This is a genomic window from Nonomuraea sp. NPDC049725 (genome assembly GCF_040674795.1).
Taxonomy (GTDB): Bacteria; Actinomycetota; Actinomycetes; order Streptosporangiales; family Streptosporangiaceae; genus Nonomuraea; species Nonomuraea ceibae.
In genome coordinates, this window is record NZ_JBFANJ010000010.1 from 56,175 (window position 1) to 111,664 (window position 55,490).

At 72.0% G+C, this 55,490-nt stretch carries 58 protein-coding genes (2 of these 58 cut by a window edge); 30 read left to right on the forward strand and 28 right to left on the reverse strand.

Annotated features, from left to right (window positions below):
* Positions 1-204, reverse strand: partial view of an alpha/beta fold hydrolase gene (locus tag AB0J53_RS25625; RefSeq protein ID WP_364176579.1) — the 5' portion only. It extends 693 nt beyond the left edge of the window; only the first 204 of its 897 coding nucleotides appear in the window; its start codon is at positions 202-204; the stop codon falls past the left edge of the window.
* A gap of 229 nt (positions 205-433) precedes the next feature.
* Between AB0J53_RS25625 and AB0J53_RS25630 the strand changes: the two genes are divergently transcribed.
* Both AB0J53_RS25630 and AB0J53_RS25635 read left to right on the forward strand, forming a co-directional pair.
* Complete coding sequence (locus AB0J53_RS25630; RefSeq protein ID WP_219504816.1) at positions 434-814, forward strand: hypothetical protein; 381 nt, start codon at positions 434-436, stop codon at positions 812-814.
* A gap of 190 nt (positions 815-1,004) precedes the next feature.
* On the forward strand, positions 1,005-1,751 hold the full coding sequence (locus tag AB0J53_RS25635; protein WP_364176582.1) for a hypothetical protein: 747 nt from the start codon (positions 1,005-1,007) through the stop codon (positions 1,749-1,751).
* A gap of 1 nt (position 1,752) precedes the next feature.
* Here the strand turns inward: AB0J53_RS25635 and AB0J53_RS25640 are convergent, their stop codons facing one another.
* Positions 1,753-2,655 (reverse strand): Ku protein, encoded by a 903-nt coding sequence (locus tag AB0J53_RS25640; RefSeq protein WP_364176585.1) that lies wholly within the window; start codon positions 2,653-2,655, stop codon positions 1,753-1,755.
* An 83-nt stretch (positions 2,656-2,738) separates the two neighbouring features.
* Here AB0J53_RS25640 and ligD (AB0J53_RS25645) point away from each other — a divergent pair, with 83 nt between their 5' ends.
* The 5 genes from ligD (AB0J53_RS25645) (at position 2,739) to AB0J53_RS25665 (ending at position 5,750) form a co-directional block, all read left to right on the forward strand.
* Positions 2,739-3,620 carry a non-homologous end-joining DNA ligase gene (gene ligD / locus AB0J53_RS25645; protein WP_364176588.1) on the forward strand — a complete coding sequence of 294 codons (882 nt, stop codon included), beginning with the start codon at positions 2,739-2,741 and terminating at the stop codon, positions 3,618-3,620.
* The gene (gene ligD / locus AB0J53_RS25650; RefSeq protein ID WP_364176591.1) at positions 3,617-4,489 is read left to right on the forward strand and encodes a non-homologous end-joining DNA ligase; all 873 of its coding nucleotides are present in this window, start codon (positions 3,617-3,619) and stop codon (positions 4,487-4,489) included. Before ligD (AB0J53_RS25645) ends, ligD (AB0J53_RS25650) begins: the two co-directional genes overlap by 4 nt.
* A 48-nt stretch (positions 4,490-4,537) precedes the next feature.
* Complete coding sequence (locus AB0J53_RS25655; protein ID WP_246644781.1) at positions 4,538-4,750, forward strand: hypothetical protein; 213 nt, start codon at positions 4,538-4,540, stop codon at positions 4,748-4,750.
* Between the two features lie 61 nt (positions 4,751-4,811).
* Positions 4,812-5,432, forward strand: coding sequence for a TetR/AcrR family transcriptional regulator (locus tag AB0J53_RS25660; RefSeq protein ID WP_364176594.1), 621 nt, complete (start codon positions 4,812-4,814; stop codon positions 5,430-5,432).
* Positions 5,433-5,519: 87 nt separating this feature from the next.
* Positions 5,520-5,750, forward strand: a complete 231-nt coding sequence (locus AB0J53_RS25665; RefSeq protein WP_049574576.1) for a DUF3107 domain-containing protein — start codon at positions 5,520-5,522, stop codon at positions 5,748-5,750.
* A 348-nt stretch (positions 5,751-6,098) separates the two neighbouring features.
* Here the strand turns inward: AB0J53_RS25665 and AB0J53_RS25670 are convergent, their stop codons facing one another.
* Positions 6,099-6,743, reverse strand: a complete 645-nt coding sequence (locus AB0J53_RS25670) for a ferritin-like fold-containing protein (RefSeq protein WP_219504803.1) — start codon at positions 6,741-6,743, stop codon at positions 6,099-6,101.
* A gap of 352 nt (positions 6,744-7,095) precedes the next feature.
* Here AB0J53_RS25670 and AB0J53_RS25675 point away from each other — a divergent pair, with 352 nt between their 5' ends.
* The 3 genes from AB0J53_RS25675 (at position 7,096) to AB0J53_RS25685 (ending at position 11,063) form a co-directional block, all read left to right on the forward strand.
* Complete coding sequence (locus AB0J53_RS25675; protein ID WP_364176598.1) at positions 7,096-8,991, forward strand: DEAD/DEAH box helicase; 1,896 nt, start codon at positions 7,096-7,098, stop codon at positions 8,989-8,991.
* 256 nt (positions 8,992-9,247) lie between these two features.
* Positions 9,248-10,138, forward strand: coding sequence for an alpha/beta hydrolase (locus tag AB0J53_RS25680; RefSeq protein WP_219504799.1), 891 nt, complete (start codon positions 9,248-9,250; stop codon positions 10,136-10,138).
* A gap of 13 nt (positions 10,139-10,151) precedes the next feature.
* Positions 10,152-11,063, forward strand: a complete 912-nt coding sequence (locus tag AB0J53_RS25685; protein ID WP_364176602.1) for an oxygenase MpaB family protein — start codon at positions 10,152-10,154, stop codon at positions 11,061-11,063.
* 58 nt (positions 11,064-11,121) lie between these two features.
* Here the strand turns inward: AB0J53_RS25685 and AB0J53_RS25690 are convergent, their stop codons facing one another.
* Genes AB0J53_RS25690 through AB0J53_RS25705 form a run of 4 tightly spaced genes read right to left on the reverse strand, consistent with a single transcriptional unit; the run spans position 11,122 to position 14,213 of the window.
* Positions 11,122-12,147, reverse strand: a complete 1,026-nt coding sequence (locus AB0J53_RS25690; RefSeq protein ID WP_364176605.1) for a PD-(D/E)XK nuclease family protein — start codon at positions 12,145-12,147, stop codon at positions 11,122-11,124.
* 28 nt (positions 12,148-12,175) lie between these two features.
* The gene (locus AB0J53_RS25695) at positions 12,176-12,883 is read right to left on the reverse strand and encodes an MBL fold metallo-hydrolase (RefSeq protein WP_219504796.1); all 708 of its coding nucleotides are present in this window, start codon (positions 12,881-12,883) and stop codon (positions 12,176-12,178) included.
* Positions 12,884-12,894: 11 nt separating this feature from the next.
* Positions 12,895-13,503: a MarC family protein gene (locus tag AB0J53_RS25700; RefSeq protein WP_308125735.1), complete on the reverse strand. Its 609-nt coding sequence runs from the start codon at positions 13,501-13,503 to the stop codon at positions 12,895-12,897.
* A 35-nt stretch (positions 13,504-13,538) separates the two neighbouring features.
* Positions 13,539-14,213 carry a DUF6758 family protein gene (locus AB0J53_RS25705; RefSeq protein ID WP_364176609.1) on the reverse strand — a complete coding sequence of 225 codons (675 nt, stop codon included), beginning with the start codon at positions 14,211-14,213 and terminating at the stop codon, positions 13,539-13,541.
* Positions 14,214-14,254: 41 nt separating this feature from the next.
* On the opposite strand from AB0J53_RS25705, the gene AB0J53_RS25710 reads away from it, so the two are divergent.
* A complete protein-coding gene (locus AB0J53_RS25710) occupies positions 14,255-14,632 on the forward strand; it encodes an NUDIX domain-containing protein (RefSeq protein WP_364176612.1) in 378 nt (125 codons plus the stop codon).
* Here AB0J53_RS25710 and AB0J53_RS25715 read toward each other — a convergent pair whose 3' ends face one another.
* Positions 14,633-17,494 (reverse strand): hypothetical protein, encoded by a 2,862-nt coding sequence (locus tag AB0J53_RS25715; RefSeq protein ID WP_364176615.1) that lies wholly within the window; start codon positions 17,492-17,494, stop codon positions 14,633-14,635. It lies immediately after the preceding gene.
* 341 nt (positions 17,495-17,835) lie between these two features.
* Complete coding sequence (locus AB0J53_RS25720) at positions 17,836-18,804, reverse strand: CPBP family intramembrane glutamic endopeptidase (RefSeq protein WP_364176618.1); 969 nt, start codon at positions 18,802-18,804, stop codon at positions 17,836-17,838.
* A gap of 101 nt (positions 18,805-18,905) precedes the next feature.
* Here AB0J53_RS25720 and AB0J53_RS25725 point away from each other — a divergent pair, with 101 nt between their 5' ends.
* Together AB0J53_RS25725 and AB0J53_RS25730 are read left to right on the forward strand one after the other, a co-directional pair.
* The gene (locus tag AB0J53_RS25725; protein ID WP_364176621.1) at positions 18,906-19,637 is read left to right on the forward strand and encodes a hypothetical protein; all 732 of its coding nucleotides are present in this window, start codon (positions 18,906-18,908) and stop codon (positions 19,635-19,637) included.
* A complete protein-coding gene (locus AB0J53_RS25730) occupies positions 19,634-20,176 on the forward strand; it encodes a DUF6529 family protein (protein ID WP_364176624.1) in 543 nt (180 codons plus the stop codon). Before AB0J53_RS25725 ends, AB0J53_RS25730 begins: the two co-directional genes overlap by 4 nt.
* Here AB0J53_RS25730 and AB0J53_RS25735 read toward each other — a convergent pair.
* The gene (locus tag AB0J53_RS25735; RefSeq protein WP_219504789.1) at positions 20,173-21,105 is read right to left on the reverse strand and encodes a CoA ester lyase; all 933 of its coding nucleotides are present in this window, start codon (positions 21,103-21,105) and stop codon (positions 20,173-20,175) included. The two genes, AB0J53_RS25730 and AB0J53_RS25735, sit on opposite strands and share 4 nt — an antisense overlap.
* Before the next feature lie 61 nt (positions 21,106-21,166).
* On the opposite strand from AB0J53_RS25735, the gene AB0J53_RS25740 reads away from it, so the two are divergent.
* Positions 21,167-21,547, forward strand: coding sequence for a hypothetical protein (locus tag AB0J53_RS25740; protein WP_246644768.1), 381 nt, complete (start codon positions 21,167-21,169; stop codon positions 21,545-21,547).
* Between the two features lie 4 nt (positions 21,548-21,551).
* Here AB0J53_RS25740 and AB0J53_RS25745 read toward each other — a convergent pair whose 3' ends face one another.
* Complete coding sequence (locus AB0J53_RS25745; protein WP_364176628.1) at positions 21,552-22,499, reverse strand: EamA family transporter; 948 nt, start codon at positions 22,497-22,499, stop codon at positions 21,552-21,554.
* Between the two features lie 106 nt (positions 22,500-22,605).
* Here AB0J53_RS25745 and AB0J53_RS25750 point away from each other — a divergent pair, with 106 nt between their 5' ends.
* Both AB0J53_RS25750 and AB0J53_RS25755 read left to right on the forward strand, forming a co-directional pair.
* Entirely contained in the window at positions 22,606-23,805 is a 1,200-nt protein-coding gene (locus tag AB0J53_RS25750; protein ID WP_364177282.1) for a CBS domain-containing protein, read from the forward strand.
* Positions 23,802-24,269 carry a DUF1003 domain-containing protein gene (locus AB0J53_RS25755; protein WP_364176631.1) on the forward strand — a complete coding sequence of 156 codons (468 nt, stop codon included), beginning with the start codon at positions 23,802-23,804 and terminating at the stop codon, positions 24,267-24,269. The genes AB0J53_RS25750 and AB0J53_RS25755 overlap by 4 nt, the downstream gene beginning before the upstream one ends.
* Here AB0J53_RS25755 and AB0J53_RS25760 read toward each other — a convergent pair.
* Positions 24,253-24,708: a MarR family transcriptional regulator gene (locus AB0J53_RS25760; RefSeq protein WP_364176634.1), complete on the reverse strand. Its 456-nt coding sequence runs from the start codon at positions 24,706-24,708 to the stop codon at positions 24,253-24,255. The genes AB0J53_RS25755 and AB0J53_RS25760 overlap by 17 nt on opposite strands.
* Before the next feature lie 169 nt (positions 24,709-24,877).
* Here AB0J53_RS25760 and AB0J53_RS25765 point away from each other — a divergent pair, with 169 nt between their 5' ends.
* Entirely contained in the window at positions 24,878-26,017 is a 1,140-nt protein-coding gene (locus AB0J53_RS25765) for an Mrp/NBP35 family ATP-binding protein (protein WP_219504784.1), read from the forward strand.
* 42 nt (positions 26,018-26,059) lie between these two features.
* Here AB0J53_RS25765 and AB0J53_RS25770 read toward each other — a convergent pair whose 3' ends face one another.
* From AB0J53_RS25770 to sigE, 4 genes are all read right to left on the reverse strand, one after another.
* Complete coding sequence (locus AB0J53_RS25770) at positions 26,060-26,413, reverse strand: sec-independent translocase (protein WP_219504782.1); 354 nt, start codon at positions 26,411-26,413, stop codon at positions 26,060-26,062.
* A gap of 89 nt (positions 26,414-26,502) precedes the next feature.
* A complete protein-coding gene (locus AB0J53_RS25775) occupies positions 26,503-28,191 on the reverse strand; it encodes a trypsin-like peptidase domain-containing protein (RefSeq protein WP_364176638.1) in 1,689 nt (562 codons plus the stop codon).
* A 164-nt stretch (positions 28,192-28,355) separates the two neighbouring features.
* Positions 28,356-28,883 carry an anti-sigma factor gene (locus AB0J53_RS25780; RefSeq protein ID WP_357589952.1) on the reverse strand — a complete coding sequence of 176 codons (528 nt, stop codon included), beginning with the start codon at positions 28,881-28,883 and terminating at the stop codon, positions 28,356-28,358.
* Between the two features lies 1 nt (position 28,884).
* Entirely contained in the window at positions 28,885-29,526 is a 642-nt protein-coding gene (sigE, locus tag AB0J53_RS25785; protein WP_219504778.1) for an RNA polymerase sigma factor SigE, read from the reverse strand.
* A 161-nt stretch (positions 29,527-29,687) separates the two neighbouring features.
* Here sigE and AB0J53_RS25790 point away from each other — a divergent pair, with 161 nt between their 5' ends.
* Entirely contained in the window at positions 29,688-30,326 is a 639-nt protein-coding gene (locus tag AB0J53_RS25790; protein ID WP_364176643.1) for an O-methyltransferase, read from the forward strand.
* Between the two features lie 24 nt (positions 30,327-30,350).
* Here AB0J53_RS25790 and AB0J53_RS25795 read toward each other — a convergent pair whose 3' ends face one another.
* The gene (locus AB0J53_RS25795; protein WP_364176646.1) at positions 30,351-31,760 is read right to left on the reverse strand and encodes a leucyl aminopeptidase; all 1,410 of its coding nucleotides are present in this window, start codon (positions 31,758-31,760) and stop codon (positions 30,351-30,353) included.
* 78 nt (positions 31,761-31,838) lie between these two features.
* Positions 31,839-32,006 (reverse strand): DUF3117 domain-containing protein, encoded by a 168-nt coding sequence (locus tag AB0J53_RS25800; RefSeq protein WP_020545024.1) that lies wholly within the window; start codon positions 32,004-32,006, stop codon positions 31,839-31,841.
* Positions 32,007-32,187: 181 nt separating this feature from the next.
* Between AB0J53_RS25800 and AB0J53_RS25805 the strand changes: the two genes are divergently transcribed.
* On the forward strand, positions 32,188-32,964 hold the full coding sequence (locus AB0J53_RS25805) for a PaaX family transcriptional regulator C-terminal domain-containing protein (protein ID WP_364176649.1): 777 nt from the start codon (positions 32,188-32,190) through the stop codon (positions 32,962-32,964).
* A 20-nt stretch (positions 32,965-32,984) separates the two neighbouring features.
* Positions 32,985-33,764, forward strand: a complete 780-nt coding sequence (locus AB0J53_RS25810; RefSeq protein WP_364176652.1) for an enoyl-CoA hydratase-related protein — start codon at positions 32,985-32,987, stop codon at positions 33,762-33,764.
* On the opposite strand, the gene AB0J53_RS25815 is transcribed toward AB0J53_RS25810, so the two are convergent.
* From AB0J53_RS25815 to AB0J53_RS25840, 6 genes are all read right to left on the reverse strand, one after another.
* Complete coding sequence (locus AB0J53_RS25815; RefSeq protein ID WP_364176654.1) at positions 33,749-34,309, reverse strand: DNA-3-methyladenine glycosylase I; 561 nt, start codon at positions 34,307-34,309, stop codon at positions 33,749-33,751. The two genes, AB0J53_RS25810 and AB0J53_RS25815, sit on opposite strands and share 16 nt — an antisense overlap.
* The gene (locus AB0J53_RS25820) at positions 34,306-35,118 is read right to left on the reverse strand and encodes a hypothetical protein (RefSeq protein ID WP_364176657.1); all 813 of its coding nucleotides are present in this window, start codon (positions 35,116-35,118) and stop codon (positions 34,306-34,308) included. The genes AB0J53_RS25815 and AB0J53_RS25820 overlap by 4 nt, the downstream gene beginning before the upstream one ends.
* A gap of 55 nt (positions 35,119-35,173) precedes the next feature.
* On the reverse strand, positions 35,174-35,758 hold the full coding sequence (locus AB0J53_RS25825) for a TIGR00730 family Rossman fold protein (RefSeq protein WP_364176660.1): 585 nt from the start codon (positions 35,756-35,758) through the stop codon (positions 35,174-35,176).
* A gap of 11 nt (positions 35,759-35,769) precedes the next feature.
* Complete coding sequence (locus AB0J53_RS25830; RefSeq protein ID WP_364177284.1) at positions 35,770-36,513, reverse strand: TIGR00730 family Rossman fold protein; 744 nt, start codon at positions 36,511-36,513, stop codon at positions 35,770-35,772.
* Between the two features lie 264 nt (positions 36,514-36,777).
* Positions 36,778-37,833: a succinyl-diaminopimelate desuccinylase gene (gene dapE / locus AB0J53_RS25835; protein ID WP_219504759.1), complete on the reverse strand. Its 1,056-nt coding sequence runs from the start codon at positions 37,831-37,833 to the stop codon at positions 36,778-36,780.
* Complete coding sequence (locus AB0J53_RS25840; RefSeq protein WP_219504757.1) at positions 37,833-38,669, reverse strand: 2,3,4,5-tetrahydropyridine-2,6-dicarboxylate N-succinyltransferase; 837 nt, start codon at positions 38,667-38,669, stop codon at positions 37,833-37,835. The genes dapE and AB0J53_RS25840 overlap by 1 nt, the downstream gene beginning before the upstream one ends.
* On the opposite strand from AB0J53_RS25840, the gene AB0J53_RS25845 reads away from it, so the two are divergent.
* The gene (locus tag AB0J53_RS25845) at positions 38,668-39,534 is read left to right on the forward strand and encodes a hypothetical protein (protein ID WP_364176664.1); all 867 of its coding nucleotides are present in this window, start codon (positions 38,668-38,670) and stop codon (positions 39,532-39,534) included. The two genes, AB0J53_RS25840 and AB0J53_RS25845, sit on opposite strands and share 2 nt — an antisense overlap.
* On the opposite strand, the gene AB0J53_RS25850 is transcribed toward AB0J53_RS25845, so the two are convergent.
* From AB0J53_RS25850 to fdxA, 3 genes are all read right to left on the reverse strand, one after another.
* Complete coding sequence (locus AB0J53_RS25850) at positions 39,531-40,199, reverse strand: DUF4178 domain-containing protein (protein WP_246644764.1); 669 nt, start codon at positions 40,197-40,199, stop codon at positions 39,531-39,533. The two genes, AB0J53_RS25845 and AB0J53_RS25850, sit on opposite strands and share 4 nt — an antisense overlap.
* 100 nt (positions 40,200-40,299) lie before the next feature.
* Positions 40,300-41,370 (reverse strand): succinyldiaminopimelate transaminase, encoded by a 1,071-nt coding sequence (gene dapC, locus AB0J53_RS25855; RefSeq protein WP_219504755.1) that lies wholly within the window; start codon positions 41,368-41,370, stop codon positions 40,300-40,302.
* A gap of 74 nt (positions 41,371-41,444) precedes the next feature.
* A complete protein-coding gene (gene fdxA, locus AB0J53_RS25860) occupies positions 41,445-41,768 on the reverse strand; it encodes a ferredoxin (protein WP_219504899.1) in 324 nt (107 codons plus the stop codon).
* Between the two features lie 115 nt (positions 41,769-41,883).
* Here fdxA and AB0J53_RS25865 point away from each other — a divergent pair, with 115 nt between their 5' ends.
* From AB0J53_RS25865 to AB0J53_RS25900, 8 genes are all read left to right on the forward strand, one after another.
* Positions 41,884-42,114, forward strand: coding sequence for a hypothetical protein (locus AB0J53_RS25865; RefSeq protein ID WP_219504753.1), 231 nt, complete (start codon positions 41,884-41,886; stop codon positions 42,112-42,114).
* A 17-nt stretch (positions 42,115-42,131) separates the two neighbouring features.
* Positions 42,132-43,193 carry an ABC transporter substrate-binding protein gene (locus AB0J53_RS25870; protein ID WP_364176668.1) on the forward strand — a complete coding sequence of 354 codons (1,062 nt, stop codon included), beginning with the start codon at positions 42,132-42,134 and terminating at the stop codon, positions 43,191-43,193.
* A gap of 100 nt (positions 43,194-43,293) precedes the next feature.
* The gene (locus tag AB0J53_RS25875) at positions 43,294-44,070 is read left to right on the forward strand and encodes a methyltransferase domain-containing protein (RefSeq protein ID WP_364176671.1); all 777 of its coding nucleotides are present in this window, start codon (positions 43,294-43,296) and stop codon (positions 44,068-44,070) included.
* A gap of 145 nt (positions 44,071-44,215) precedes the next feature.
* A complete protein-coding gene (locus AB0J53_RS25880) occupies positions 44,216-46,408 on the forward strand; it encodes a hypothetical protein (protein ID WP_364176674.1) in 2,193 nt (730 codons plus the stop codon).
* Positions 46,409-46,411: 3 nt separating this feature from the next.
* On the forward strand, positions 46,412-48,232 hold the full coding sequence (locus AB0J53_RS25885) for a UvrD-helicase domain-containing protein (RefSeq protein ID WP_364176677.1): 1,821 nt from the start codon (positions 46,412-46,414) through the stop codon (positions 48,230-48,232).
* A 48-nt stretch (positions 48,233-48,280) separates the two neighbouring features.
* The gene (locus AB0J53_RS25890; RefSeq protein ID WP_364176680.1) at positions 48,281-50,122 is read left to right on the forward strand and encodes a sigma factor-like helix-turn-helix DNA-binding protein; all 1,842 of its coding nucleotides are present in this window, start codon (positions 48,281-48,283) and stop codon (positions 50,120-50,122) included.
* A 9-nt stretch (positions 50,123-50,131) separates the two neighbouring features.
* Positions 50,132-51,505: a cysteine--tRNA ligase gene (gene cysS, locus AB0J53_RS25895; protein ID WP_364176683.1), complete on the forward strand. Its 1,374-nt coding sequence runs from the start codon at positions 50,132-50,134 to the stop codon at positions 51,503-51,505.
* A gap of 342 nt (positions 51,506-51,847) precedes the next feature.
* Positions 51,848-54,349, forward strand: coding sequence for a penicillin acylase family protein (locus AB0J53_RS25900; protein ID WP_364177287.1), 2,502 nt, complete (start codon positions 51,848-51,850; stop codon positions 54,347-54,349).
* A gap of 5 nt (positions 54,350-54,354) precedes the next feature.
* Here AB0J53_RS25900 and AB0J53_RS25905 read toward each other — a convergent pair whose 3' ends face one another.
* A complete protein-coding gene (locus AB0J53_RS25905; protein ID WP_364176686.1) occupies positions 54,355-54,768 on the reverse strand; it encodes a hypothetical protein in 414 nt (137 codons plus the stop codon).
* 75 nt (positions 54,769-54,843) lie between these two features.
* Here AB0J53_RS25905 and AB0J53_RS25910 point away from each other — a divergent pair, with 75 nt between their 5' ends.
* A protein-coding gene (locus tag AB0J53_RS25910) for a hypothetical protein (protein ID WP_364176689.1) crosses the window boundary here: on the forward strand, positions 54,844-55,490 show its 5' portion. The gene runs 286 nt beyond the window's last position; the window shows 647 of its 933 coding nt (coding positions 1-647); the start codon lies at positions 54,844-54,846; its stop codon lies beyond the right edge, outside the window.

The window sequence follows — 55,490 nt, forward strand, 5'->3', positions numbered from 1 at the left end:
CGCGGGCGAGTGCCCGGCGCCCGGCAGGTCGATCGCGTGCCCTGTGACGTCGTCCTTCAGCTCGTCCATGAGGTCGGTCCAGTTGGTGGCCGCCCCTGCCAGACCGTGTACGAAGACCGCCTGCTCGGGGGCGCCGGGCGGGGTGGACCTGACGTGGACGTCACCGACCATGCGCCCCGGCCAGTGCGGGACCGGCTCTGCCATGCCTCCTCCTCACACACGGGTTTCTGGACATTTCAGCTTATATCGCTTCATACATCTCTAATTGATCTAACGACAGGCCAAGCGTGCGGCAAAAGGACTTGATCGCCGTTTATGGCCTGCAACCCCCGGAAAGTATGACAACCAGATGACACCCAGCGTGACATCTCAGGCACTCTCCGTCATCACGGAAATTGCCGCAAGTGCAAGGAACCGTTCAGGGGGAAGCACAATGTCCAAGCTCAAGACCATGATGGCTGCCGCCACGCTGACCACCGCCCTCACCGGCGGCATGGTGGGTGTCGGCGAGGCGGCCTCCGCCACCACCACCGCCAACGCCTCCACCAGCGTCGGCGCGGCCACCAACGTCTCCAACTTCGTCGCTCACCCGCGCTGGTGCCGCTGGCACCGCAGCCACGGCTGGGGCCACGGCCACGGCTGGGGTCGCGGCCACGGCCACGGCTGGGGCTGGGGCCACCACGGCCACCGTCACGGCCACGGCCGTTACGTCAACCGTGTCAAGGTGTTCCTCAACCTGGCCGAGGACAAGGTCCGCTCCGTGCACCGTCGCGGCTGCCTGAAGATCCGCCACAACCACGGTGGCCACTGGTAAACCGATCATCTCGGCCCGGGGTTCCGGGCAGAGCTAACGCGGGGGCGCCGGATCATCTCCGGTGTCCTCGCTTTCATGTGTGCGGGTAAGCCGTGGACCCGCATTCGGTCATACGGCTGTGCGGCGCATTCCCGTCCGGGGTCGGAAATGCGATGCAAGGAGGAGTTTCATCGACATAGGAGCTGCTTCCATGGCATTCACCCGCATCGCGGCCGTCCTGCTGGCCGCCTCCGGCGCCGCCCTGGCGACCGCCCCACCCGTGCTCGCCGACCCCGCACCGCCCGGCCCGAACGCCCACCGCGACCTGCGCGAGCTGCGGCAGGAGCTCCACGAGTCCCGCCACGCCCGGGCCCGCGACCTCCAGGAAGCCCGCCACCGCTGGTCCGCCGACCACCGCGACCGGCACGACCGGCGCGGCCACTGGGCCGACAACCTCCCCACCCACCCGGACCACTGGGCGAACGACCGCCACGCGACCCGCGACCACCGTGAGGCCCGCGAGGCCCGTGAGGCCCGCGAGGCCCGTACCCGCGCTCTCCAGGACACCCGCACCCCCGGCGACCTGCGCGACCGCCGAGCGGGTGACCGGCGCGACGCCCGGCAGGGGCCCGGGCTGACGGAGGGGCGCGTCGAAAGGGAGGCGCGGGGACCGCAGGGCCCGAGGCCGGAGACCCGGGATCGGGGGGACGCCACCGCGCAGGCGCGGCTGACCACGTGCGCCTACCGGGTGAAGGCCGGGACGCGGGTCTACGTGAAGCCGGAACGGGGGGCGAAGGAGCTGGAGCACTTCGGCTCCCAGAGCCGCACGCTGGGCGCGTGCGCGTCGCGCCCCGGTGAGAAGTGGACGAAGGTCCTGGCCCCGGAACGCGGCAAGATCGGCTACGCGCGCACCGACAGGCTGAAGAACCTCGGCCCGAAGAAGTGGCTGTCCGTCTGAGTCACGCGGACTTGCGCGCCTTGCGCTTGGGGGCCGCCTCCTTCTCCTTGGACTCCTTCGAATCCTTGGACTCCTTGGACTCCTTGGATTCCTTGGCGGCCCTCTTGGGTTTGGCGGCGCCCCCGCCGGTGCGCTCGCGCTTGGCGGCGTCGACGCTGGCGCGCAGCGCGGCCATGAGGTCGACGGCCGGCCCGGCCTCCTCCTCTTCGGGGGCCGCGACGACCTCCTTGCCCGCCACCTTGGCCTCGATCACCTGTTGCAGCGCCTCGCGGTAGGTGTCGTGGTACTCGGTGGGGTCGAAGTCGGCCTCCATCGTGGTGATGAGCGATTCGGCCATCTTGAGCTCCTGGGCCCGTACCTCGATGTCCTCGTCCAGGAACTCGAAGTCGGGTTTGCGGATCTCGTCCGGCCACAGCATGGTCTCCAGGACGAACACGCCGTCGCGTACCCGCAGCGTGGCGAGCGACTCACGCTGGCGCAGCGCCACCTTGACCACGGCGACCTGCCCGGAGCTCTCCAGGGCGTTGCGCAGGAGCACGTACGGCTTGGCGCCCTGGGCGTCGGGTTCGAGGTAGTAGGACTTGGCGAAGTAGATGGGGTCGATCTGCTCGGCCGGGGCGAACTGCAGCACGTCGATGCGCCGGGAGGTGCTGAGGGGCAGTCCTTCGAAGTCCTCGTCGGTCAGCACGACCATCTCGCCGGTGCCGAGCTCGTAGCCCTTGGCGATGTCGGCGTAGGCGACCTCTTCGCCGTCGACGGTGCACACCCTCTTGTAGCGGATGCGGCCGCCGTCCTCGCGGTGCACCTGGTGGAAGCTGACGTCCTTCTGCTCGGTGGCCGAGTAGAGCTTGACGGGGATGGTGACCAGCCCGAAGGAGATCGCACCTTTCCAGATGCTGCGCATGGGCACTCCTCAGCAGTAGCGGGCGGTCCACCAATGGGCACATACCCGTCATGGTGCAACCAATGCCACACTCGATTGAACCAATGCTGGCTGTACCAGGGGAACTACCCTCCGATCACGACCGGTACGGCCTCGAGGTCAAGTGGGACGGCATTCGCGCCATCGTGCACGTGGACGGTGGCCTCCGGGTGACGGGAAGGCACGGGGCGGACTACACCCGCCGCTACCCCGAAATTTCGGACTTCGGCATGAAAAGTGCGGTCATCGACGGCGAGGTGGTGGCGCTGGACCGCCACGGCCGGCCGAACTTCGTCCGGTTGCAGCGGCGCATGCACCTGACCGACCCCGAGCCGCTGATCCTGGAGCGCTACCCGGTCACGTACCTGCCCTTCGACCTGCTCTATCTCGACGGCATGTCCCTGTGCGACCTGCCGTACCGGACCAGGCGCAGCCTCCTGGACGAGCTCGACATCGGCGCCCCGCCCTACTTCCCCGGCGATTCCGGCCTGCTGGCGGCCACCTCGGAGCAGGGCCTCGAAGGCGTGGTGGCCAAACGGCTCGATTCCCCTTACCAGCCCGGCGTGCGCTCCCCCGCCTGGATCAAGGTCAAGAACCTGAGCATCACGGAAGTGGTGATCGGCGGCTGGAAGCCCGGCAAGGGCCGCAGGGCGGGCGGCATCGGCTCGCTCGTCATGGGCGTGTTCACGCCTGCCGGCCTCACGTACGTCGGCCACGTCGGGACCGGCTTCACCGAGGAGGCCCTGGATCTCCTGTACGGGATGCTGGCGCCGCTGGAGATCGCGCGGAGCCCGTTCAGCAACGCGGTCCCGTGGCGTAATCGATGGGTTAGACCCGATCTGGTCGGGGAGGTGGCCTACACGATGTGGACCGACGACCAACGGCTGCGCCACCCCGTGTGGCGCGGGCTGCGGGCGGACAAGCTCCCTGCGGAGGTGACGCGGTGAAGGTCCCCGTCAAGGTGGACGGGCGCGAGCTCACGCTGAGCAACCTGGACAAGGTGCTCTACCCGGAGGAGGGATTCGCCAAGGCCGAGGTCATCGACTACTACAGCCGCGTCGCCCCGGTGCTGCTGCCCCACCTGGCGGGCCGCCCGCTGACCGTCAAGCGCTACCCCAACGGCGTCGAGGGGGCCTCGTTCTTCGAGAAGAACGCCCCCGACCACACCCCCGGCTGGGTCCGGCGCGTCAGGCTGCCGGTGCCGGGGAGCACCAAGGACCGCGAGAGCATCGACTTCGCCGTCGTCGACGACCTGCCGACCCTCGTCTACTACGCCAACCTGGCCGCCCTGGAGCTCCACGTCCCGCAGTGGCGCGTCTCGGACGACGGCGAGGCGCTGCCGCCCGACACGCTCGTGTTCGACCTGGACCCGGGCCCGCCCGCCACGATCGTCGAGTGCTGCCGGGTGGCGCTCATGCTGCGCGAGGTGCTGGCCGCCGACGGGCTCACCGCCAGGCCCAAGACCAGCGGCAGCAAGGGCATGCAGCTCTACGCCGCCTGGGACGGCCGCGAGGAGCCGTCCGCGTACGCCAAGCGGCTGGCCCAGGCGCTGGCCAAGGAGCATCCGGGCGAGGTGGTCAGCGTCATGACGAGGAAGCTGCGGCCCGGCAAGGTGTTCATCGACTGGAGCCAGAACAACCCGGCCAAGACCACCGTGGCCCCCTACTCGCTGCGCGCCAGGGCCAGGCCGACGGTCTCCACGCCGCTGCTGTGGAAGGAGGTCGAGAGCTGCGAACACGCCGACGACCTGGTGTTCACCACGGCCGACGTGCTCGCCAGGGTGGAGAAGCACGGCGACCTTTTCGACGCGGCGTAGGCTGGGTGCGTCCGCACGCAACGGGGCCACATGTGAAGGGGGAACGACATGTCGGAGATGGACGTACGCGGGGACGAGGCGAATTTCGCCGACGACGAGGAGCGGCCGCTGGAGGCGCCGGAGGCCGACGCCGTCGAGCAGCGGCGCAGGCTGAGCGAGGACGAGTCCCGGCCGCGCCGGGAGGTCCCGTTCGACGTCGACCCCGCCGACGCGGCCGACCAGGACCGCGTGGTCGAGCTCGACGATGACGACTATCGCTGAGGCGGCGGCTACCCGCGCGTAGGATGTCGGCACGATCCGCACGAAGACGTTGGAGACCCGCGTGACCGCTACCCCGGACGCCAAGCCCCGGGGCACCCGGCTGCCCCGACTCGCCCGCCGCCGGCAGCTGCTCAGCGCCGCGCAGGAAGTGTTCGTCGAGAACGGCTACCACGCGGCCGCCATGGACGAGATCGCCGAGCGGGCCGGGGTCAGCAAGCCGGTGCTCTACCAGCACTTCCCCGGCAAGCTGGAGCTCTATCTGGCGCTGCTCGACCTGCACGTCGACGACATGGTCAACCGCTGCCGCGACGCCCTCGCCTCCACCAGCGAGAACAAGCTGCGGGTCCAGGCGACGTTCAGCGCGTTCTTCGACTTCGTCTCCACCCAGGGCGAGGCGTTCCGCCTGGTCTTCGAGTCCGACCTGCGCAACGTGGCGCCGGTGCGGCAGCGGGTGGAGCGGTCGCTGAGCGAGTGCGCCGAGATGGTCAGCGCGGTGATCCAGGAGGACACCGGCTGCACCAGCGACGAGGCGCACCTGCTCGGGGTCGGGCTGGTCGGCATGGCCGAGGTCAGCGCCCGCTACTGGGTGACCCAGCACGGCTCCATCCCGAAGGACGCGGCCGAGCAGCTCATGGCCCGGCTGGCCTGGCGGGGCATCAGCGGTTTTCCGCGTACGGCATAACCCGTTCGCTGGGCGCGATCAATCGGCGTGTTTCCGGCACGCAGCGGCCACGATGGGACCAGCACAGCCCCGTCGAAAGGGAGCACGATGGAAGTCAAGATCGGGGTACGTTCCGTACACCGCGAGCTCGTGGTGGAGACCGACCTGTCGTCGGAGCAGGTCGAGGAGGAGATCAGGCAGGCGCTGGCAGCCGAGCGGGGCGTGTTCGCCATCACTGACGTGAAGGGCAGGCGCGTGGTCGTGCCGGTGGCGGCGCTCGGCTTCATCGAGATCGGCGAGGACGAATCCCGCCCGGTGGGCTTCGGCGGCACGCTCTGACCTTTCCGGCCCGCACGACCTGACTCCCGGGACCGCGTTCCACCGGCCCCGGGGGTCGCGGGTCTGGCGGGCCGGACCAGGCCCAGTCAGTGCCCGATCAAGGTCAGGTCAGGTCAGATTGGGTCAGGCGAGGCGGCAGCCGCGTGGGCGGCGGCGCCGGGGGGCGATCTCCGGTCCCCGGGCCGGGCACCAGGCGCCTCCCCTGCGCAGCACGGCCCGCGACGGCCAGCGATTCGGCCCACATCTGGTCAAGGAACTGCCGTAGCGGCGCGAGGCCCTCATGCCTGGCACGCTACAGCCGTTCGCCGCCCCGCGCCGTGCGATCCCCTCGACAGCCCTGCACCGGGTTCAGATGCCGAGCGCCGCCATGCGCTTGTTGTGCTCCTCGGTGAGGCGGGCGAACATCCGGGAGATCTCGGCCTGGTCGTCGGCCCCCGACTCGACCAGCATCATCGCCAGCTCCGGCCGGGCCGCGGCCACCCGCTGCCCCTGGCTGAGCGCCTCGCCGACCATCCGCCTGGCCCACAGCGCCAGCCGCCCGCCGACGACCGGGTCGGCGGCGATGCCCGCCCTGACCCGCTCGACCGCGAACCCGGCCCGCCCCTCGTCCGCCAGCACCTCGTCCACGAGCTTGGCGATCGCGGGCTCCAGCCGCCGGGCCGCCTCCCGATAGAAGTCGAGCGCGATGCCGACCCCGACATAGGCTTTGACCAGCGCCTCCAGCCAGTCGGTCGGCGTGGTCTGGCGGTGCCAGGCGTCGAGCGCCTCGGCGAACGGCTGCATCGCCGCGTCCGGATCGGCGCCCAGCTCGGTGAGCCGGTCGCGCAGCAGCCGGAAGTGCGCATACTCCGCCACGGCCAGCTCGCTGAGCGCGGCCCGGTCGGCCAGCGTGGGCGCCAGCCTCGCCGCGTCGTCGGTCATCCGCGTGAAGGCGCTGAGCTCGGCATAGGCCAGGACGCCGAGCAAATCGACGACCGCAGGGGACTCGTTCATACGTCGCAGCGTACTTCGGTCAATCTTCGGGAACATACGTGAGCTCGGCCAGCGTTGTGGTATCGAGTACACTGCTCTGTGAAAGTGCGACCGCACTGTGTAAATTCGGGGGAATCTCTCCCGGATGCCCCCGCTCCCCGGGTGCGCGGTCGCTGATGACATGAGAGGGCTGGCTCTACCGCGAGGACCCAGGCACGGGGGTATTTTTCCGCCCGATCGGTCCCGGCAGGCCCGCCTTCATTTGAGACTGAGGCAGGCCACGCTGACGACTTTCCGAGACCTCGGAGTCACACCAGAAATCGCCGATGCCCTCGAGACCGAGGGCATCACCACACCGTTCCCGATCCAGGAGATGGCTCTCCCGCTCGCACTGGGCGGCCAGGACCTCATCGGACAGGCACGCACGGGCACGGGCAAGACCTACGCGTTCGGCATCGCGATGCTCCAGAGCATCGGCAAGCCGCGCAAGAACCGCAAGAAGCCCCGCGGGCTGGTCGTCGTGCCGACCCGCGAGCTGGCCCACCAGGTGAGCGAGGACCTCGTCACCGCCGCGGGCAAGCTCGGCTCGCGCGTCCTGACCGTTTACGGCGGTCGCGCGTACGAGCCGCAGATCGAGGCGCTGAAGGCCGGAGTCGACGTCATCGTCGGCACCCCCGGACGCCTGCTCGACCTGGTCAAGCAGAAGCACCTCGACCTCAGCCAGATCACCAGCCTGGTGCTCGACGAGGCCGACCGCATGCTCGACCTGGGCTTCCTGCCCGACATCGAACGGATCTTCAAGCTGATCCCGGCGCAGCGGCAGACGATGCTGTTCTCGGCCACCATGCCGGGTGAGATCGTCTCGCTCTCGCGCAAGTACCTCAACCGTCCCACCCACGTGCGCGCCGAGCACGAGAGCGGCGAGGGCGAGGCCACTCCGCAGGTCCGCCAGATCGTCTGGCGCACCCACCGGATGGACAAGATCGAGATCGTCGCCCGGCTGCTCCAGGCCGAGGGCCGCGGGCTCACCATGGTCTTCTGCGAGACCAAGCGGGCCTGCGACATGGTCGCCGAGCAGCTCGACACCCGCGGCTTCGCGGTCGCGGCGGTCCACGGCGACCTCGGCCAGGGCCAGCGCGAGCAGGCTCTGCGCGCCTTCCGCAACGGCAAGATCGACGTGCTGGTGGCCACCGACGTGGCGGCCCGAGGCATCGACATCGACGACGTCACCCACGTGGTCAACTACGACGCTCCCACCGACGACAAGACCTACGTGCACCGCATCGGCCGCACCGGCCGGGCCGGGCGCACGGGCATCGCGGTCACGTTCGTGGAGTGGGAGGAGCTGACCCGCTGGAAGATGATCAATCAGATGCTCGGCCTGGACTTCGCCGAGCCCGTCGAGACCTACTCCACCTCGCCGCACGTCTTCACCGAGCTCAACATCCCCGAGGGCACCAAGGGCGTGCTGCCGCACGCCAACCGCTCCCGGGCAGGGCTGTCGGCGGAGCGGATCGAGGACCTCGGCGAGACGGGCCGCCCCCGCAACCGCGGCGGCCGACGCCGTGACGAGCGTGAGGAACGTGACGAACGCCGTCCGGCCCGCACGCCTCGCCAGCGCCGCCGCACCCGTGGTGGCAAGTCCGCCGAAGAGGGCACTCCCGTCGAGACGCCGGAGGTCGAGCTCGTGAACGGTCGCTCCCGCAAGCCGGAGGAGACGCCCGCGATCATCTCTGCTGACGAGGTGGAGGCCGTGGCCGCCGAGCCGCGCCGCCGCACCCGCCGTTCGTCGGCGGAGCGGGCGTCCGCCGAATCGGCCAAGGCCACAGAGCCCGCCAAGGTCACAGAGCCTGTCAAGGCCGCTGAGCCCGTGGTGAGCGCCGAGCCGGTCAAGGCCGCCGAGCCCGTCAAGGCGCCCGAGCCCGTCAAGGCCGCCGAGCCCGTACGCGCTCCTGAGCCCGCCAGGGCGCCGGAGCCCACGCGGGCGCCGGAGCCGGCGCGGGCCGCGGAGCCGGTCCGGGTGGCGCCTGCCGTCGAGCCGTCGCCGGCCGAGCCGGTGCCCAGCTTCCTGACCACCCCGCCGCCGCCCGCGGCGTCCAGGGAGCCGGAGCGGATCATCCCGCCGAGCCCGTTCACGGTGATCTTCCAGTCGCCCGACCTGGCGACGGACGACGACGACATCGCCCCGTCCGCCGCCACCGAGCGCAAGCAGCAGCGCCGCCAGGCTCGTGGCGGTGGTGGCGGCGGCAACCGCCGCCGCGCGGGCTGACGACCGCAGTGTGAAGAGCGCAGTGTGAAGGGCGCGCACCCACCCGGGTGCGCGCCCTTCCGCGTGTCAGCGGCCCCCGTGATGGGCGGGCGAGCGCTCCGGCCGGAACCCCGCGCACCGGGCTTCCAGGTACGCGCCGCGCGTCCCGGACCCGGCGTCCGGCACCCCCATAAGCTGGCAACTCCCCCGAAATCCGGCACCAGCGTAGAAGGTTAGCCGGTGTTGACGCGCTGGCCTCTGGGTATTGTTGCCCCACGTGAGTACGCCGCGATTCCTGCAGCTGCCTCCCGGCGTTGCACCACGCAAGATCGACACCCCCGAGGGCACGTTCGCGGCCCTGGAGGCGTCGCCGGTGAGCGGCGTGGTGGAGCGCTGGCCCGCACTCCTGGTGCCCGGCCTGACGGGGAGCAAGGAAGACTTCATCGCGGTCCTGCAGACCCTGGCCCAGTCGGGCCGCCGGGTGCTGGCCATCGACCTGCGCGGCCAGTACGAGTCGCCGGGCCCCGACGACCCCGGCGCCTACACCTGCGCGGCGCTCGGCGCCGACGTCGACCAGCTCGCGCAGACCCTCGGCGGCGGCGAGCCGGTGCACCTGGTGGGCCACTCCTTCGGCGGCCTGGTCTCGCGGGAGGCCGTCATCGACGGGCGCACCAAGTTCGCCTCGTTCACGCTGATGAGCTCCGGCCCGTCGGCGATCGCCGGCAAGCGCGCCCACCACGGCCGCAAGATGCTGCGCGAGATCCCCGAGCTGGGCCTGGAGCACGTGTGGCACGCCAGGTTCGAGCCGGAGGCCGTGGCCGCCGGGGTGCCCGACGACATCATGGCGTTCCTGCGCAAGCGGCTGCTGGCCAACTCCCCGACCGGGCTGGCGTGCATGGCCGAGCAGGTGCTCACCATGCACGACCGCACGCCCGAGCTGCGCCAGATCGAGGTGCCCACGCTGGTCCTGTACGGCGAGCACGACGACGGCTGGCCGGCCGAGACGCAGGCGGAGATGGCGGCCACGCTGGAGGCGGAGTGCGTGGTGGTGCCGGGCGCCGTGCACTCACCCGCCGTGGAGGCGCCCGAGACGACGGCCGCCGCGCTGGTCCGCTTCTGGAACGACGCCGAAAGCCACTTTTTGGACACTCGATCGGGCGCTGTGTAACCATGCGTCCACCATGTCCGAAGACCTCGCCGTCCCGTCGCCCCTCGCCGTCCAGTCACCGCGCAGCGCGACCTGGCGGGTGCACCTCGACCGCACGATGTGGGTCGGCGGCGTCCGGGGGCTGATGCTCCAGGCTCTGCACCCGCTGGCGATGCTCGGCGTCTGGCAGAACTCCGACTTCCGCACCGACCCGTTCGGACGGCTGCGCCGTACCGCCGACTTCGTGGGGCGGGTCACGTTCGGCACCCCGGAGGAGGCCCGCGCGATCGGCAGGCGGGTGCGCGGCATCCACCGGAGCCTGCGCGTCGTCGAGCCCGGCGGCCGGGTGCACCGGGTCGACAACCCGGAGCTGCTGCTGTGGGTGCACTGCGCGGAGGTCTCGTCCTACCTGGAGGTCGCCCGGCGCGGCGGGCTCGCGCTCACCGGGCCGCAGGCCGACCGCTACCTCGCCGAGCAGCGGCGCAGCGCCGCCTACGTGGGGCTGCACCCCGAGGACGTGCCCGGCTCGCGCGCCGAGATGGCGGCCTACTTCAAGGCGGCCAGGCCCGCGCTGCGGGTCACGGAGGAGGCCAGGGCGGCCGTGCGCTTCCTGCTGTGGCCGAAGATGCCGCCGCGGCTGCGGCTGCTGTCGGCCGGGAAGCCGGTCTACTTCCCGTTCGGGGCGCTGTGCTACTACACGCTGCCGGACTGGGCCAGGCGGATGTACGGGATCCTGCCGGAGGTGCCGCAGGGCGCGGTGACGGCCGGGCTGGCGGCGTTCAGGCTGGCCATGAACGCGCTGCCGGAGCCGCTGCACGACCGGGCGTTCCTGCCCGCGACGCGGCGGATGCTGCGCGACTCCCGGCAGCGGCTGGCGGCGGCCGGCTACGACGTCCGCAAGGGTCTGCGCGGCGCCGTCGACCCTCGCCACTGGCCCAGCCCCTGACCGGCGCCATCGCCCCTCGCCACCGATCCAGCCCCTGACCGGGCCGGTCAGGGGTGCGCTATTCGGCCAGGCCGTCCCACGGGCGGCGTTCGGGGGCGGCGGCCAGCCCCTCTGGGCAGTGGCGGCGGAAGTCGCACCACCCGCAGATCGGCCCCGGGCTGGGCGCGAACAACGCGTCGATCTCGGCGGGCACGGCGGCCGGTCCCACGGACGCCCGCTCGCGCCGCAGGTCGTCCTTGGACGGCCAGGCGGCTCCCGGGTTGCCCGGATCCGCCGAGGGCCGTGGTTCAGGCTCCGCTGGACGCGGCTGAGGCGGCGCGTGGAGAGCCGGGCCGCCGGGTCCGGTGTCCCGGGCCGGGGCGGGCCGGGAGCGGCGGCTCGGGGCGCTGGAGGCGTCGGAGGACACCGCCGCGCGATAGCGGTCGTCGGCGTCGGCCGCCTCCAGGGCGATCTCCTCGGCGCGGCTCAGGTGGCGGCCGAGGGACTCGTCGGTGTGCCGCCACTCGACGATCTCGCCGGTCGGCAGGTGGTGCAGCTCGACGGCGCGGGCGGGGGTGCGCATCATCCGGGACGCCGCGATCGCGTAGACCGCCAGCGCGAGCGAGGAGCGCGCGTCGTCCTGGGTGAGGGGCCGCCGCCCGGTCTTGTAGTCGACGACCACCAGCTCGTCGCCGCGCCGGTCGAGCCGGTCGATGCGGCCGGACAGCGCGATGACCTTGGTGCGGGTGGCGACGGTGCGTTCGACGCCGACCGGATCATCACTGGGGTCTAAAGTCGCGACATATCCGGACACGAGGTCGCGGGCACGCGCGAGCCACCGCGCCGACTGCTCCCCGTCCCTGAACCCCTCGGTGATCCACCCGCTCGTGAGCAGGGTGGCCGCCGTGAGCGGGGTGCGCCGCTCGTACGGCTCCCGCCACCAGGCCGCCAGCGCGTTGTGCACGCTCGCCCCGACGCTGTTGTGCGCCCAGGCCGGGCCCTTGGACGGCTGCGGCCGGTCCAGGTAGGTGAACCGGTAGCGGCGCCGGCAGTCGAGCCAGGCGTTCAACCGCGACGGCGTGCACGAATAGAGCCGCCGCGGCATCCCTTCCAGCGGAAGCTGGCCCTGCACCCTATTCGTCGCCCGGGTTGAGCTTGATGCCCGACACCCGGGTGCCGTCGGAGAGCGGGCCCTCGGGGGCGGGCTCACGGGTCAGCGAGCCGGAGATCCAGTCGTCGAAGTGCGGCTCCAGGTCGCCGACCGTGACCTCCTCGCCGTGCGACGGCAGCACCCGCGTCGCGGCCGGCAGCGTGAACAGCCGCCCGCCGATCGCGGTGAGCTGGTCGGCCAGGCGGGGGTACTCGCCGCCGAGCTTGCCCGGGCCGTCGGCCTGGAGGGTCTTGCCGGTGAAGACCGCCTCCAGCGCCTCGCAGTAGAGCGAGACGCCGCCCGGCGTCACCCCGGGCGTCTCCATGACGTCGAGCTGCACGTCGGCGACGCCGAAGATGCCGTCGTCCTCCATGTCGATGTCGGGCCAGGTCTCGGTCCAGGTCTCCCGCCAGTGCGGCTTGTCCTTGGGGTGCAGGGCGATGACCGCCTCGTCGCGGCTGGCCACCTCGATGGCCGCGCCGACGTGGTCGGGCAGGCCGTGGGTGCAGATGACGGCGAGCACCTCGCGCTCGCCGACCTGCTCAAGGATCTTGTCGGCGTCACGCGCCGGGTCGATGACGATCACTTCGTCGTCATCGCCGATGATCCACGTGTTGTTCTCGACCTTGTGCTCGACGTCGTCGATCTCGACGACGCCCTCGGTCACCACTCGCTCGATACGCGCTGTCACGCCTCCGAACTCTAGCCCGTCTGCGTGAGTGAGCGAATCGCGTTGATGATGAGTTGCACGGCCAGCGCCGACAGGAGCAGACCGGCGATCCTGGTGACGAGTTCGACGCCGTTCTCCTTGATGAGGCGGATGATGCTCACGGAGAAGCGCATGAACAGCCACAGCAGGATGTGCACGGCCGCGATCGCCAGCCCGAGCGCCAGGATGCCGCCGGGCACCCCGGCGGCCTGCTGGGCGAAGACGATGGTCGCCACGATCGCGCCGGGCCCGGCGAGCAGGGGCGTGCCGAGCGGCACCAGGGCGACGTTCACGTTGGAGCGGACGGTGTCGGCGCGCGGCTCGGCCGCCCCGCGCAGCAGCTCCAGCGCGACCAGCAGGAGCAGCAGCCCGCCCGCGATCTGCATGGCGGCCACCTCGACGTGCAGGTAGCCGAGGATCGCCTGGCCGAACACCGCGAACACCACGATCAGGCAGAACGCGGTCACCGACGCCTGCCAGGCGACCCGTTTGCGCTCCTGGGCGGTGCGCCCGAAGGTGTAGGCGAGGAAGAGCGGGATGACTCCCGGCGGGTCCATGATGACGAACATCGTCACGAACGCCTCGACGAAGAACCTCAGCACCGCTCCCCCAGCACGCCGTACGAGGGGAACGCCTGTCAGTCTTCCAGTCTCGGGGAGAACGCCCCGTAAGGCACGTCGAGGTCGAGGTCACGCAGATCGAGCAGGCTGAGCTCGGCCAGCGGGATGAGGCAGCCGGCCTCCGACGGCCAGGCGATCGTCCACAGCCAGTTGCCCAGCGCCTCGCCCGCGTAGACGGCCCGGTCGGCCGCCGCGCCCACGCACCACAGAGGCGTCGGGTGCCCGAGCACCTCGATCTTCGCGTTCGGCGGCCCGTGGTCGAACCCCTCGCCCGGGTCGGGCCCGTCGAGCCCGGCGAACGCCGCGCCCAGCCCCACCCCGGGCTCCTCGGCGACGATCAGCAGGTCGGCCGGCCCGTGCATGAACGACGGCCCGCTCAGCGCCACCACGCTGGCCCGGACGCCTCTGTGCTCGTCGCCCACCTCCGCGAAGCCGGTCACCATCCATTTGGACGGCAACGGCCATGGCAGCCACACGGGCACCATGGAGTTCTTCCGCATCGCCTCCAGGGCCGTCGCGGACGGCGGCCGGGGCGGCTGATACGGCAGGACGTCTCCGTGCGCGTCACAACGCCATGCGCTGGACCACGCACCGGGCCCGTGAAGCGGGCCAAAACACCGTGGGCACGTTGGAGCCGCTCTCACAGCTACCCACGGTGCTTCCTCGGGCCCGGCCCCGTCAAGGCCGCTCATCGTTATCCCGTCGTAATCTTGGTCATGTGCGCGTAAATTGTGTGGGAGCGATCATCTTCGACGCCGGGCGGCTGCTTCTCGTACGGCGCGGCCATGCTCCGTCGGCCGGGCTGTGGTCGCTTCCCGGCGGTCGTGTGGAGCCCGGCGAGAGCGACGAGGCCGCGGTCCGCCGCGAGGTCATGGAGGAGACCGGCCTGCGCGTCGCCGTCGGCCCGCTCGCCGGCGCCGTCGACCGTCCCGGCCCGGCCGGCGTTACGTACGAGATCCGCGACTACTTCGCCACGGTCACCGGCGGCGTGCTCAGCGCGTCGGACGACGCCGCCGACGCCCGCTGGTGCGCCCGCGCCGAGCTGACCCGCCTGGCCCTCTCGCCCGGCCTGCTGGAGGCGCTGCGGGAGTGGGACGCGCTCCCGCCCTGATCAGCGGCTGGACGTGAGGGTGGAGGTCCACAGGATGAGGTGGTCGTCACTGTAGGTGGTGGAGCGGCCCAGCGCCACGACCTCCTCGCCCGCCACCGTCACCGCCGTCAGCCACTGCGCCCCCGGCCCCGCCAGGCTGTCCTCGGTCAGGTCCAGGCGGCTCCAGCCGATCCCGTCCTCGGAGGTCCAGGCGGCGCTGTCGCCGTCGCCGGGCGTGCCGTGCCAGCCGACCGCGACGAGCCCCGGGCCGGCCGCCGCGAGGTCGTACACCGCCGCCGCCCGTTCGGCGGGCAGCCAGGCCGTACGCCAGGTCGCGCCGTCGTCCTCGGAGACGGCGGAGAAGGCGCGGCGGGCGCCCTCGTCCGTCACGGCGGCGCCGATGGCGACGAGCCGGTCCTGGTAGGCGGCCACCTGGCGCAGCCCGGCCGAGGACGTGCCCGGCGGGGCCACGCGCTTGCGCGCCTTCCAGTTGACGCCGTCGCCGGAGACCCACACGACGCCGCTCTCGCCGGCGCCCACGCCCGCGCCGCCGACCGCGACATAGCCGTCGGAGGTGGCCGCCAGGTCGTGGATCCGCACGTCGGAGCCGCCCTGCGGCAGCTTGTCCGAACGGGTGAACCGGCGCAGGTCCGGCGTGAACCACAGCGCGGCCGACACCGTGCCCGTCGGCCCCCGGTCCTCGCCCGCGAGCACGTAGCCGTCGGGCCCGGCGGCCAGGACGCGCGCGTCCAGGTACGGGTGGTCGCCCGGCCGGGCCAGATCGCCGCCGGCGGCCACCTTGCGCCAGGCCCGGCCGTCCTCCGAGGCCACCAGCAGCGGCTCGGTGACCTGCACGTCCGTCTGGGTGGCGCCGACCGCCAGCCAGCCCTTGCGGCCGTGGGCCACGTCGCTGAGCCGCTGCTGGCGCGGGCCGCCCAGGCTGATGGACGTCCAGTCCTGCCAGTTGAGGCTGGTCCAGATGCCGGCGTCGCCGGACGCCGAGCCCACCGCGACGTAACGGCCGTCGTGCCCGGCCACCCGTGAGGTCTCGCGGGCGGCCCGCGACAGGCCGTCCACGCCCGCCAGCCGCACCCGGGCAGGCTTGCCGCGCTCGGGCGCCGCCATCAGCACGAGCTGGTTGTCCACGTCGGCCGCCGCCTGGTCGCCGCCCGCGAACAGGGTGCCGTCACCGGAGATCGTGAACCCGCGCAGGGTCGCCCCCGCCAGGTCGCCCAGCTCAGCCCGTTCCTTCCACGACCCGCCGTCGGCGCTGGTCAGCACCGAGTAGCCGCCCAGGTTCGCCTGGCTGACGGCCGCGACGCCCGACGCGTGCGAGATCAGCGACTCCACGCCCGGGCTCTGCCCGCCGAGCTCGTCGATCGTGCCGCACTGCGACCACTCCGCGCCCGTCGGCGAGCAGTAGACGCGCACGTCGCCCGAGGCCGTGCGGTGGCGGACCGGCACCAGCACGAACCGCTTCGGCGCCACCGCCAGCGAGCCCGCCCTCGGCATCGCCTCAGGAAGCTGGAACCCGGTCGCCGCCCAGCTCCGGCCGCCGTCGGCCGAGCGCAGCACCCGCGAGCCGTCGCCCTGCCCCGGCTGGGCCAGCGCCACCGCCGTGTCGCCCTTCGCCACCACCGCGCGCAGCTCGCCCACGTCCAGGCCGCGCGTGTCGACGCGGTCCCAGGAGCGGCCGTCGGCGGAGTGCCAGGCCGCCGGGCCCGCGCCGCCGTTCTGCAGCGTCGAGCGGCCCACGGCCACGAACCCGGACCCGGTCCTGGCGATGTCGTGCACCACGTCGCCGTCGCGGAACGCGGCCAGCCCGGCCGGCTCCACCGCCTCCCAGGCCAGGCCGTCGGCGCTCGTCCACATGGCGCGCCCGGTCAGCTCGTCGCCGCCGCTCGCCAGCCAGCGCCCGCCGCCGCCGACGACCCGCTGCACCGTGGGCGCCGCCGCGCCGGTCACCCGGCCCAGCCGCCACCGCTCGCCGTCGGGCGAGAACAGGAACAGCGGGCGCGGCGTCGGGCTCGTCATGTCGCTGCCCACCGCCACGACCGCGCCGCCGACGGAGGCCATGTCGTTGAGCTTCTGGTTGGAGCCCAGGCCGGTGGAGGCGGGCACGGTGAACAGGCTGTCGCCCGGCCTGCCGACGCCCGCCGCCAGCCTCAGGCCGGGGTCGTCGGGGGTGACCCACTGCCACAGCAGCACGCCGCCCGCCACGAGCAGGGCGACGACGAGCGCGACGGCCATCGGCACCGTGCCGCGCCGGCGCCGCCGCATCGGGCTCGCCCGGCGCACCGCCGAGGGGGCCAGGGTCCGCTCGTGCCTGCCCCCGTTGCCGGGGCGTTCCGGGCCGGCCGCCACGAGCAGGTCCGGCCGCGTCGGCCGCCCCGCCGGCGGCCTCCCCACCCGCCGCACGGTCTCCTCGTCCGCCTCGCCGCCCTCGGCCCGCGCCTCCTCGGGAGCGAGGGGCCGTACGGGGTCCGCTTCGTCCGGATCGGAGGGCCGTACGGGGTGCGTTTCTTCCGGGGCGGGAGGCCGTGCGGGAGCGTCGGGTTGGGCGGGGGCCGGGGGATGGTGGGTGAGGAGGTACGGGGGGATGCGGACGGGGCGCGGCTCGTCGTCGTCGTCGGTCTGCGGGAGGGGCAGGTGGTAGGGGGGCTCCTTGGGCTTGGCGGCCTCCGGCGTGGGGCGGGGCGGTCCGGAGGCGACGAGCTTGTCGGGCCGGTTGACCGTGCGGCGGGGACGGCGGCGCGGCTCGGTCTCGGGGTCGGCCGTCGGGGAGCTGTAGGGGCGTCGGCCCTTGGGCGGGTCGTCACCGGCCTCGTCGTCGTCCTCGGGGGTGGGGGCGGCGAACGGCGGCATGCCCCAGGGGGATGTCACCGGTAAGCCGCGGGCACGGTCGTCGCTGGGACCCGGCGGGGTGTGCCGGATCCTGGGTTCGCCGGATCCGCTCCCGGAACCCGGGTCGTCGTCGCCCGGCGGTAGCCGAGGCTCGTCACTGGCGCCGGAGGCCACGTGCCGTACCTCCTCCACGTGTCAGGTCTGGCCTGGTCGGCGGGTGGATCGGGCCGCGGGGAGGCGGACCGTTCCAACTGCTTCTACCCCGGGGGGCGCCGATGATCACTTCCGAATGACGCTCACAACCCACGACATCCAGACCAGCATGCCGAAGCCGGAATGGCGAGACCTCTCTAGCGAGATTCCCGGCACCGCGCGGCGATTTATCCGGAATAGGCGCTGATTGACCGCTTTTTCGCGAGATAGAGCACGCCGATGGCGTACACCGCGAGCTGCACCAGCGACCCCGCGAGCGACTGCCACGGCACCTGGTCCTGCAACAGCGCGTCGTCGAGCTGCCCCGACGCCGCGCTCAGCCCGAACGCCACCATGTTGTTCACCACGTGCAGCCCGATCGGCGCCTCCAGCCCGCCGGTACGCACCGCCAGGAACCCCATGACCGCCCCGAACAGGAACACGTCCACCAGCCCCGCCGACGAGTAGCCGTGCATCCCCGCGAACACCGCCGAGCTGATCAGGATGCTCCACACCGGATTGCGCACGTGCGCCCCGAACGCCTGGAGGAACCAGCCGCGGAACACGTACTCCTCGGCGGCCGCCTGGAACGGCACCAGCAGCACGATGACGACGAGCGCCGGCAGGAAGTACGCCCACCCGACCCAGCCGAAGAAGTCGTCGACCGGCTCCCCCGTGATCGCGAGGGTGACGAGCTGGGCGGCCTGCCCGAGCACCAGCGCCAGCACGGCCAGCGCGGCGCAGCGCAGCATCCAGCCCCACCGCAGCCGCCCGGCGACGGAGGAGATCGTGCCCGGCCGCCGCCGCTGCACGAGCGCCACCGTGCCGAACACCACCGGCAGCACCACCGCCAGCGACAGCAGGAGCTGGGCCATGCCGAACACCGGGTCGCTGGAGATCTGCTCGGGGTTGGCGGGCGGCGGGATGCCGAGGATCGTGCCGAGCATCATCCCGGCGAGCAGCACGACGAACCCGACCGCGAAGAACCCGGCGGCGACCACGAGCGTGCCGACGACCTGCCGCCAGAGCTGCGCGGCGGGCGTGCGCGCCAGATGGTCGTAGCGGGCGCCGCGCGGGGTCGGCACGTACCAGGACGGCTGCGGCGGCGGGTACGGGTACGTGCCGTAGGAATGCGGTGGCCCAGGATTCTCCTGCATCTACAGAATCTTCCCAGCCTGTACGCAATAGTTCACAGACGGCGCGGCGATTTCGGCGGATGCTCAGGGACGTAGGTCATGTCGACCCTGGGAGCGCATCCATGTCAAGGCTGGGACCAGTCATCACCCTGACGGCGGGCGCCGTGCTCGCCGTGGGGCTGGGTGTCGCCAGCATCACGGCGACACCCGCGGCGGACACCCCCGCCGTAACAGGCAACAACGCCGCCGGCAACGCCGGGAACACCACCGGGAACACCGCCGGGACCAACGCGCCGGTGGCGGAGAGCACGCCCGAGCCGAGCGCCACCCCCACGTTCGAGGAGTCCGTGCCCGCCGCGCCGAGGAGGGCCGACTACGCGGGCCGCGTCAAGGGCAACGGCGGCCTGATCGCGATCTCCGTCCGCGACGGCAAGGCCATCGGCTACTTCTGCGACGGCAGGACCGAGGTCTGGTTCAAGGGCGACGCGACCGGCGACGAGCTCGTGCTGAAGGGCTCCGGCGGGGCCAAGGTCGAGGCCGAGCTCGGCGACGGCAGGGCCACCGGCCGGGTGTCGATAGGCGGCAGGAGCTGGACCTTCGTGGCCCCGGTGGCGAAGAAGCCGTCCGGCCTGTACCGGGCGAGCGCCATCGTCAGAGGGGCCAGGATCCGCGCCGGCTGGATCGTGCTGCGCGATCCGCAGGGCGGGTTCACCCAGGTCGGGACCGCGTTCGCGGGCGACGAGCAGGTGCCGGTCCCCCGGCTGGACGGCGACGAGCCGACCGGCCCCGTCACCGTCGGCGGGACCACCGTCTACCCGGAGGACGTCGACGGCTTCATCGAGGAGATGCGATGACCGCCATCCGGCACCGCCCGGCCCGTGCCGCCGCGCTGCTCCTGCCGCTGCTCGCCGGCGGCCTGATCATGGTCGCGCTCGGCGTGTACGGCCGCGCGCACACCCCGACGGGCTTCGCCGTGGGCGTCGCGGGCTTCTCGGCCGCACTGCCGATGAAGGTGTGGCTGACGACGGGCGCCACCGTGCTGGCGCTGGTGCAGGTCGTCTCCGCCCTGTCGCTGTGGGGCCGGATCGGCGTCGACATCCCGGCGGGCGTGCACCGCTGGTCGGGCAGGCTGGCGTTCCTGCTGACGATCCCGGTCGCGTTCCACTGCCTGTACGCGCTCGGGCTGCAGTACGACGTGGCCAGGGTCGCCGTCCACTCGCTGCTCGGCTGCTTCTTCTACGGCGTGTTCGTGGCCAAGATGCTGTCGCTGCGCAGGGACGACGCGCCGGGCTGGACGCTGCCGGTGCTGGGCGGGCTGGCGTTCACCGCGCTGGTGGGGCTCTGGCTGACCTCGTCGTTCTGGTTCTTCACGACGATCGGGCTGAAGGTCTAGGGCTCGAACCGGGTCGTCCTGGTCAGCCCGGCGGCCCGGCCCTTGGCGGCCACGACCAGCGCCATCTTGCGCGACGCCTCGTCGATCATCTCGTCGCCGAGCATGACCGCGCCGCGCCGCTCCACGGTGGTGTAGTGCTCGTACGCCTCCAGGATGAGCTCGGCGTGGTCGTAGTCCTCCTGCGACGGCGAGAACACCTCGTTGGCCGCCTCGATCTGCGACGGGTGCAGCACCCACTTGCCGTCGAAGCCGAGCGCCGCGGCCCGCCGGGCGACCCGCCGGTAGCCGTCGACGTCCCTGATCTGCAGGTAGGGCCCGTCGATCACCTGGAGGTCGTGCATCCGGGCGGCCATCAGCAGCCGCATCAGGATGTAGTGGTAGGCGTCGCCCTCCTCGTAGCCGGGCGGCTGCTCGCCCACGACGAGGGTGCGCATGTTGATCGAGGCCATGAAATCGGCCGGCCCGAACACCAGCGTCTCCAGCCGCTTGGACGACCCGGCGATGGAGTCGGCGTTGACCAGCCCGCGGGCGTTCTCGATCTGCGCCTCGATGCCGATGCGGCCCACCTCGAAGCCCATCGTCTTCTCGATCTGGGTGAGCAGCGTGTCGAGCCAGACGATCTCGGTGGGGTCCTGGACCTTGGGCAGCATCAGGCAGTCGAGCTTGTCGCCGGCGCCTTCGACGATCTCGATGACGTCCCGGTACGTCCACTGCGTCGTCAGGTCGTTGACCCGCACGACCCGGGTCTTGCCGGTCCAGTCGCCCTCGCGCAGCGCGGCCACGATGTTGCGGCGCGCCTCCTCCTTGGCCAGGGGCGCGACGGCGTCCTCCAGGTCGAGGAACACCTCGTCGGCGGGCAGGCCCTGCGCCTTCTCCAGGAACCGGGGATTGCTGCCGGGCACCGCGAGAACCGAGCGACGTGAACGCATGCGCCCACGCTAGTGGCCCGTTCGGCCCTCCCGGAATCGGCCCCCCGGCTAAGGTCGAGCCGTGACCGACATCAACGGGGCCATCATCGAGGGCGCCAAGAAGTCCGGCGTCCTCTGGCTCTCTCTCGACCGTGCCCGGCTGGCCTGGCACACCTGGCACGACGGCGCCATCTACGTGGTGACGGGCGGCGAGGAGCAGTATCTGCCCGGCCTGGAGGGGCTGGGCAGCGTCTGGGTGACGCTGCGCAGCAAGGACAACGGCGCCAGGCTCGCCGAGTTCGAGGCCAGGATCGAGCTGGTCGACCAGGCCGCCGAGCCCGAGGCCGTCGCGGCGCTGGTCAAGGAGCGGCTCAACACGACCGACAGCGAGCATCTGGCCGAGCGGTGGGCGGCCGGCTCCTCGGTGCTGCGGCTGACGCCCAAGCCGGTGTGCACCTGCTGAGGCGTCAGGTGCGCACCGGCTCGGCGAGGCCGGTGGCGGGCGAGGGCTGAGCGCCCGCGGTGGCGGTCTGGGCGAGCAGCGCGCCCGACAGCACGATGAGGCCGCCGATGATCTGGAAGACGCCCAGCGCCTCTCCGAGCAGCACCCAGGCCACGACGGCGCCGCCGATGACCTCCAGCGAGGCCACGGTGGCGCCCACGGCGGCCGACAGCCGGCGCACCGCGTTGACGCCCAGGATGTAGGCCGTCACGGTGGCGACGAGCACCATCCACAGATACGCGCCGAGCACCGGCAGCTCCGACGCCCCGGCGGCCGGGGTGGCGGCGGTGGCGAAGGCGCTCCACGGGAGGTCCCAGGGCCGGGCGAACGGCAGCAGCACGACGGCGGCCCCGGTCATGCCCCAGGCGATCAGGCCGAGCGGGTCCACGTCGTCGCCGAAACTATCGCTCATCAGGAAATATCCGGCGCAGCACGCCCCCGCGGCCAGCCCCAGCAACAGCCCCAGCGCGTCGAGCCGCAGCCCGTCCCAGAACTCGACCACGATGCCCAGCCCCAGCACCGCCGTCACCGCGCCCACGAACGCGGCCCTGGCGAGCCGTACCTTCCGCACGAACCGCACCCAGAGCACGACCATCACCGGCGCCATGAACTCCAGCAGCAGCGCGATGCCGACCGGCAGCCGGGTGATCGCCACGAAGTAGAGCGCCTGCACGCCCGCGACCGCGACGATCGCGTACGCCCCGAAGAACGGCAGGCGCGAGCGCGGGATGCGCAGCGCGGCCGGTTTGACCAGCGCGAGCACGGCGAGCAGGAGCAGCCCGGCGCCGGCCATGCGCGCCCATACGGCCTCGATGGGGGCGAGCCCGGCCGCGATGAGATATTTCGCCATCGGCCCGGAGAACGCGAAGCACACCGAGGACACGAAAGCGATCGCGAGTCCCGCATACCGCATGGGCGCACCACCAGGGAGGAGTAATCACCGTTCGAAACGTTTGATACTGACACGCCCGGGGTCCCCGGCGCAACGCCGGGCCCCTGTTAACGTGGCTGACGTGCAGATCTTCGTGGCACGACTGGCCGGCACCCCGGTCTTCGACCCCGCCGGCGACCAGATCGGCCGCATCCGCGACGTGGTGACCACCCTGCGGGGCAGCCGGCCGCCGAGCGCGCACGGCATGGTCGTGGAGGTCCAGCCGCGCCGCCGCGTCTTCCTGCCCATCACCCGCGTGCGCGGCATCGAGGCAGGCGCGGTGATCTTCACCGGGCGGATCAACATGCGCCGGTTCGAGCAGCGCGTCACGGAGACCCTGGTGATCGGCGAGATGCTGGACCTGACCGTCCGGGTGCGCGACGAGCAGATGACCGTCTACGACGTGGCCATGGCCGAGATCAAGCCGTCCACCTGGGAGATCACCAAGGTCGCCGTCTACAAGGGCAGGCGCAGGCGCGAGCCGAAGGTCGTCGGCTGGGACGAGGTGTCCGGGTTCGACATCCTGCAGAAGGACCAGGGGGCGGCCGGGCTGATCGCCTCGTTCGAGGAGATGCGGGCCGCCGACATGGCCAGCGCGCTGCACGACCTGCCGGGCAAGCGGCGCATCGAGATCGCCCGCGCGCTCGACGACGACCGGCTGGCCGACGTGCTGGAGGAGCTGCCGCCCGGCGACCAGATCGGCATCCTCGGCATGCTGGAGCCCGAGCGGGCCGCCGACGTGCTGGAGGAGATGAACCCGGACGACGCCGCCGACCTGCTCGGCGACCTGCCCGACCAGCAGGCGGCCGAGCTGCTGGCGCTGATGGAGCCCAAGGAGGCCGCCCCGGTGCGGCGGCTGCTCACCTACCCGCAGGACACCGCGGGCGGCATGATGACCAGCGAGCCGGTGATCCTGCCGCCGAGCGGCACCGTGGCCGAGGCGCTGGCGCACATCCGGCAGCACGACCTGACGCCCGCCGTGGCCGCCCAGGTCTACATCACCCGGCCGCCGAACGAGACGCCGACGGGCCCGTACCTGGGGGTGACGCACTTCCAGCGGCTGCTGCGCGACCCGCCGTCCACGCTGCTCGGCGCCGTCATCGACCCGTCGATCGACCCGATCAGGCCCGAGTTCACGCTGCCGGAGGTGGCCTTCTACCTGGCCAACTACAACCTGGTCGCGGCCCCGGTGGTCGACGAGCTGAACCGGCTCGTCGGCGCCGTCACCGTGGACGACGTGCTGGACCACCTGCTGCCGGAGGACTGGCGCGAGAGGCCGGAGCCGTGACGAGCGAGCGCCTCGACCAGCCCAGGGAGCTGCGCCGCTCGCTGCGCCCGCACTACGACCCCGAGGCGTTCGGGCGGCTGTCGGAGCGGATCGCGCGCTTCCTCGGCACCGCGCGGTTCCTGGTCTACATGACCGTGTTCGTGACGGTGTGGATCCTCTGGAACGTCGCCGCCCCGGACCGCCTGCAGTTCGACCCGTACCCGTTCATCTTCCTGACGCTCATGCTGTCGCTGCAGGCCTCGTACGCGGCGCCGCTGATCCTGCTGGCGCAGAACCGCCAGGACGACCGCGACCGCGTCCAGTACGAGCAGGACCGCGAGACCGCCGACCGCAACCAGGCGGAGATCGAGTATCTGACCCGGGAGATCGCCGGGCTGCGGATGGCGCTGGGCGAGGTGACCACCCGCGACTACCTGCGCTCGGAGCTCCAGCGGCTGGCCGAGGACCTCAGGGAGCGCCCGTGAGCCGGTCGAGCAGGCCGCGCACCTGGGCCAGGTCGCCGGGCGTGAGCCGGTCCAGGAACATCGCCCGCACGCCCCGCCGGTAGGTGGGCGTGGCCTCCGCCAGCCGCTCCACGCCGGCCTGCGTCAGCACCGCGAACAGCCCGCGGGCGTCGTCGGCGCACGCCTCGCGCGTCACCAGCCCGTCACGCTGCAACCGGTCGATCAGCCGGGTCAGCCCGCTGCGCGACAGCAGCACCCGGCCCGCCAGGTCGTTCATCCGCAGCCGCCGCCCCGGCGCCTCGGCCAGGTGCGTCAGCACGTCGAACGAGGCCAGCGGCAGGTCGTGGCCGTCGAGCAGCTCGGCCTCCAGGTGGCGGGTGATGCCCAGCTGGGCTCGCTGCAGACCGCGCCAGACCGCCAGCTCCCCGGCGGTGAGCCCCTCGTCGGGCAGAACAGTCACGGAGTAACCTTAGAACGTTGCACAAACACCTAAAACCGCGCTGGATTAACGGGACGGCCCGCCTGGTTCATACCATGGAGGGGCATCCTCACTGGCGTGCAGGCGCCTGTCACACATATACCGGCAAAGGAGGGACGGCACCCTCGTTCGCGGGCGTGCCGAGACTTCGATGGCACCAACCCAGGAACAGGTGACGGCCGCCCTCGCCACCGTCATCGACCCCGAGATCCGCCGCCCGATCACCGACCTCGGCATGGTCAAGGGCATCGACATCGCCGCAGACGGCAAGGTGCGGGTCGGCGTCTACCTCACGGTGGCCGGGTGTCCGATGAAGGACACCATCCGGCGCGACGTCACCACGTCCGTCGCCAAGCTCGACGGCGTCACCGGCGTCGAGATCGAGCTCGACGTGATGAGCGCCGAGCAGCGCAAGACGTTGCAGACCACGCTGCGCGGCGACCGGGGGCCGGAGAAGGAGATCCCCTTCAACCAGCCCGGCTCGCTGACCCGCGTGTTCGCGGTGGCCAGCGGCAAGGGCGGCGTCGGCAAGTCGTCCGTGACCGTCAACCTGGCCGCCGCCATGGCCTCCAGCGGCCTCAAGGTCGGCATCGTCGACGCCGACATCTACGGCCACAGCATCCCGCGCATGCTGGGCGCCGCCGAGAGGCCCACCAAGGTCGAAGACATGATCATGCCGCCGGTGGCGCACGACATCAAGGTCATCTCGGTCGGCATGTTCAAGCCAGAGGGCAACACGCCGGTCGTGTGGCGCGGGCCGATGCTCGACCGGGCGCTGCACCAGTTCCTCGCCGACGTCTACTGGGGCGACCTCGACGTCCTGCTCCTCGACCTGCCGCCCGGCACCGGCGACATCGCCATCTCGGTGGCCCAGCGCCTGCCCGGGGCCGAGATCCTGGTCGTCACCACGCCGCAGATGGCCGCCGCCGAGGTGGCCGAGCGGGCCGGGTCCATCGCGGCCCAGACCCACCAGCAGATCGCCGGCGTCATCGAGAACATGGCCTGGCTGCCCTGCCCCCACTGCGACGAGCGCATCGCGGTCTTCGGCGAGGGCGGCGGCCAGACGGTCGCCGACGCGCTGACCCGCACGCTCGGCGCCCGGGTGCCGCTGCTCGGCCAGGTGCCGATCGACCTGCGACTGCGCGAGGGCGGCGACGAGGGCAAGCCGCTCGTCCTCACCGACCCCGACTCGCCCGCCGCCGCCGAGCTCCGCTCGATCGCCGCGGGCCTGAGCAAGCGCGGCTCCAGCCTCAAGGGCATGCAGCTCGGCCTGTCACCCAACCGGGGCTGACCCGATCACGATCACGGCGGGCCCACCACGCGGGTGGGCCCGTCAGGTCGCCTCGGTGTCGTACGGGGGGATCTCCCCCACGCCCAGCTCCTCCGCCATCGGCGCGGCGTAGGCGGGGGCGGGGTCCAGCGCGGGCTTGGCGTTCCAGTCGTCCTCGAGGTCGTCGAGCAGGTGCTTGCGCACGAAGTTGCGCGGGTTGAGGTCGGCCGGGTCGAAGTCCTTGAACTCCGGCCCCAGCCCGGCCCGCAGGTCGTCACGCGCGTTGTTGGCCATCTGCCGCAGGTTGCGCAGCGTCTTGCCGGCCTGTGCGGCCGCCTGGGGCAGCTTCTCCGGACCGAAGACCAGCAGCGCGATGACGATCAGCGCGCCGATCTCCAACCAGCCAAGTCCGAACACCTGAGCTCCTACCGGTCCATCCGCTCCGAGGACAAAACCCCCGGCCTATCCACAGAGTACGGGCTCCTGCGAAGCGGTCGGCACCCGCGTCAGGACGGGGTGGGCACGGGTTCCTCGTCGGCGCTGACCACGAGGGTCGCGATGTGCTCCTGGTCGTCGCGCTCGTACTTGATCTCGATCTTGGAGCCGGGCGCCTTGCTGCGGATCAGCGCGATGAGCTCGTTGCCGTCCTGCAGGCGCAGGCCGTCGACCTCCAGGATCACGTCGCCCGCCTTGAGTCCGGCCTTCTCGGCGGGGCCGCCGGCGTCGACCGGCGGGCGGCCGCTGCGGTTGCCGGAGGCGATGCGGACGCCCTCGCCCCGCCACTCGGGGTCGAGCACGATGCCGATCTTGGGCCGCTTGGCCTTGCCGGTGGTGACGAGCTCCTGAGCGACGCGGCGGGCCTGGTTGACCGGGATGGCGAAGCCGAGGCCGATGCTGCCGCTCTGGCTGGTGACCGACCGGCTCAGCGTGGCGATCGCCGAGTTGACGCCGACGACCTCGCCCCTGGCGTTGACCAGCGGGCCGCCGGAGTTGCCCGGGTTGATGGCGGCGTCGGTCTGGATGGCGCTGATGTAGGCGGGCTCCTCGCCCGTGGCGCCGCTCTCGTCGCCCGCGATCACGGGCCGGTTGAGCGAGCTGACGATGCCGGTGGTGACCGTGCCGGTCAGGCCCAGCGGCGAGCCGATCGCGATGACCGGGTCGCCCACGACGACCTCCTCGGAGTTGCCGAGCCGGATCTCCGGGGTGCCGAACGTCTCCTCCGGCTTGACCACGGCCAGGTCGGAGCCGGGGTCACGGCCGACGATGCGGGCCGTGGTGGTCTTGCGGTTGTTGAACTGGATCTTGATCTCGCCGCCCTTGGCCGCGAGAGCTACCACGTGGTTGTTGGTCACCACGTAGCCGTCCTTGATCAGGAAGCCGGAGCCCGAGGCGCCCTCGGTGTTGCCGACGTTGCCGACCTCCAGCGACACCACGCTGGGCAGCACCCGCGAGGCCACCCCGGCCACCGACTCGGGCGGCCTGTTGGTGTTGCCGGTGGGCGCGGCGCCGAGGTTGAAGCTCGGGTCGGTGCCGCTGCCGGGCCTGGTCAGCAGGTACGTGCCGACACTGCCGAGCAGGGAGGCCACGAGCGCGATGACGACGGCGAGCACGACCAGGAACGAGGTGCTGGGCCCGCGCCGGGGCAACGCCATCGCGCCGCCGCCGAACCCGCCGGGAGGCGGCGCCCATCCGGCGCCCATGCCGAGCGCGCGCTGGGGCGGGGGCGGCGTGCCGTGCCGGCCGAACGCCGGGCCTTCGCCGCCAGGGCTGCCGAAGCCGAACGAGGGACCCTCGCCGCCGGGGCTGGCGAAGCCGTAGGAGGGGTTTTCGCCGCTGGGGCTGCTGAACCCGTAGGGCGGCCTCTCGGGGCCCGGAGGGGCGTAGGAGGGGCCTTCGCCGCCCGGGTTGCCGAAACCGAAGGAGGGGGTCTCGTAGGCGCGTGTGTCGCCCCTGACCCCCTCAGGCGAGCCGAACTCCGGTGAACCGAACTCGGGAGAGCCGAACTCCGGAGAGCCGAACGTGTGCGGCGGGGAGCCGTAGATCGTGGTGTCGCCGGGCTCGCCCGACGGTGCGCCCCAGCCCGGCTCGGGCCGCCGCTCCGGCTGGTCGCCGGCGGGCAGGAACTCCGGCCGCCCCTGTGGATCAGGGTTGTCCGACGGCGTGCGTCCATCGTCGGGGCGCGTCTCGTCGGTCATCTACTACTCACCACTCCTTGCTCGGACACCGCAATCATGGCGTGATCGGCATACGAGAGTCGTAAAGCAATTGTCAGCAAAATCGCCCGACAAATCCCGATCTCAGATCGTATGCCCACCACGCCATGGACTACGCCATCCCGAGTATCCCAGGAGCGAACCGGTCAAGGCGTGGGCGCGCTCGTCTGCGCGGTCGAGGGCGAGTTCTGCACCCGCTTGACGAGCTCGACCGGAGGCGCGGTGGTCTGGCCGCCGCCCGACACGGCGAAGAACGTGCCGAGCGCCACGGCCGCCGAGACCACGCTGACGGCCACGTACGCGGTGCGCCGCCTACCGCCTCGGCCCGGCCCCGAAGAAGCGCCACCACTGGCGCCCCTGCGGGGCCTGTTGTCCAAAGGGGCGATGCTGTGCGGGCCCGGGATCGGCACACCTCCGAACGTCCGGGCCGGGAACGGCCGCTCGCGGGGCGGCAACGGGCCGCCCGGCTCGGCCATGCGCAGCAGCGACATGGTGAGGTCGGCCGGCATCGACGGGCCGTCGAGCGAGCGCAGGCGCGACTTCAGCGCCCGCACCGACTCGACCTCCCGCCTGCAGTCAGCGCAGAATGTCAGATGCGCGAGCGCGCGCTCACGATCGGCGTGGCCGAGTTCTCCGTCGACCAGCGCGGATACGCGTTCTCCAAGATGAGCCATATCAGACTTCCTCCCCACGGGTAACGGTCGGGGGGAGTTGGGAATTACGGGGAGCCCGATGGTCGAGCGCCTCCCGCAACTGCGCCCGGCCACGATGAATGCGGCTCCGGACCGTGCCCAGCTTGACGCTGAGCGTGGCCGCGATCTCCTCATACGACAGGCCTTCGATGTCACACAGCACGATCGCGGCCCGGAACTCCGGGGCGAGCGCGTCGAGCGCGGCCTGGATGTCCGGCTCGAGGTGCGCGTCGTCGAATGCCTGCGCCGGCGACGGCTCGCGGCCACGGAGTCGCTCCGCCGCGTCGTCGGCCAGCCCCTCGAACCTGATGCGCTGCTTGCGCCGCGCCATGTCGAGGAACAGGTTGGTCGTGATCCGGTGCAGCCAGCCTTCGAACGTGCCCGGGGTGTAACTAGACAGCGACCTGAAGACGCGGACGAAGACCTCCTGAGTGAGGTCCTCGGCGTCGTGGACGTTGCCGGTCAGGCGGTAAGCCAGGCGATAGACGCGTGCGGAATGCGTCCGCACTACTTCCTCCCATGTGGGGGGAGTCCAGTCGGATTCGGACATGCTCGTCGGAGTCTCGGCCTGGTGGTCACTTTCGTCCACCAGAACTCCTCTCTTTGGGACCACCGCTACCGCCATAGTGCCTGGTTTTGTCCCTTCATGCGCACTGGCTGCCTTCAGGACCGGCAAAGCCCGTTTAAACCTGCAACGCCTCGGGGGCCTCCTGAGTTCCCGTCCCGGCGTGTCTCCCCTAGGCTGCGATCGGTGACCAATCGCACGAAAGTGGGGGGAGGAGGCCGATGACCAGTCCGGTAGAGGCCACTCTGGCCTATGCGGAGCAGTTCCATCAGGAAGATGAGATCTTGCACGCGGCGCGGCAGCGCGGGCTGGAGATGGGCGCCACGCCCATCCTTCCTGGCGGCGGCGCGGCGTTGTGCTTCCTCGCCACGGCGGTCAACGCCAAGTCGGTCGTCGAGGTCGGCACCGGCTGCGGCGTCTCGGGGCTCTGGCTGCTGCGCGGCATGCGCTCCGACGGCACGCTGACCAGCGTCGACGTCGAGCCCGAGCACCAGCGGCTGGCCCGGCAGGCGTTCGCCGAGGCCGGGTTCTCCGGCGGCCGGGTGCGGCTGATCGCCGGCCGCGCGCTCGACGTGCTGCCCCGCCTGTCCGACGGCGGCTACGACCTGGTCTTCGCCGACGCCGCCAAGCAGGAGTACGCCGACTACCTGGCCGAGTCGGTGCGCCTGCTGCGCGTGGGCGGCATCGTCGCCTTCGACAACGTGCTGTGGCACAACCGGGTCGCCGACCCCGCCCAGCGCGACCCCGACACGGTCTCACTGCGCGAGCTGGGCAAGCTGGTGCAGACCGACGACCGGCTGCGCTCGGTGCTCATACCGCTCGGCGACGGCCTGCTCGCCGCCATCAAGATCGCCGACTAGCCCGTACGCGCTCCGTACGGGCCGTTAGGAGCGGGTCAGCCACTCCAGGAGCACCCGCACGCCGAAGCCCGTGGCGCCCTTGGTCAGCACGCCCTCGTCGACCGTGCTGCGCCCCACGCCCGCGATGTCCAGGTGGGCCCAGGGCCGCTTCCCGGCGAACTCCCGCAGGAACAGCGCCGCCGTGATCGACCCGGCCCCGTAGGTGGAGCCGACCTCGATGTTGGCCAGGTCCGCCACCGACGAGCGCAGCCCGTCGGCGTAGTCGTCGATCAGCGGCATCCGCCACAGCCTGTCGTCGCTCTCCCGCCCGGCCGCCACGAGCTGGCCGGCCAGCTCGTCGTCGGTGGCGTAGAGGCCGCCGACGTTGCGCCCGAGCGCCACGCTCATCGCGCCGGTCAGCGTGGCGATGTCGACGACCACGTCGGGGTCGAGCTCGGCGTCGGCGTAGGCGAGCGCGTCGGCCAGCACCAGCCTGCCCTCGGCGTCGGTGTTGAGCACCTCGACCGTGCGGCCGCCGTACTGCCTGATGACGTCGCTGGGCCGCTGGGCGGTGCCGGACGGCATGTTCTCGGCGGCGGCGATCAGGCCGGTGACACGCACGGGCGCGCCCAGCCGGGCCAGCGCGCCGAGGACGGCGATCACCACGGCGCCGCCCGCCATGTCCGTCTTCTGCGTCTTCATGTTGTCGGTCGGCTTCAGCGACAGGCCGCCCGAGTCGAACGTGATGCCCTTGCCCACCAGCACGACGTGCCGCGCGGCCGGCTCGGCGGGGGTGTAGGAGAGCTGGATGAGCCGCGGCGGGCTGGCCGAGCCCTGGCCGACCCCCAGGATGCCGCCGAACCCCTCGGCCCGCAGCGCCTCCTCGTCCCACACGCGCACCGGCAGGCCCTGCTCGGCGGCGCGGTCGGCGAGCCAGGCCGGGTTCTTCACCGACGACGGCGTGTTGGCCAGGTCACGCGCGAGCGCCACGGCCCGCGCCACGCTCTCGCCGCGCCGCACCTGGCCCTCGTCGGCGCCCGCGAACGTCAGCGCCGCCACCGGCCGCTTGCCCGGCGCGCCGATCTTGAAGGAGTAGGCCGCCAGCAGCGCGGCCTCGGCGAACGCCGTCACGTCGCCCTCGGGCGTCAGCACCACGAGCTCGTCCTGGCCGCGCACGCGGCGGGTCAGCGTGGCCGCGGCCTTGCGCAGGGCGCGCGGCGAACCGTCGCCCACGCCGTAGAGGAGCACGCGGCCGACGCCGTCGCCGCGCGCTACGGGAACCTCGACGATCTCGCCGGCCTCGCCCTTGGCCTCGTAGTGGGCGAACAGCCCCGCGACCGGCACGCGCAGGTCGACCACGGCCGGCGGGTCCAGGTCCGCCGAGTACGGGACGGCCAGCAGCGCGGCGTCCGCGGGAACCTCGGCGACCACCGACGCAGCGGTCTCAATGGGCACGTTCGCTCTCCTCCAACGTCAGCGACCCTGGCGACGGGCGTACGCCAGGGTCGTGGGTCAAACCTGTCCCGGGATCTCTCAGCCGACGACGTTCTTCAACGCCTCGCCGAGGGCCTTCGCCTCGTCGGCGGAGATCTCCACGACGAGCCGGCCGCCGCCCTCCAGGGGGACCCGCATGACAATGCCGCGCCCTTCCTTGGTGACCTCGAGCGGACCATCGCCGGTCCGCGGCTTCATCGCCGCCATGCGTGCATCCCTTCCTGCCTTGGGCTCCCGCGGCCCGCGATTTCCGACCGCCCGTGGGGGGTGGTCGGCGCATTCACGTCTTCTGTGATGTCCTATTCTCCCGCATCGAGAGCCCTCATGGGTAACGATCTCCTCCCAGAATGCGTTGTCCAGGGGGGCGAAGGCGGCCAAACTGGACTTCGTGCATGCACGCGCCGCCCTGTTCGACCTGTATGGAGACCACCTGCGCTCACGCGGTGGGCAGGCGTCCGTGGCCGCTCTCGTCCGCCTCATGCGACCGCTGGAAATCGCCGCTCCCGCCGTGCGTACCGCCGTTTCGCGCATGGTCAGGCAGGGCTGGCTGCGGCCCGTCAAACTGCCCCAGGGACCCGGGTACGGGCTCACTCCGAAGTGCGTCAGACGGCTGGACGAGGCGGCGCTGAGAATTTACCGAGCCGGGACGGTGACCTGGCACGGCCGCTGGCACATGATCGTTTTCGGCTCGGTGAGAGACCGGGCGCGCCGCGAGCGGATCAGGGCCGAGCTGACGTTCCTCGGCTACGCCGCGCTGTCCGAGACGACCTGGATCGGCCCGCACTCCTCCGCCGAACTGGACAACCTGCTGGACGCCGAGGGCGTGCGCGCCGACCGGTTCGACGCCGCGCTCGAAGGCGACCCGTGCGAGCTGGTCTCCCGCGCCTGGGATCTGACCGCCATCGGCGAGGCGTACGAGCAATGGCACGCCGAGGCTGTCACGCTGATCAGCGCCCTGCCCGACGGGGCCCCGCCCGACCGGGTGTTCGCGACCAGGAGCAGGCTCGTGCACGGATGGCGCAACTTCCTGTTCCGCGACCCCGGCCTGCCGCCCGAACTGCTGCCGGCCGGCTGGCCGGGCGAGAAGGCCCGCGCCTACTTCGAACAGGAGGCCGCCCGGCTGCTGCCCACGGCCGCCGCGTTCGTCGACAGGGAGATGCATTGACCGCCGCTGAGGGAGACGCCTTGATCCGCTATGACGTGCGCGACGCCGTCGCCGCCATCACGCTCGACCGCCCCGACGCCATGAACTCGCTGACCGCCGGCCTCAAGGACGCGCTCCTCGACGCGCTCCGGAAGGCAGCCGCCGACCCCGGCGTCCGCGCCGTCCTGCTCACCGGCTCCGGCCGCGCCTTCTGCGCCGGCCAGGACCTGCGCGAGCACGCCGCCAACCTCGACGCCGGCCGCGGCCTCGCCGACACCGTGCGCCGGCACTACAACCCGATCGTCGAGCTCATCACCACCATGCCCAAGCCCGTCGTCGCCGCCGTCAACGGCGTCGCCGCCGGGGCGGGAGCCTCCCTCGCCTTCGCCTGCGACCTGCGCGTCGCCTCCGACAAGGCCAAGTTCGCGCTCGCCTTCGCCGGCATCGCGCTCGCGCCCGACTCCGGCGCCTCCTGGACGCTGCAACGCCTGGTCGGCCTCGGCCGCGCCACCGAGATCATGCTGCTCGGCGAGCCCATCGACGCCGCCCGCGCCCTGGAGCTCGGCCTGGTCAACCGCGTCGTCCCCGCCGACACGCTGGCCGAGGCCGCCGCCGACCTGGCCGCCCGCCTCGCGCAAGGCCCCACCCAGGCGTACGCCGCCACCAAGCGCGCACTCGCCCACGCCGCAACGCACTCACTGCCCGAATCGCTCGCCCTGGAAGCCGACCTCCAGGACGAATGCGTCGCCACCGACGACCACCTGGCCGCCACCAAGGCGTTCCTCAACAAGGAACGCCCCGTCTTTCACCGGCCCGCCTGACTCCTCGCCACGCAGCCCTCGATGTGATCGTTGACCAGGCCGATCGCCTGCATCAACGCATAGGCGGTGGTCGGCCCGACGAACCTGAAGCCGCGCCCCTTCAGCTCCTTGGCCAGCGCCTTGGACGCCGGGGTGACGGCGGGCACGTCGGCCATCGACGCGGGCACCGGCGAGTCCGGATCGGCATACTTCCAGACCAGCTCGGAAATGCCTTCCGGCAGCTCCAGCGCCGCCCGCGCGTTGCCGATCGCCGCCTCCACCTTGGCCCGGTTGCGCACGATCCCCGGATCGCCCAGCAGCCGCTCCACGTCCTTGTCCGTGTAGCCCGCCACCTTCGGGATCGAGAACCCGTCGAAGGCCCGGCGGAAGTTCTCCCGCTTGCGCAGGATCGTCAGCCACGACAAACCCGACTGGAACGCCTCCAGCGTCACGCGCTCGAACACCCCGTCGTCGCCGCGCACCGGGCGGCCCCACTCCTCGTCGTGGTAGGCGATGTAGACCGGGTCCGTCATCCCCGTCCACGAGCAGCGGATCACCTCGCTCACGCCCGCTCGTCCCCGTCCCGCGCCACCCGCACCGTCTCGCCCTCGCCGTTCTGCCCCGGACCGCCTCCGGCCCGCTCCGCGCCGTCCACCCCGTCAACGTACGTGACCTCGCCGGACGCGGTGGCCCCCTCACCAGGGGTGGCGACCTCGTCGGAGGTCTCACCGGCGGCCTCGTCGGAGGCGGCGGGCTCCACGGGGGCGCTCGCGGCTTCGCCGGACGCCGACGGCTCGGCGGGCGCGGGCGGCTCCGCGTCGTGCGGGGCGTCCTCCCCTGTGGAAGCGGTCTCTTCCGGGACAGCCGCCTCACCGGGAACGGGGGGCTCCGCCGGGGAGGCGCTCACGGCCTCCCCTGCGGCGGCGCCCTCACCGGGGGCGGGCTCCTTGGAGGCCGTCGCGGTGGCGGGCGGGGGTGTGGGGTCCGGGTCGGGCAGGGTGTGGGGGGCGGCCGGGGGCTCGTGGTCGGTGCGGAGACCGGCGCCGGGGGCCGCGTAGACCTCCTGGCGCGCGTGCAACCGGCTCGACAGCAGCTCCGACACCCGCTGCTCCAGCACGGCGATCCGCGTGTCGCGGGCGCTGATCGCGTTGGCGGCCCGGCGCAGGGTCTCGTCGACGGACTGCGTGTGGTAGCCGACGAGGTTGACGGGCAGCCGCAGCGCCATGAAGTCGACGGCGGTGAGCTTGCCGGCTTCGGGAAGGTTGAGCGGCGGCACGTCCGGCGGGAACTCGGTCAGCTCACCGCCCCTGCCGAGGGAGACCAGCACCACGCAGGCCAGGATGGCGAGCGCGGCAATGGCGAGTATGACCAGCACATTGGCATCGTACTCATACCACGGAGGCATGAGTCCCGCACTTGCCGCATCCCGCTCAGCCGACGGCCTCTCCGAGCTCGGCGACGCTCGGCCTGACGGGGGTGGCACGGCCTTCGAGCTGGTCGAACGCCTCTTCCAGGGTGGTGGTCCAGGCGATGGCGTCGAAAACCCCGGCGCGGGTGAACCCCGCGTCGTGCATGCCGACGATCAGCTCCTTGAGCGGCTCGTACAGGCCCCACGGGTCGAGGATGACCAGCGGCCGGTCGTGGATGCCGAGCACCCGCGCGGTCCAGATCTCGAACAGCTCCTCCAGCGTGCCGATGCCGCCGGGGAGGACGAGGAAGGCGTCGGACCTGGCGTCCATGACGCCTTTGCGCTCGCGCATGTCGGCGGTGATGATCAGCTCGTCGGAGTCGCGGTCGGCGACCTCGATGTCGACGAGCACCTGGGGGATGACGCCGACGGTGTGGCCGCCGGCGGCGCGGGCGGCGGTGGTGACGGCGCCCATGCAGGACACGGTGGCGCCTCCGCTCACCAGCGTGTGGCCGCGCTTGGCGAGCTCGGCGCCCACGTCGGAGGCGAGGCGGAGGTACTTGCCGTCGATGTTCTGGCTGGAGGAGCAGTAGACGCAGATGTTCACGAGGAGCCAGCCTATTGCGGCTCGGCGACCTGCGACTCGGTGGCCCGGATCTCCTCCTCGCGTTGCTGGGAGCGGGCCCGGTCGGCTTCGACGATGATGCTGACGGCCTCGTCCACGTCGTCGGTGACGGTGATCAGGTCGAGGTCCTGCGGCGCGATCTTGCCGGTGCCGAGCAGCGTGCCCTTGATCCATTCGATCAGGCCGCCCCAGTATTCGCTGCCCATGAGCACGACGGGGAAGGAGGTGACCTTGTGCGTCTGGACCAGCGTCAGCGCCTCGAACAGCTCGTCGAGCGTGCCGAAGCCGCCGGGCAGGGCGATGAAGCCGCAGGAGTACTTGACGAACATGGTCTTGCGCACGAAGAAGTAGCGGAACTCGATGCCGAGGTCCACGTAGTCGTTCATGCGCTGTTCGAAGGGCAGCTCGATGCCGAGCCCGACCGACACGCCGCCGTCGACCTCGGAGGCGCCGCGGTTGGCCGCCTCCATGACGCCGGGGCCGCCGCCGGTGATGACGGCGTAGCCGGCCTTGGCCAGCGCGCTGCCGAGGGCGCGGCCGGCCTCGTACTCGGGCGAGTCGCCGGGGGTCCTGGCGGAGCCGAACACGGTGACGGCCCTGGGCAGCTCGGCGAGCTGGCCGAAGCCCTCGACGAACTCCGACTGGATGCGCAGCACCCGCCACGGGTCCATGTGCACCCAGTCGGCCGGGCCCTGTCGGGCGAGCAGCCGCTGGTCGTGGGTGGAGGAGGGGACCATGTCGCCGCGTACGACCGCCTGCCCCTGACGCCTTTCCCGGCGGGTTGATTTCATGAGTTCACGCTAGCCCTTCGTGTGGTGCGGATCGTGCCCGAACTCCACGTCTACCCGGCTCGGAAGAATCTTGAAAAACTTCCCGGGAAACCTGGAACCGAATTTCGCGGACCCTGCGTCTAACCGGCGAGGGTGCTGCTCGGGACTGAAAGTGGCTCTCCCCGCCAAATGGCCGGCGAGGAGAGCCACTTTCATGTTGTCTGCCGGGTGTCAGGTCGTCAGCCAGGTGCGCATCGCCTGCTCGCTCTCCACGATCCGCGTCAGCGACACGTATTCGCCCTGCTGGTGCGCCAGGTTGGGGTCGCCGGGGCCGTAGTTGACGGCCGGCACGCCGAGCGCGGAGAAGCGCGCCACGTCCGTCCAGCCGAGCTTGGCCCGCGGGGTGCCGCCCACGGCGGCGGTGAACGCGGCGGCCACCGGATGCGTCAGGCCCGGCCGCGCCCCGGGCGCCGCGTCGACGAAGCGGACCTCGTACCCGTCGAAGACGTCGCGCACGTGCTCCTGCGCCTGCTCGATCGTGAGGTCGGGGGCGAAACGGTAGTTGACGGTGACCACGCACTCGTCGGGGATCACGTTGCCGGCGACGCCGCCGCGGACGCCGACGGCGTTGAGCCCCTCGTGGTACTCCAGCCCGTCGACCACCGGCAGCCGCGCCTCGTACGCGTTGAGCCTGGCCAGGATCGGCTCGGCGCGGTGGATGGCGTTGATGCCGTACCACGACCTGGCGCTGTGGGAGCGCTTGCCGGGCACGACGACGTCGGCGCGCAGCGTGCCCTGGCAGCCGCCCTCGATGACGCCGTCGGTGGGCTCCATCAGCACCGCGAAGTCGGCGGCGAGCCAGTCGGGGTGGTCGCGGGCGACGCGGGTGAGGCCGTTGCGGTCGGCCTCGATCTCCTCGCAGTCGTAGAAGACGTACGTGACGTCGCGCACGGGGGCGGGCACCGTGGCGGCCAGCTTGAGCGCGACGGCCACCCCGGCCTTCATGTCGGACGTGCCGCACCCGTACAGGAGGTCGCCGTCGACGCGGCTGGGCAGGTTGGCGGCGACGGGGACGGTGTCGAGGTGTCCGGCGATCAGGACCCGCTCGGCGTGCCCGAGCTCGGTGCGGGCGACGACGGTCTGCCCGGACCGGTCGACCTTCAGGTGGGGCAGCGCGGTCAGCGCCTGCTCGACCTGGGCCGCGAGGGCCTGTTCGGCGCCGCTCACCGACTCGACGTCGACGATGCGGGCGGTCAGTGTGCGTACGTCCTGGGTGAGGTCGAGCATCAGGTGTTCACTCCGTGTTCGCGCAGCACGTCGTTGAGCGCTGCCTTGTCGTGCCGCTGCCCCGGCTCCAGACGCTTGAGCACGAGCACGCACGGCAGGCCGAACGTGCCACCGGGGAACTCCTTCTGACGGGTGCCGCCCACGGCCACGCACCAGTCGGGGACGCGGCCGCGGCCGAGCTCCTCGCCGGTGTGGACGTCGATGACGGGCATGGAGGCCGACAGGATCGTGCCGGCTCCGACGACCGCGCCGCGGCCCACCCGGGCCCCTTCGACGATCATCGCGCGGCTGCCGATCAGCGCCTCGTCCTCGACCACGACCGGGACGGCGTTCGGGGGCTCCAGCACGCCGCCGATCCCGACGCCGCCCGACAAGTGGACGTCGCGGCCGATCTGCGCGCACGAGCCGACCGTGGCCCAGGTGTCGACCATGGTGCCGGAGTCCACGTACGCGCCGATGTTGGTGAACGACGGCATGAGCACCACGCCCGGAGCCAGGTAGGAGCCCCAGCGCGCGATCGCGCCCGGCACCACCCGCACGCCGTCGAAGGTGCTCTTGAGCGGCACCCGGTCGTGGTGCTGGAAGTCGCCCACCTGGGACCTGGCCATGCCGAGCACCTTGAAGCTCAGCAGGATCGCCCGTTTGGCCCGCTCGTCGACCGCCACCAGGCCGTCGCCGGTCACCTGGGCGACGCGGGCCTTGCCGGTGTCGAGCAGGTCCACGGCGGCGACCACCGCGTGGCGCGCCTCCGCGTCAGCAGCCGACAACTCCGCACGACGCTCCCACAGCTCGTCGATCACCGCCGGCAACGGTGACATGGTGCTCACGTCTGTCATGGCCACGGAGCCTATCTGGCCGGGTAGGTTCTTCTGCGTGCACCTGCGCTTCTCCCGCGGCGTCGTCACCATCGCGGTGATCGTCGTCGTCCTGGCCGTGGCCATCTCGTTCGGCCTCTACCAGCTCCTCAAGCGGGCCAAGCCGCTGGCCGTCACGGAGCCGGGCTGCGTCGCGCTCACCAAGGACAAGGTCGCCCTCAGCCTGGACGTCGAGCAGGCGCAGATCGCGGCCACGATCGCGGCCGTCGCGGCGCGGCGCAAGCTGCCCGAGCGGGCGGTGGTGATCGCCTACGCGACCGCGCTGCAGGAGTCGAAGCTCTTCAACGTCAACTACGGCGACCGCGACTCGGTGGGCGTCTTCCAGCAGCGCGAGTCGCAGGGCTGGGGCACCAAGAAGCAGATCATGGACCCTGTTTACTCGGCCAACAAGTTCTTCGCCGCGCTGGCCAAGGTCAAGGGCTACCGCAAGATGCCGATCGCCGACGCGGCCCAGGCGGTGCAGCGCTCGGCCGCCGGCTACGCCTACGCCCAGCACGAGCACGACGCCCGCATCCTCGCCGCGGCGTTCACCGGCAGGCTCCCCAGGGCCGTGCACTGCGTCTATCCGTCGGACCCCGGCGTCACGCAGGCGGCCCGCAAGGCGCAGACCCGGGAGGCGCGCCGCCAGCTCACCCGGGCGCTCGGCAGCGCCGCCGTCACCAGCGAGAAGCGCGGGTGGCTGATCGCCGCCTGGTCGGTGGCCCACGCGCAGGAGTACGGCCTGAGCCAGGTCGCCTACAGCGGGGCCACATGGGTCAACGACGTCGAGACGACCGGCTGGAAGGAAGGCGGCAAGGCGGGGGCCAGGCAGGTCGAGCTCGCCTAGGTGGCGCGGCTGACGATCGAGATGGAGCCGGGCGGGAGCGGCTGGGCGTAGGAGGCGGTCCACGCCTGGCCCTGGATGCGCTCGAAGGAGAGCAGGCGGCCGTCGGTGGCGCGGTAGTCGGCGAAGTCGAGCAGGCCCCGGTCGGGGGCGCCGGTGTTGCCTTCGGAGCGGAAGGCGGCGGTGCCGCGCTCCAGCGGGTGGAACTCGACGTCGTCCATGACCAGCGAGCTGCGGGCGGGGACCATGCCCTGGGTCGGCACTCCGGTCCAGAGCAGCACTTCCAGGAAGGGCGGGTCGCCGGCGGCCGGGCCCTGGCGCATCTCGACGGACAGCCACTGGACGCGCCGGGCGGCGTCGCGCAGCCGGTATTCGATCCACTGCTGGCCCTGCCAGGACAGGTGCATCGCGCCGAGCACGCGGGCGGGAGCCCCGTACACCTCGATCTTGTCGCCGACCTTGATGGTGCGCGGGTCGGTGTAGTCGGCACCGGCATGCGCGGGCTCGCTGACCGGCGCCGGCAGCGGGGGCTCGACGGGAGCGGCCTCGACCGGTGGCGCTGTCGTGCGGCCTTTCCTGTCCTGGCGGAGGGTGGCCAGGAAGGCCCCCAGAAGGAGGAGGACGGTGGCGATGCTCAGCCCGAGGACGACCACGGAGGTCATGCTCATCGTTCGGCTCGCTCCACTCGCGGTTCGCCTAGGCAAACGACCGATATCTATTTGTGCTCGCGGATGTCACCCCCCGGGAAGGGGCGCTTGCGGGGCGATCCTACTGGAGGCGGCGCACCGCCGCACCGATCCGTTCGTCAGTGGCCGTGAGCGCGATGCGCACGTGCCGCTCACCTGCTGATCCATAGAATTCGCCCGGCGCGACCAATATGCCGATTTCGGAAAGCTTGCTTACCTGGTCCCAGGAGTTCTGCCCGTTAGTGGCCCAGAAGTACAGCCCTGCCGTCGAATGGTCGATCCGCCATCCGGCCGCCTCCAGCGCGGGCCGCAGCGCCGCCCGCCGGGCCGCGTAGAGCTCGCGCTGCGCGTCGGCGTGCGCGTCGTCGCCGAGCGCCACCGTCATCGCCGCCTGCACCGGCTGGGGCATCAGCATGCCGGCGTGCTTGCGGATCTCCAGCAGCCTCTTGACCAGGACGGGATCGCCCGTCACGAACCCGGCGCGATAGCCGGCCAGGTTGGAGCGCTTGGACAGCGAGTGCACCGCCAGCAGCCCCTCGTGCGAGCCGCCGCAGACGTCGGGGTGCAGGATCGAGACCGGCCGGTCCTCCCAGCCCAGCTCGATGTAGCACTCGTCGGACGCCACGACCGCGCCGCGCTCGCGCGCCCACGCCACCACCTTGCGCAGGTGCTCGACAGGCAGCACCTTGCCGGTGGGGTTGCCGGGCGAGTTGACCCAGACCAGGTCGGCGCGCTCCGGCCCGAGCTTCAGCAGCCCGTCGGCGGCCGTCGCCTCGGCCCCGGCCAGCCGCGCGCCCACGTCGTAGGTGGGGTAGGCCAGCTCGGGGAAGACCACCCGCCTGGCGCCCAGGTAGGTCGGCAGCCAGGCCACGAACTCCTTGGAGCCGATCAGGGGCAGCACGTCCTGCTCGCCCACGCTGACGCCGTGCCTGCGGCGCAGCCAGCCGGCCGCCGCCTCGCGCAGCGCCTTCGTGCCGTGCGTGAAGGGATAGCCGGGGCTGTTCGCCGCCCCGGCGAGCGCGTCACGGACGAGTGCGGGCACCGGATCGACAGGCGTGCCGACCGACAGGTCGACGATGCCGTCGGGATGGGCACGGGCGCGTTCCTTGTACGGCTCCAGCCGGTCCCAGGGAAAGTCGGGCAGGTTGTTCACGTTTCTCCTTGGTCGGGCGCCGTACATGCGGGAACGACCCGCGGGCAGAGCACCCGCGGGCGTGCCTGCGCCCGCTATCCCTCGGCCTGCGGCGGCAGGGCCGCCACCACCGGGTGGTCCTTCTCGATCTTGCCGACCTTGGAGGCGCCGCCGGGCGAGCCCAGGTCCTCGAAGAAGTCGACGTTGGCCTTGTAGAAGTCCTTCCACTGCTCGGGAAGGTCGTCCTCGTAGAAAATCGCCTCGACCGGGCACACAGGCTCACACGCGCCGCAGTCCACGCACTCGTCGGGGTGGATGTAAAGCATGCGCTCGCCCTCGTAGATGCAATCGACGGGGCACTCCTCGATGCACGCCTTGTCCAGGACGTCCACGCAAGGCTGCGCGATGACGTAGGTCACCTCGAGCTCCTTCTTCTCCGCACCATTCCGCACCATGGCATGACTCTGACCGCGGTTTGCTAGGCCCTAGTATTGCCGTGCCCGGACCCCGGCTGAAACGGAGGGTGGCAAACTCGTGGCCGCTCGCCTCGTCATCACTATCTCAGCCGCGGACATCGGCGCACGGATCACCACACGCCGGAAGGTGCCCGGAGGGTTCCGCGACGCCGTGGGAATCCTCGAATCGTGGGAGGGCGGCGTGCTGCGCGTCCGCAAGCGCGACGGCACCCTGGTGGAGATTTCCGAGGAAACGCTGGTGGCCGGGCGCGTCGTTCCCGCCGCGCCTCCTCGACCCGGGCGGAAGTAACCGTAAGTATTCAGCTTGTGACCGTACGTACCTGCGCCGCCGCAGCAGCCATCCTCGCCAGCGCCGGATGCGGCGCGTCGTCCACCCACGAAGCCGCCCCGACGGGGCCGCCGGTCAACGCCAGGGCCGCCTCCATGAAGGAGGGCTTCACCAGCATGGAGCGCCTGGCCCAGGCCGCCAAGCAGGAGGGCACGCTGCACGTGATCGCGCTGCCCCGCGACTGGGTCAACTACGGCGAGATCATCGACACGTTCGCCGACAAGTACGGCATCGAGGTCAAGGAACTGGAGCCCGGGGCCAACAGCAAGCGCTCGCTGGACGCCGCCGCACAGCTCAAGCCCGACGTGTTCGACCTGACGATGGACGTGGCCGTGGCCAACGCGCACCGGTTCGCGCCGTACAAGGTGCAGGGCTGGCTCGACCTGCCCGACCACGTGAAGGACCCGCGCGGCGCCTGGTACGCCGCCTACGGGGGCTACATGTCGCTCGGGTACGACCCGCGTGCCGTGCCCGCCCCCGCGTCCTTCAGCGACCTGCTCAAGCCCGGCTACAAGGTGGCGCTCGACGGCGACCCGCTGCGCTCGGCCGCGGCCTTCAAGGGCGTGATGGCCGCGTCGCTGCAGGGCGGCATGCCGCAGCCCAAGCGCGCCGTCGACCTGTTCGGCAGGCTCAAGCAGGCCGGGCAGCTCACCGACCCGGCCCACGCGAACGTGATCGTCGACTGGGACCACCTCAACGCCGCCCGCGCCGCCCAGGACGCCACCTCCTGGAAGGTGACGATCCCGCGCGGCGCCGAACTGGGCGCCTACCACGTACAGGCGATCAACAAGGACGCCCCGCACCCGGCCACCGCCCGGCTGTGGCAGGAGTTCCTCTTCTCCGACGAGGGCCAGAACCTGTTCCAGAAGGGGTACGCCAGGCCGGCGCGCGGCGAGGCCATGCTGATGAAGGGCACGCTCGACACCGAGCAGGCGGCCAAGCTGCCGGTCGCCCCCGGGCCGCCCGTGCTGCTGACGATCCCGCAGACGGACGCCGCCAAGGCGTACCTGAGGAAGGAGTGGGCGCGCAGCGTGGGATGAGCCTGAAGTGACCTGATATGTCGTAGCGACAATTGGCTCTAAAGTGAACGGACAGCACGGCCACGGGGGCCCGATGTCTGACGAATGAGAGCTGATCGGCTTGCGATACGACACACCGAGCGTGGAGCGGTGGAACAGTCGCGCCTACGACAGCAGCTTCGGCTACGTGTCCACGCAGGGCGCGCCGCTCGTGGACCTGCTCGACCCCCGACCGGGCGAACGGGTTCTCGACCTCGGCTGCGGCACCGGGGTGCTGACCGCGCAGATCGCCTTCCGCGGCGCCGAGGTGCTCGGCATCGACGGCTCCGCCGCCATGATCGAGAAGGCCATCGCGCAGTATCCCGGCATGAACTTCATCGTCGGCGACGGCCACGACTTCACCGTGGCCAGGCCGTACGACGCCGTCTTCTCCAACGCCGCGCTCCACTGGATGAGCCGCGAGCCCTCCGCCGTCATCGCCAGCGTGCGCGAAGCCCTCACCCCCGGCGGGCGCTTCGTCGCCGAGATGGGCGGCTCCGGCAACTGCGCCGAGCTCACCGCCGCGATGCTCACCGCCTGGCGCGAGCACGGCCTGCGCGAGCCCGAACTGCCGTGGTACTTCCCCACCCCCGCCGAGTACGCCCGCCGCCTGGAGCAGGAAGGCTTCGTCGTGCGGCTGCTGGAGTACTTCGACCGGCCCACCCCGCTCGACGAGTGCCCGCGCGGGGCCGCCGACTGGGTGCGCATGTTCGCCGCCTCGGCGCTCGACGGGCTGCCCCAGGACCTCGTGGAACCCCTGCTCCAGCGGGTGAACGAGCTCGCCGCGCCCGCCCTTCGCAGGGAGAGCGGCTGGATGGCCGACTACGTGCGCCTACGGTTTGCCGCCGTTCGACGCTGATGCGTAGTGCATGATGCGTAGGGCTGTTTTGCCGGACTATGGTCTGTTCCGTGGGCGACGACGATGGCACCGCTACAAGACGGCGGCGTGAGGGGCTGGTGAACGGAACGGGATGAACTTCTGCCTGAGCGACCTCGTACCACCGTTGAGGTGGAGCGACTCGTCCACGATCACGCTGCTCACCGGGCAGCCGGACCTGCCGGACGCCTGGTGGCGCAGCCTGCCCATGCCCCGGGTGCTCGCCGCCATCGGACCGGAATCGCTCGGCGAACTCCTCACCGAGATCGCCCTGGAGCACTGGCCCGCCGCCGCCGTGGGCGACATCCTGCCCGCGCTGCACGTGCTCGACCCCGACGAGGCGGACGAACCACACGTCGCGATCGCGCTCGACCGCGCGGGGTCGTGGCCGGGGCTGCTGGCGCTCACCGGGCGCGAACTGGCCGACCAGCCGTTCATCCAGGCCCGGCCCGTGCTCGGCACCCTCTTCTCGGCTGCACTCCACCGGCTCGCCCCGGGCGCCGGTTCCTGGGCCGGCTCCGGGTCCGGCGCGGTCACCCTCGACGACGAGCGCGAACTCCCCGCCACGCCCCTCCCCGCCGTTGCGAGCGAACGTCCCGAGGACGACGAGCCCGAGGGCGCCGCCGCCGAGGCGCCCGCTGTGGAGGCCGTAGCCGCGCCTCTCGCGGCAGACAGCGCGCCCCAGGACGCCCCGCAACCCGCCCCCGAGGGCGGGCGTCCCGATGGGGAGGAGGAGCGCGCAGACGCCGCCTCCCCCGAGGAGCGTGAGGACGCCGCCGCCGACGCCGAGGAGCAGGAGGACGCGGCTCCCGTCGAGGAGCGCGCGGCCGCGCTTTTCGCCGCGGACGGCGCGCCCCAGGACGCCCCGCAACCCGCCGCCGAGGGTGACCGTTCCGAAGAGGACGAACGCCAGGACGCCGCCCCCGCCGTAGAGGCCGGAGACGCGGCCCTCTCGGAGGAGCACGAGGACGCGGCCCACGCCGAGGACCGTGAGGACGACGCCGCCGCTGGGGAGCGTGAGGACGCCGCCGACGACGACGAGCGCGAGCACGCCGCCGCCGAGGAGCGCGAGGACGCGGCCGAGGAGCCCGCTGGAGCCCTCGCTGCGCAGGCCGGCTGGGGTGAGCGGGCCGAGGAGGAGGGCCGCCAGGACTACGCCGGGGAAGGGTCGGCGCAGGCGGGTGAGCTGCCTGAGCTGATCGAGGCGGCGTTCGCCGGGCTGGACGACAAGAGCTGGGCCGTCGCGCAGAACCGGGTGTTCACCGACCAGCCGTCGGCCGTGGACCAGCTGGCGAAGCTGTTCGCGGTGCCGCCGGCGGAGATCTCCGCCACGGAGGAGCGGCTCTGGGCGAAGCTGGACAGTTGGCTGGCCAGCGAGGAGGCTGCCCCGTACCGGGCGCATCTGGACGAGCTGCGCAGGACGATCGGCCCGGCGGCGCCGAAGGAGCGGCTGATCGACGCGGCCGACTGGCACGGGGTGGAGATCCGCGCGCTGGAGGTGCCCGCGTGGCAGTTCGTGCTGGCGACGCTGCCGCCGCGCCCGCCGGCTCCGCCACCCGGACCGCCGGCGCCGCCCGTCCCTCAGGCGCCTCCGGCGCCCCCGGCCCCGTCGGCGTTCACGCCGAAGCCGGCCCCGGCGCCGTTGCAGCCGCCGACGCCGCTCGGGTCTCTCGGGCCGTTGGGGGCGCTGCCGCCGGGGTTCGTGCCGCCGGATCCGGTGCCGTCGCAGTTCCAGGCGTTCGCCCCGGCCGTCCCGGTGCCGGCGGACGGCAACGGGAACTCGGGCGAGCACGGCAAGCCGTACCAGCCGTTGAAGGACGTGTCGCAGACCCGCCGCTGTTTCCGCCAGCCGGACGGACGCTGGTGGCTGCGGATCGACGTGACGGCCGAGCAGCTCGCCGGAGGCGAGTGCGCGTTGCCGACCGGGTTCGCCTCCTATCTGGGGCTGTCGCCGGGTGAGAGCAGGACGGTCAGGAGCGCGGCGGGTGAGCTGACGATGACCTGGCACGGCAGGCCGGTGCTGGAGTCGATCGAGCGGCTGCTGGTGGACGTGGGCGCCAAGGAGGGCGGCCACCTGTTCCTGACGCTGTCGGACGAGGGCGTGCTGCGTGCCCGGCACCTGCCGGTGGCCGCGCAGGGCGCCGAGAAGATCACCAAGGCGTTGCGCCTGGTCGGTTACACGGCTCCGGGCGGCACGCGGGAGCAGGCGGCCCGGGTGATCGCGACGCGGATCGGGATGACCGGCCCGGTGGGGCTGCCCGAGCTGCTCACCAGGCTCCGTGAGCGCGGGGACCGCGACCTGCTCGGCCTTCTGGACTGAGCCGTGCCGCGGCTCGCGATCGGCCCTGAGTCCCCCAGGGAGCTCAGCGCACTGGCCCAGCCGGTGCGCAGGGACGCCGTGGTCGCGTTGCGGCGGTTCCTGCTGAACGTGGCGGGCGCGCCGCATCCCGAGCGGGTGCGGGGCGGCCGGGACGCGCGGGTGGCGACGCTGCGGCTGGCCGAGGGGCTGCGCGGGGTGGTGGTGCGGCAGCGGGACGTCTACTGGCTGCGCACGGTGCTGCCGGACGCGGATGCCTGGTCGTTCGCGCAGCGGCATCGTTACGGCGTCAACCCGGTGATCGGCGTGGTCGAGGAGTGGGACGCGCAGGCGCTGGAGCGGGTGGAGCCGGCGTTACGCCGGTCGGCGGGGGCTTCGCGGCTGTTCGAGCGGATCTGTGACGGTGATCTGCTGGCGCTGGGCATCGACGCGCGGGCGCTGCCTCTGGTGCGGCTCGTGACGACCGAGGCGGACCTGGAGGCGCTGGAGCCGCTGCTTCCGCCGACGCAGTATCTGCCGCTGGCGGTGCTGGCCAGGGGCGGCACGCTGACGGAGGCGTGGCGGGAGCTGGACGGCTGCCGCGCGCTGGCGGAGCCGGAGGAGCCGGTCGATCCGGAGGATCTGCACGCGGCGCTGCTGCGCAGCCCGGACCGGGCGGCGTTCGCGTCGGACAAGTCGGAGCTGGACCAGGTGCTGACGGCGCCGGAGTGGTGCACGTACGTGCATCCGCCGCAGCACCGGCTGGCCAGGGCGGCGCGTTACGAGCGTCCGGTGCTGGTGGTGGGCGGGGCGGGCACCGGCAAGACGGTGGTGGCGCTGCACCGGGCGGCGCATCTGGCGGCGCACGGGCGCGGGCCGGTGCTGCTGGTGACGTTCTCGCAGGGGCTGGCGGAGGACCTGGCGACGCGGCTGGACCTGCTCGTGCGGGACGTGGCGTTGCGCAAGCGGATCGACGTGGACAATCCGGAACGGCTGGCGATGCGCATCGTGGGCCTGGCGGAGGGGCGGCGTCCGGCGCTGGTCGGGCCGGAGGCGCGGAGCATGGCCGAGCTGACCGAGGAGGCGCTGCGGCTGCTGGCCAGGACGACGGGCGACGTGCTCGACGAGCTGGAGCCGGGGCGCAAACCGTACCGTCACATCGTGGTGGACGAGGGGCAGGACGTGAGCCCGGCGCAGTGGCGGCTGCTGCGCGCGGCGGCGCCGCGCGCGCACGACGACCTGTTCGTCGTCGGGGACCCGCACCAGCGGGTGACCGACACGCGGGTGGCGCTGGGCGCGGTGGGCATCCCGGCCGAGTCGCACGAGCTTCGGCTGTCGCACCGGCTCTCGCGCGAGACGCTGGCGTTCGCGGTGCGGGTGCGTGGCGGCGGTCCGGCCGATGGGCTGGTCAAGGGCATGTCGGCGATGTACGGTTTCCGCGGCTCGCACTTCGGTGCGCGGCCGGTGGTGCGGGCCTTCGAGTCGCCCGAGGCGGAGCTGTCCGGATTGGAGAGCGTGATCGCTGCCTGGCTGGATGACGGCGTGCCGGCGGACCGGATCGCCGTGGGCGCGCGCGGCCCGGAGCAGGTGCGCGCGGCCCGGCGGGCGTTGCGGGACGTGCCGGTGCGGGTGTCGGCGTTCGCGCATCTGAAGGGCCTGGAGTTCGACCGGGTGGCGCTGATCGGGGTGGCCGAGGGCGTCGTCCCCGAGCGGCCGCCCGACGATCCGGGGGCCCGGGCCAGGGCGTTGCAGCGGGAGCGGAGCATGCTGTTCGTCGCGTGCACGCGTGCCCGATCATTGCTCTACATATCCCATTCCGGAAGAGGTAGCCCCTTTCTGTCCTTCTGATCACATAGTCTGAACTGCGGATATCTTCCCTTTGCCGGTTGGACCCCAATGAACCTCAGCCTGAGTGACCTCGCGCCACCCCTGCGCTGGACCTCCCCTGGCCAGATCGCGCCGATCGCGGAAGAGCCCCAGCTGCCCGAGGCGTGGTGGCAGGCGATCCCGCTCGACCGCGTGTGCGCCATCGTCGGCACGCAGGCCGTCGCGTCCCGGCTCGCCGACCTGTCCGTGGCCTTCTGGGGACACCTGCTCCTGGGCGACATCCTTCCCCTGCTGCGCTTCTCCGACCCGGCCGAGGCCGAGCGGACCCCGGAGATGCTCGGCAAGGACGTGGTGCAGAAGCTGTACGGGGGCGTCTTCGACCGGCTGCTCGAACCCGCCGCCGTCGCGCCCGTGCCGGTCCGCCAGGACAAGCCGCTGCCCGAGCTGATCGACGCCCTGTTCGGCGCGCTGGACGACCGCCAGCGGGCGATCGCGCGCGACCGGCTGTACGCGGCCGACCGGGCCACGCTGGACGAGCTGGCACAGCGCTTCTCAGTCACCAGGGAGCGGATCCGGCAGATCGAACGCGACCTGCGCGACCACGTCGAAGCCTGGCTGGCCGGGCCGGACGCCGCCGCGCTGGTCGCCCACGTCGCCTGGCTGCGCGGCAGGCTCGGCTCGGCCGTGCCCGCCGACGACCTGGCCGCCGCCGTGCCGTGGCACCGCGGCGACCTGCGCACGCTGGGCATCCCCGCCTGGCGGTTCGTGCGCACGCTGCTGACCGGCTACGAGCAGGCCGACGGATGGCTGGTCGCGGGCGGCGCCGACGAGCTGCGCGAGAAGACCAGGCAGCTGTTCGCCGACGGCCCGCACCCGCTGGGCGAGGCCGTGGCCATGGTCACCCAGCTCGGCGTCCGCGAGGACGTGGCCGAGCGCTGGATCCTCGCCGTGCCGCAACTGCGCGTGCTCGACCAGCACGTGGTGCCGTGGCCGCGCAGCATCAACGAGAAGGCCGAGGCGGTGCTGGCCGTGGCCGGGCGCCCGCTGACGCCGGAGGAGATCCAGGAGCGCATCGGCGAGGACTACAGCCTGGTCGGCATCCGCAACCAGCTCACCGCCGACGAGCGCTTCCGCCGCGTCGACAGGAACAAGTACGGCCTGACCCGCTGGGGCGGCGACGAGTACCTGGGCATCCGGGAGATGATCGCCCGGGAGATCGAGCGGGCCGGCGGCGAGGCGTCGGTCAGCACGATCGTCACCAACCTCACCTCCCGCTACGACGTCAGCGAGAGCTCGGTGCGCGCCTACTCGGGCGGGCCGGGGTTCGAGCGGACCCAGCGCGGCTGGATCCGCGTCGCCGGCACCTCGCCCACCGGGGAGTCGGAGCCGTACCAGCCGCGCAAGGACGTCTCCGAGACGCGGCGCAGCTTCCGCAGCCGCGACGGCCGCTGGTGGCACCGGGTGGACGTGAACGCCGAGCACCTGCGCGGCTCGGGGTCGCCGCTGCCGACCGGGTTCGCCGCCTACCTGGGGATGGCGCCCGGCGGGCAGCTCACCGCGTCCACGGCGACCGGCGACGTGGTGATCAGCTGGCACAACCAGCCGACGATGGGGTCGATCCGCAACGTGCTAGCCGACTTCAAGGCGAGCGAGGGCGACCACGTCTTCCTGACCGTCTCCGACGGCGGCGAGCTGCTGACCCGTCACCTGCCGGCGGCGGCCACCGCGATGCCGCCGCTGAACCGGGCCCTCTACCTGATCGGCTACACCGCGCCCGTCAGCTCCGAGGCCGAGGGGCTGCGCCTGATCGGCGCGCGCATCGGCCTGCCGGAGACGGCGACACGCGAGGAGGTGCTCGCCAGGCTGCGGGAGCGCGGCGACCGCGACATCCTCGGCTACCTGGGCGGCTAGCATCGGGGAATGCTGCGGATCTACGACACGCGTGCCAGACAGGTCGAGGAGATCGAGCGATCCCGCGCCCTGCGCATGTACACCTGCGGGCCGACCGTCTACCGGTCGGCCCACGTCGGCAACCTGCGCTCCTACCTGCTGTCCGACCTGATCAGGCGGGTGCTGGAGCGGCAGCGGGTGCGCATGGTCGTCTGCCAGAACATCACCGACGTCGGCCACGTGACGGACGACAGCGCCGCCGACACCGGTGAGGACAAGGTCCGCATGCAGGCGCGGGCCGAGGGGCGCTCCCCCGCCGAGCTGGCGCGCGCGTACGAGGAGGAGTTCCGCCGCGACACGCTGGCGCTCAACCTGCGCCCGCCGGAGCACACGCCGCGCGCCTCCGAGACGATCGAGCTGATGGTCGAGCTGGTGGCCAAGCTGATCGAGCGGGGACACGCGTACACGGTCCCGGACGGATCGGTGTTCTTCGACGTACGGACCTTCCCCTCCTACGGGGAAATCTCGGGCAACCGGCTGGAGGATCTGCAGCCCGCCCACCGCATCGAGGCCGTCGACCCGCGCAAGCGCTTCCACGCCGACTGGGCGCTGTGGAAGCCCGCCGAGGGCGACCTGTCGTGGGAGGCGCCCTGGGGGGCCGGGTTCCCGGGCTGGCACCTGGAGTGCTCGGCCATGTCGCTGCGGTTCCTCGGCGAGCGCGTCGACCTCCACACCGGCGGCATCGACCTGCGCTTCCCGCATCACGAGGACGAGCGCGCCCAGTCCGGCGCGGCGACCGGGCACGAGGTGGTCAAGCACTGGGTGCACGGCGAGCACCTGCTGTTCGACGGGCGCAAGATGGCCAAGTCGAGCGGCAACGTGGTGCTGCTGTCCGACGTGACCGAGGCGGGGCTCGACCCGCTGGCGGTGCGGCTGGCGTTCCTGGAGCACCGCTACCGCCAGCAGATGAACCTCACCTGGGACACCCTGCGGGCCGCCGACCGCACGCTGCGCCGCTGGCGGACCCGGGTGGCCGAATGGTCGGAGTCGCCCAGCTCGCCCATGGCCGCGCACCACGTGCAGCGGGTCGAGGCGGCCTTCGACGACGACCTCGACACGCCGTCGGCGCTGCGGCTGATGCGCGAGCTGGAGCGCGACCCCGAGGTGGCTCCCGGGGCCAAGTTCGAGTCGTTCCTGCACCTGGACCAGGTGCTGGCGCTGGACCTGTCGACGCAGATCGGCAGGGGCCCGGCGGCGCTGCCCGGAGGCGCGGCCGAGCTGCTGGAGCAGCGCTCGCGGGCGCGCGAGGCGCGCGACTGGGCGGCGGCCGACCGGCTGCGCGACGAGCTGGCCGAGCTGGGGGTCAGGGTGTCGGACACCCCGGACGGCCAGAGCTGGGGCTGAGCCCGGCCGCCTGACCCGCCCGGTCCCCTGCCCAGCCGCCCCGCCGTACGCAGTGCGGCGGGGCGGCTGATCGCTGCGCGGAAACAGCACCTATCGAGAGGTCGGGCGGACGGCATGGCAGGGACCGTCCGCCCGCGTGGCGCCGTCCTGATGCGGTGGTGGACGGTACGCGCCATGCGCACGATACGCAGATCGTGGGTTGCATCGGGGTTGCGTCATGTCACGCGGTACAGGCTCGGAAACCCCCCGTGACGGGCGGCGGAAGGAGTGAGCGGGGGCTGCCAGACTTAGTCCAGCGCGGGATGGATGGAGGTATTCGTGAGGTTCAGGCCGTACGCGTGGATGCCGTGGCCACTGCGCTGGTCCGCGCGGATCTTGACCGTTCTGCTGGCACTGGCGCTGGTGCTGGCGGGGGTGCTCGTCCACACGGTACGCCAGTCGTTCCCGCAGTTGGAAGGCACGCTCCGGTTGCCGGGGTTAACCGGAAATGTAGAGATTTATCGCGATAAAAACGGAATCCCGCACATCTACGCCGGCACCTCCGAGGACCTGTTCATGGCCCAGGGCTTCGTGCACGCGCAGGACCGGTTCTGGGAGATGGACTTCCGGCGGCACGTGACCGCCGGGCGGCTGTCCGAGCTGTTCGGCACGGCGACGCTCGACAACGACAAGGCCATCAGGACCATGGGCTGGCGCCGGGTCGCCGAGCAGGAGCTGGCCGAGCTCACCGAGCGCACCAAGCGCTACCTCGACGCCTACGCCAAGGGCGTGAACGCCTGGCTCGCGGCCAACCCCAACGCCTCCGACCGCAGCCTCGAATACTCCGTCCTGAAGGTCCAGAACGGCGGCTACACCCCCGAGCCGTGGACGCCGCTCGACTCCGTCTCCTGGCTCAAGGCCATGGCGTGGGACCTGCGCTCCAACCTCGAGGACGAGATCGACCGCGCGCTCGCCCTCACCAAGCTGCCGCCCGAGCGGGTCGAGCAACTCTACCCCGGCTACCCGTACGACAGGCACGACCCGATCGTCACCGTGGGCGCGGTCGTCAAGGAGGTCTACGACCAGCGGGCCGACCCCCGGCCGCCGCGCGAGGAGCGCACCGGCGCGCGAGTGCTCGCCCAGGCCGCGCAGGCGCTGAAGGCGGTGCCGAGCACGATGAGCACCGCCGAGCGCGACGGGATCGGCTCGAACTCGTGGGTCGTCTCCGGCGACCACACCGTCAGCGGCAAGCCGCTGCTGGCCAACGACCCGCACCTGTCGGCCCAGATGCCCTCCGTCTGGTACCAGACCGGGCTGCACTGCCGCGAGCTCAGCGACGCGTGCTCCTACGACGTGACCGGGTTCTCCTTCTCCGGCGTCCCCGGCGTGGTCATCGGGCACACGGACAAGATCGCCTGGGGGTTCACCAACCTGGGGCCGGACGTGGCCGACCTGTTCCTGGAGAAGGTCGACGGCGACACCTACCTCTACCGGGGCGAGCGGGTCCCGCTGGAGGTGCGGCAGGAGAAGATCGAGGTCGCGGGCGGGCGGCCGGTGACCATCACCGTGCGCGCCACCCGGCACGGGCCGCTGGTCAACGAGGTGATGGGCGCCGTCAAGCCGAGCGGCGAGGCCAACGCCGTCGCCCTGTCGTGGACGGCGCTGACCCCCGGCAGGACCGCCGACGCGATCTTCGCGCTGAACGAGGCGGGCGACTGGAACGAGTTCCGGGCGGCGGCCGCGCTGTTCGACGTCCCGGCGCAGAACCTGGTCTACGCCGACACCAGCGGCACCATCGGCTACCAGGCCCCCGGCCGCATCCCCGTGCGCGAGAACGGCGACGGCACCGTGCCCGTGCCCGGCTGGACCGGCGAGTACGACTGGAAGACCGCGCCGATCCCGTACGACCAGCTCCCGTCGGTGCGCAACCCCGCCGAGGGCTACATCGTCACCGCCAACAACGCCGTCATCGACCCCTCCCGCTACGCGCCGCTGCTGACCAAGGACTGGTCGTACGGGTTCCGCTCCCAGCGCATCCTCGACCGGCTCAAGGAGGAGATCGGCAAGGGCAAGCTGGACGCCGCCGCCATGTCGCGCATCCAGCAGGACGACCACAACGGGCTGGCCGCGACGCTCGTCCCGGCGCTGATGGAGGTGAGCCTGGCGGGGCCGAGCGCCCAGGCCAGGCAGCTCCTCGACGGCTGGGACGGCTCCCAGGGGCTCGACTCGGCCCCGGCGGCGTACTTCAACGCGGTCTGGCGGCACCTGCTCAGGCTGACCTTCCACGACGAGCTGCCGGAGGCGGCCAGGCCGAGCGGCGGCGACCGCTGGTACGAGGTGGTCGGGCAACTGCTGAACTCCCCCGGCGACCCGTTCTGGGACGACGTCACCACCGAGGAGCGCGTCGAGGAGCGCGACGACATCCTGCGTCAGGCGCTCGCCTCCGCCTACCGGGAGCTCACCGAGCTGCTCGGCGACGACGTCAAGGCGTGGCGCTGGGGCGACCTGCACCGGCTCACGCTCACCCACCAGACGCTCGGCACGTCCGGGATCGGCCCGATCGAGTCCCTGTTCAACCGGGGGCCGCTGGCGGTCGCGGGCAACAAGGACGCGGTCAACGCCACCGGCTGGAACGTCCTGGAGGACTACGCGATCACCTCGGTACCGTCGATGCGGATGGTCCTCGACCTGTCCGACCTGGACAAGTCGCAGTGGATCAACCTCACCGGGGCCTCGGGGCACGCCTTCCACGACAACTACTGGGACCAGGCCGCCGTCTGGGCCAGGGGCGAGCTGCTGCCGATGCGCTCGAAGCCGGAGTCGGTCAAGAAGGCGGCGGCGCACACGCTCAAGCTGACTCCCTGACGCGGCTACGCCCGCCTGCGCCAGCGCGCGGCGTTGCGCGGGTAGCCGCCGTCGTCGAGGTCGGCCAGGCGTTCGAACGGGTTGTAGGACGCCTGGTCGCCGCAGACGGCCAGCGAGACCAGCATGGCCAGCAGGTAGAGCGGCAGCATGGGCAGCCCCGCGCACCACGCCCACTGGGTGGCGTGCCTGCCCTCGTGTCGCACCAGCCGGTCGCTGAGCGCGTCGCGCCTGGTCAGCACCACGTTCCCGACCGTGAACGCGCCCGCGACGGGGAACCGGTAGCGGTAGCCGTACGCGAACACGAGCCCGTCGGGGCCGGCCTGCCGGCGCGCCCCGCCCGCGGCGGCGATCAGCAGGCCGAGCGGCGTGGTGAGATTGACATAGTTCACCACGCGCCGGAACCGATAGCGCCTGTCCATACGTCTCAGTCTTGACCAATCTTGACAGGTCGGGATAATGGCCTGCGTCCTGAAATCTCCCACAAGAGCAGGATTATGAGATTAGCCATCCTGGGCGCTCTGCTGGGCACCGCGGCACTGGCCGGTGCGGGCGGAATCGCGATCACCCAGACGTCGACCACCGATCCCCTACGCCTCATCGAAACCCCTCCCGGCGCGCGACTGGCGTTGCTCCCCAGCACCGCCACCCCGAAACCCGAGGTCGGGCGCTACACCGCCAAGACGAAGATCGTCAAGAAGAAGGGCGTCTCGTACCTGGACGTCTCCATCAAGTACGGCGGCGCCGCCAGGTTCAGCGTCAAGCAGCGCGCCTGCAAGGGCAAGTCGTGCCGGACCACCACGGCCGAGCTCGCCGTGACCACCGGCGCGGGCCAGGTCCAGAAGAAGGTGGGCAAGGGCGCGTACAAGCTGCGCGGCAAGCCGAAGATCAAGGTCAAGCCGCTGCCGTGGCCCACCAGGACCGTCACGGCCACGCCCACGGCCACCGTCACCGCGTCGGCGCCGCCCCCGGAGGCCCCCACGGAGACGGTCACGGAGACGGCCACCGTCACCGTCACGGTCACCGAGCCGGGGCCGACCGTCACCGTCACGGAGCCAGGCCCCACGGTGACGATCACCTGTCAGCCGGTCCCGGTGCCGCCCGTCACTCCGACGGCGACGGTGACGGGCCCGATGCCGCCCAC

Bases quoted from the DNA above. Each gene is read 5' to 3' on its own strand.
- AB0J53_RS25840 (WP_219504757.1), bottom strand. From the start codon at position 38,669: ATGACAGACGTGAGCACCATGTCACCGTTGCCGGCGGTGATCGACGAG.
- AB0J53_RS25675 (WP_364176598.1), top strand. From the start codon at position 7,096: ATGGCTCTCCCGCTCGCACTGGGCGGCCAGGACCTCATCGGACAGGCA.
- AB0J53_RS25670 (WP_219504803.1), bottom strand. From the start codon at position 6,743: ATGAACGAGTCCCCTGCGGTCGTCGATTTGCTCGGCGTCCTGGCCTAT.
- AB0J53_RS25640 (WP_364176585.1), bottom strand. From the start codon at position 2,655: ATGCGCAGCATCTGGAAAGGTGCGATCTCCTTCGGGCTGGTCACCATC.
- AB0J53_RS25655 (WP_246644781.1), top strand. From the start codon at position 4,538: ATGTCGGAGATGGACGTACGCGGGGACGAGGCGAATTTCGCCGACGAC.
- AB0J53_RS25630 (WP_219504816.1), top strand. From the start codon at position 434: ATGTCCAAGCTCAAGACCATGATGGCTGCCGCCACGCTGACCACCGCC.
- ligD (WP_364176588.1), top strand. From the start codon at position 2,739: ATGCTGGCTGTACCAGGGGAACTACCCTCCGATCACGACCGGTACGGC.
- AB0J53_RS25735 (WP_219504789.1), bottom strand. From the start codon at position 21,105: ATGCGTTCACGTCGCTCGGTTCTCGCGGTGCCCGGCAGCAATCCCCGG.
- AB0J53_RS25685 (WP_364176602.1), top strand. From the start codon at position 10,152: ATGTCCGAAGACCTCGCCGTCCCGTCGCCCCTCGCCGTCCAGTCACCG.
- AB0J53_RS25830 (WP_364177284.1), bottom strand. From the start codon at position 36,513: ATGGTCCCCTCCTCCACCCACGACCAGCGGCTGCTCGCCCGACAGGGC.
- AB0J53_RS25790 (WP_364176643.1), top strand. From the start codon at position 29,688: ATGACCAGTCCGGTAGAGGCCACTCTGGCCTATGCGGAGCAGTTCCAT.
- AB0J53_RS25800 (WP_020545024.1), bottom strand. From the start codon at position 32,006: ATGGCGGCGATGAAGCCGCGGACCGGCGATGGTCCGCTCGAGGTCACC.
- AB0J53_RS25690 (WP_364176605.1), bottom strand. From the start codon at position 12,147: ATGCCGCGGCGGCTCTATTCGTGCACGCCGTCGCGGTTGAACGCCTGG.
- cysS (WP_364176683.1), top strand. From the start codon at position 50,132: ATGCTGCGGATCTACGACACGCGTGCCAGACAGGTCGAGGAGATCGAG.
- AB0J53_RS25850 (WP_246644764.1), bottom strand. From the start codon at position 40,199: ATGAGCATGACCTCCGTGGTCGTCCTCGGGCTGAGCATCGCCACCGTC.
- AB0J53_RS25730 (WP_364176624.1), top strand. From the start codon at position 19,634: ATGACCGCCATCCGGCACCGCCCGGCCCGTGCCGCCGCGCTGCTCCTG.
- AB0J53_RS25845 (WP_364176664.1), top strand. From the start codon at position 38,668: ATGGCCACGGAGCCTATCTGGCCGGGTAGGTTCTTCTGCGTGCACCTG.
- AB0J53_RS25775 (WP_364176638.1), bottom strand. From the start codon at position 28,191: ATGACCGACGAGACGCGCCCCGACGATGGACGCACGCCGTCGGACAAC.
- AB0J53_RS25745 (WP_364176628.1), bottom strand. From the start codon at position 22,499: ATGCGGTATGCGGGACTCGCGATCGCTTTCGTGTCCTCGGTGTGCTTC.
- AB0J53_RS25665 (WP_049574576.1), top strand. From the start codon at position 5,520: ATGGAAGTCAAGATCGGGGTACGTTCCGTACACCGCGAGCTCGTGGTG.
- AB0J53_RS25725 (WP_364176621.1), top strand. From the start codon at position 18,906: ATGTCAAGGCTGGGACCAGTCATCACCCTGACGGCGGGCGCCGTGCTC.
- AB0J53_RS25890 (WP_364176680.1), top strand. From the start codon at position 48,281: ATGAACCTCAGCCTGAGTGACCTCGCGCCACCCCTGCGCTGGACCTCC.
- AB0J53_RS25705 (WP_364176609.1), bottom strand. From the start codon at position 14,213: ATGAGCGGCCTTGACGGGGCCGGGCCCGAGGAAGCACCGTGGGTAGCT.
- sigE (WP_219504778.1), bottom strand. From the start codon at position 29,526: ATGGCGGTAGCGGTGGTCCCAAAGAGAGGAGTTCTGGTGGACGAAAGT.
- AB0J53_RS25780 (WP_357589952.1), bottom strand. From the start codon at position 28,883: ATGGCTCATCTTGGAGAACGCGTATCCGCGCTGGTCGACGGAGAACTC.
- AB0J53_RS25765 (WP_219504784.1), top strand. From the start codon at position 24,878: ATGGCACCAACCCAGGAACAGGTGACGGCCGCCCTCGCCACCGTCATC.
- AB0J53_RS25635 (WP_364176582.1), top strand. From the start codon at position 1,005: ATGGCATTCACCCGCATCGCGGCCGTCCTGCTGGCCGCCTCCGGCGCC.
- AB0J53_RS25720 (WP_364176618.1), bottom strand. From the start codon at position 18,804: ATGCAGGAGAATCCTGGGCCACCGCATTCCTACGGCACGTACCCGTAC.
- dapE (WP_219504759.1), bottom strand. From the start codon at position 37,833: ATGCTCGACCTCACCCAGGACGTACGCACACTGACCGCCCGCATCGTC.
- AB0J53_RS25905 (WP_364176686.1), bottom strand. From the start codon at position 54,768: ATGGACAGGCGCTATCGGTTCCGGCGCGTGGTGAACTATGTCAATCTC.
- AB0J53_RS25900 (WP_364177287.1), top strand. From the start codon at position 51,848: ATGCCGTGGCCACTGCGCTGGTCCGCGCGGATCTTGACCGTTCTGCTG.